Genomic DNA, 54,778 nt, shown 5'->3' on the forward strand with positions numbered 1-54,778 from the left:
GTCATTAATCACGGCGTCAAATTCTTGCGGCAAACCGACCATTTGCCTGAGCCAATTCAATACCGCTTCTTCCAATTCTGTGGCCGACGGCGAAGTCTTCCAGAGCATGACGTTTACGTTCAGCGCCGCAGAAAGCAGCTCGCCGATGATTCCGGGCGCCGAGCCGGTAATGGAAAAATATGCAAAAAAACGCGGATGATTCCAGTGAGTAATCCCCGGCATGATAATTTTATCAAAATCTTCCAAAATTTCCGCCAGAGGTTCGCCATTTTCGGGCGGCGCAGTCGGCAATTGAGACTTCGTCTCGCCGGGTTTCGTTTTTGCCAGCACAGGGTAGTTGCCAATATTTTTAAAATAATTCGCGATCCAGTCCAGCGCCGCGTCCGATGCTTTCAAGAATTCTTCAAGAGAGATTTCCGCTGATCCGTTCGCTGCAATTTGCTCATTTTCTGTCATTTTTTCGTCTCCTAAATATATTTTGCGCTATTAATGTCCTCTAAAATAATGGATTAAAATAACAAAGTCAAGCGACAAAATGAATTTTGCTATCTGTACAAGAAAAATAAATTCCTGTTTTAGAACTAAAAAATTCCAAATTCAATAGATTTGTGAAGGTTAAAGAAAAATGATGGCTTTGTTGCATAAATTGGAGAAATTTCACACAGGAAGAAGCACACAATTTGCATCCCAAACAAACAAATGCGCCAGAGCGTGCATCCGGCAAAATTTCAATAGCCAAAGCAGAAAGATGTAGCCCACCGTTGGTGTCCTACATCTTTATTTAATCGGGACAAATTTAGAATTCGGCGCGCGGCATTCGGAATTTTGAATTTTTAAATAGCGCGTCCGATAATCAGTCGATCCTAAAATGATTACTGCTGCAACTGAAATATTTTCTGCCACACGCGCGCTTCATTGGGAGCGTCGATCAGAGATTTTTTGTAAGCAGAAAGCGCTTGTTTTTTTCTTCCGTTCTTCGCGAAAGAATCCCCCATGAGTTCATAAGTCACTTCGCTTCCCTTGCCGTGTGGGAAACGGGACGTCAAAACTTCAAATAAAGCCCGGTTTTCAGGAGAATCCTTGAAGCCTGTATATTTCAAACAAAGAGTCAGCAACGAGTTGTACGGCTCAACTTCGTTCTGGGAGACTGGCAGCAGGTTAGCGCTCTGCCGGAGTTTTTCTACGCAAAGAGAATATTTTTTTTGCTCGTACGAAAAAATTGCCTGCGCGAAAAACAAGTAGCTCTGCGAGACAGAATCCAACGGCGCGGCTTTCAGAAAACGGTCAATGGTAGACGAGCCAAGTTCAAATTGCCCCAAACGAGAATACGGAACGATAAAACTCCACACCATTTCATCGTATTTTTGGGAATTTTTCGCAAAATAGTGAGAAGCGAAATTGGCAAATTGATCGATAACCGCGTTGGCTCTGTCGTTCATTCCTGATCGCTGCAAGGCAAGAATGCTGCGCACAAAAGCGCCGTCTACCAGGGCGTCGGTCAGTTTCTCCAATTTAACCGAATCCGGTTTGTCGGGCTGAAATAGCTCGTCAATACCGAAAAAGTTTTCCAAATCGCCAGTACGCAGATTTAACCCCCAGTATTGATTCAAGAAGTGGATGGCTTTTTCATTTTTGCCTGTTGCCAGAAACTGATCTGCCGTGAGAAGATTTTCCTCAGTCGATTCCGGGAAAAAACGGACGTCGCCCAACGAATCGCTCACTGTCATCAAATAAACTTCTGACGCTAAAAAATTAGTCTTTGCAATCAAATAATACGCGCTTTTGCCCGAGACAGGATTTTCATTAATGCCAACCATGTTGTTTCCCATTTTTTTGAAATTTTTTCCGTCAAAACAAATGAGTTGGTGCTTAATCTCTTTCCCAGTGATGATTTCATTTAATTCCTTTTCGTCCTTTCTCGTCCCTGACAATTCTACCAGCGACTCCGGGTAACGAATGGTGAAATACAGTTTTCCCCGACTTTGCCAGCCAAAATATTGCTGCACATTGTCAAACGTCAATTTTACCGTCTGGTTTTTTTGTGCGTCCACAACGAAAATGTTTCTCTTGTCATCGTCAGACACGACACAAGCAATTTTTTGGCCGTCAGGCGACCAGTCTATTTGTTCAATTTTCTGTTTTGTTTGAAAAACTCTCTTTGGATTTTTGCACTGAATATCGGAAACGAAAATCTTGTTTTCTTCTGCCCCGCTTGTTTCATCCGAAATCGCAAAGCCAATTTGGTCTCCCTGCGGAGAAATTTTCAAAGCAAAGAGATTCTCCGTTCGATAAATTTGTGTGGGACGCGAGTCGTCGCTTTTTGTCGTCCAGATTCCGTTCGACCGGCGGTCAGATGCGCCCTCCACCGAAAAAAGTATCGACTTGTTTCGAGAAACCCAAACCGGCGAAATTTTTTGGCAACGTTTTTCAAAAATTATTTTTTTCGCTTCGCCAAAGGCGGAAATACTCAGTAGCCTCAATTTTCCGTTGCCCGTTTCTTCCACGAATAAAATTTGGTCATCCGGCGTTTCCCAGATCGGCGGAGATGTCGGCTGCAATGTTTTGTCGATTTTCCGCGCGGCAATTTTTCCGACAAACTGCGATTTTCCGCCTGCCATTTCATAAGTCCGGACTTCCAATTTCTCCTGCGCCGATTTAAGGTACATCAGAAATTTGCCATCGGCAGACCATCGGAGAAATTGCGCCGAACGGACTTTTTCGTCAATCGGAATTATTTTTTCATTGGTTTTGTCCGCTTTGCTGACGTAAATTTTATTTGTCTGCAAATTGACAAACGCCAGATATTTCCCGTCCGGCGACCAGGCAATTTCGTTTCCCGTGACCGTAATTTCGTTGCACGCCGTCAAATAAAAAACAGCCACGAAAACAAGAGCAATTATTTTAATCAAATTTTTATTTTTCATTTTCGAGCGTTCCTTTCTTCAAATCGTCAATGCGCGTTTTAGCGGCGTCAGACCATGTGCTTTGGGGATATTTGTCCGTCAATTTTTGATAAAATTTCACCGCTTCCGTCGAATCTTTAATTTCAAATTGGTAAATTTCAGCAATGCGGAAATAGATTTCGTCGCGCAATTGCTGTTGAGGGTAGGCATTCAAAAATTCCTGATAGGTAGAGATGGCGCTGTGTGGATTTTTCTTTGTCAGGAAAATTTTCGCTTGTTCCAGATAACTCTGTACCGCTTTTTCGTTTGAAGGGAAAAGCCCCCGCAGTTGCTGGAAAATTTCCACCGCGTCGTTCGGGCGGTCGAGATTTGTCTGGTAAATGTGAGCTAGATTGTAAAGACCGTTGGCGCAAAGCTCGCTTTCCGGATAATTTTGCACTAACTTTTGATAGTAGTCCGCGGCATCTTTGAAGTGGCCAAAGAGTTCATTCAACCGCGCTAATTTAAAACACGCTGTTGCCGCCGCCTCGCTTTCCGGGTAGGTGATGAGTATCTTTTCGTAATCATTCTTGCATTGGCTAATTTTTTCCGCGCAACTCAAAATGTCTCTTTCCAGGCTTTCCGCTTCTTTCAAAATGGCGTCCGGCGTCTCCTTGTGCTGGCAAAAAATAAAAAATATTGCCCCCAGCAGAACAAAAAAAATTGCTGTCTTTTTCATAATCGATTCCTTTTTGTTAATTTGATATTTTCTTAGCCAAACTCGTGGAAACTAATCAGCAATATTTTTCAGTGCGCTAAATTGCGACGGATAATCCGGTTGATTTTCACTTCCGAAAACAGAAGCTGTGGCGCGATAATCGTTCAGGTTTTCGGTCCAGGAACGGGAAAAAAATGTTCCCCGAACGAGGAAATCGAGCCCCAGAACAAGAATCAGCGTTGCCGCAATCGCTAAAATGAGTCTGCGCGTTTGTTGATTCCGATGAAAGTTTTTCCGCCTTGATCGGCGAAGTTTCTTTTGTAATTTTTCATCGAAATCGGCCGGCAAAGCGTCAAATTTCACCTGGTCCATGAGCCGAACGGTTTTCCGAAATTGCATTTCTGCCAAAAGGCAGCTTTCGCAGTGGCTCAGATGCCGGTGAATTTTTTTTACCTGTTCGGTATTTAGTTCACCGTAAATATATGCTGACAAATACCGTTGCACATCATCGCATTTCATGGTAAGCCTCATTAAATTTGGTTGCGGGTTTTGCATTTAAAATTCAAACCCAGCCTGATCGAGATAATTTTTTATTTTCAAAAGCGCGTGATGGACGCGAGATTTTACTGTGCCAATGGGGCAAGTCTGAATTTCAGCAATGTCGCGATAGGCCAGACCGTGATAATGACACAAAACAATCGCCTCGCGTTGATCTTCGGGCAATTGCCCGATGGCTTTTTTTAGCACTGATCGAATTTCTTTCTTTTCAAATATTTCCGCGGGATTTGAGGGATTCATTTCATCGCCGGCCGATTGTAGAGTTAAAAGTGAATCTGCTTCTTTTGACTCAGCCACCAGAGGCACGAATTGCCGTCCGTGATTTTTGCGAAAATGGTCAATGCAAATATTTTGCGCCATGCGCACTAACCACGAGTAAAATTTTCCGCTATTTTTGTATTTGTTTGCTGAATTGTACAAACGGACAAAAACATCTTGCGTCAAATCGGCGGCTAACTCTCTATTTTTCGTTTTCATTAAAATGAATTGAAAAATCGCATATTTGTAACGTCCCACAAGTGCAGAAAAAGCAGCCTCGTCGCCGGAAAGAAATAATTGAACCAGTTTTTCATCGCTGATTGTCACATTGTTTCTCCCTTTCTCTAATATAAACAACGTGAATTTTCTCAAATGGTTCAATCAAAAATAAAAAAAACCAGGCACAAAAAACACAAGCACCTGGTTTCAAATCACAAAAAATATTTTTCAGAATCACATTTTTCCGGGGTAAGCCTTTCCTTCCATCTCTGCGAGAAATTTATCGGCTTCCATTGCTGCGGCAGCGCCGGTGCCGGCAGAAGTGACTGCCTGGCGATAGATATTATCCTGCACGTCACCCGCCGCGTAAACCCCTGCGACGCTTGTCCGTTGTCTGCCGTCGGTTTTGATGATGCCGGTTGCGTCCAATTCGATTTGTCCCTCGAAAAGTTTGGTGTTCGGAATATGACCGATGAAGATAAAAACACCGTCGGTTTCGACAACCGACTCTTTTTCAGTCTTAACGTTTTTGACCTTGATGCCGGTCACGCCAGCTTTGTCATCGCCGACGATCTCGGTAGCGACTGAGTCCCACACAAAATCAATTTTTTCGTTATTTTTCGCCCGCGTCTGCAAGCCAGCCTGGGCGCGCAGTCTGTCGCGTCGATGCACGATGGTCACGGAAGACGCGAATTTCGTCAAAAACAGCGCTTCTTCTACCGCGCTGTCGCCTCCGCCAACGACCACCACTTTTTTCCCTCTGAAGAAAAACGCATCGCACGTGGCGCAGTAAGAAACGCCCCGTCCCACATATTCTTGCTCACCGGGAACATTTAATTTTCGCGGATCAGAACCTGTGGAAATGATAACGGTTCTGGCTTCGTACTCATTGTCGTAAGTTTTTATTTTTAATGGCTGCGCTGAAAAATCAACATCTGTAACTGTCTCAGTCACAATTCTGGCGCCGAATTTTTCCGCCTGATCGCGCATTTTTTCAAAAAGTTCAATCCCGGCGACTCCCTCCGGAAAGCCCGGAAAATTATCAATAGCGTCAGTGATGGTGATTTGTCCGCCTGGCGTATCTCCGGCTAAAACCAATGGCTGCAATTCAGCGCGCGCCGCGTAAATGGCAGCGGACAATCCCGCCGGCCCGGTTCCGATAATAACCACATTCTCCATAACAACATCTTCTCCTAATTCGTTCACATTTTCTCGTTAAAAAATCAGAGGAGTTAGACGCCGACGACTCAAAAAAGTTTCTGCAAATTGAGAGTAAATGCGCCGGAATAGCCATCCATTTGAAAATTCATCCGAAAAGAGCTTTCTGCTTGTTTTTTTATGTTTTTGTTGTACACATGCGTCTGCCACACCGCATCAATGGCGCTAATCAAATGATTTGCCAGAATACTGCCCAGAACCAGAACCGACCGATTTACGGCGCGGTCGCTGGCAATGCGCATCCGTTCGTAGCGCCGACGGTTGGCGTCAGAGTCCCAGTACCAAGAATAATCCGGGTCTGAGTACATTTTGTCGAAATGGCGCATTCGCTGCTGCGCATCGTTGTACTGATCCACATCGTCGTAAAGCCCTAAATTGACAAAAAACTGCGACGGTTTTCCGTTGATGGAAGCGTTCGAATGATCCGCAGCGTAGGTTCGAGCGTCATTTTTTATCCATCTGCCATAGGTGCGAAACGAAAAATAGCCGACCCAGAGTGTAATTTCCGAAATCAGAAAAGCCTTGCCCAGATTTTTTTTGCCTAAATATCTTTCCCCTGATCCTGGCAAAATCAGCGAGCGAAACAGGGCTTTGCCTTTGTTTTTGTAAGCGATATCAGGGCTATTTTCGCTAAATTTCTGCAAGTATCCCGCTTCACTTTTGCTTTGCGAAATCAGCAATTCGGACCGGGCTTGCTGCCACGGCGTTGGCTGGTACCAGGGATTTTCTTCGGCAAAAGAAAAGTTAGCCAAAAAAGTCACCGCCAGAAGCAGCGATATTCTCAAGTCTATTTTCATTTTTTTACCAATTAAATTTAAGCGACAGTACCGGTTCCATGCGATCCACAAAATAGATTTGCTCCATGCGCAACGTTGTTTTCAGCAGCTGATTGTTGTGCATCTTTGCTGTCCAGGCGGCGTCGATGGCGCTCAGCAAGCGGTTGACCATGGCAATGGTGATGCCTCGGCGCGCCGTGTGGTACAAATTATTGCTTAGATCGCGCATGTCCATGTATTTATTAGCGACTGTCAGCGTATCACGAACTTCTTGCATCTCTTCGTAAGTGTTAAATGAGAAATTCCGCTCCATGCCTTCCCAGCCAACGACAAATTCCGAATATTTTCCGAGCATTTCGTAGTACTGCTGCGTCTTTTTGCCGGCATCGATGAGTTCTAACATCGCCGGCGCGTGAGTGTATTTGTTCTCGCCGGTGAGTTCAATGAGATTTTGTCCCTCGGTTTCGTACCAATTTTTCCATTTCAAAGGATCCCAGTGATCATCGGCAAATATTTCAAACTCACCTTCTTTTTTCGCGCCTTTTTGATGGTAAACGCCGTAATAAGTCCAGGCTCCGACTTCTACGAGTAAGAACGCTGCGGCTTTCATTTTTGATCCGACAAACAATTCACCGGCGCCGGGAAGTAGCGCCGAAAAGAACAACGCCTTTTTTGGTAATTTGTATCCGGGAAGCCGTGCCAACTGCTGTTCTCTGGTGAGAGGTGTGGTGTCTTGCTGCGAATCCTGGAATGGATTAAAATAGGCGATTTGCAATTGCGTCATTTTGGAGGGCGATATCACGCCGGAATTGACAGCATGATCTTGAAATAAATCGCCGGCAATGAGCAAATTTGCAGCGCCCAGAAATAATAGTGTCAACAAAAGAGATGTGCGAAATTTCATGTGAATCTCTCCTTTTGCTAATTGCGTTTTTTTCTTTGTGAATATTTTCTAAAATTTCAAAAATTTTTCTCTGTGTCCTCTGTTTGCGCCGTAGGCGCATCCGCATCAGACGTGAATTCCGTGGCAAAAAAATTCAAAAAGCTAATCCAGATAGCCGAACAAGACGCCGAAATAAAATCGCCATTCTTTACCGTAGTCCAGCCTCAAATTGGAAAATTTTTCAATTTTCGTGTAATTATCCAACCCGTAGGCGGCATTGACAAAGATGCGCGTGGGGAAATTGTAAAACGAAAACGCATCGAGCCGCAACTCGACGCCGACATCTTTCTTCCAATGGGAAAAATTGATTTTGTCTTCATTGAAGGCATTACCGTAATCGAAGAACATACCAGCGTACAATTTGTCGAAATAGAGATTGAAAAAACTGTAATCGATGTGCCGGAAAATAGGGAAACGGTACGCAGTGCGGGTGATAATTTTTTTTCTGCCTTCGATGCTGTAAAACGGATAGCCGCGCAAACCGATCAGCCCGCCGGCGAAAAAATTAAAAAATTCGTGCACGGGGCGATCGATCCAGCCGCCGATCAGCTCCAAATTCAGGGCATGATTGTATTTTCCCCACACCGTGAGATATTCTTTCCAATCCAGTTCAATCTTTGAATAGTTGTAATTGTCGTAAACCTCGGTCCAGGTGCCGTATTTGGTCAGTTTGAAATCATTGATAAATTTGTTAAATTCCTGCTGAAAAGTTACACTGACCGCCCTGCCTTTGGACGGATTGATTTCAGAAGTGCGCATGGGCATGACATTTCTGTAGTCCCATTTGAACTGCAAAGTTCTGCCAATGAAATAGCTGTATTTTGTCGCCGGGAATTCAAATCCCTTGTATTTGTACTCCGGCTGCGTTCTCGCGCGATAGTGACTGTAAACGAACGCTGTACGCAAATTCATGTCATCATTCAGCTTGAAATCCATACCCAGATCGACTTCCGTCAAATTGTAGCGATAATTGAAAGTCGTCGTTACAGTATCTGTGGGCGTCAGCGCCCAATCATCTTCTTCGGAGTGATGACGCGTTTGGTGATACGCTTCCAGGAAAATCGTCGGTGTGAACATACGGTAGGTCACCACGCCGAATAAATCGTAATCCATCTGCCGATTGATGGCAAAGCCGCCGAAAATATTGTATTTGTCCAGAATATCCGCCGAGTAAAAATAGGTTCCTAATTTTGTGGTTCCGTAATCGACCATCACCCGCGGGAAAAATGTGATCTTGCCGTAAGTCAAATTGTACGGCTTGGCTTTCAAATCCGGCAATTTTGAATCATCGTAATGGAGCGCGGCCGCGGCAATTTTATCCTGCACTGCCTGCGGCAGCAAATCGCTGCGCGACGCCAACAGCACATTGTCGTCGTAAGCGAGATATTCGCTGTTTTTCTCTGAGACAGGTTCGGGATTTTCAATCAGAGCAATGTGATAGCCGCTGGCGTTGAAATGGCTGTAAAGCAAACGCCCTTGCGCGTCCACGGACGGCGTAAACGCGCCGCCGATGACATTCGTCCATTGCGTGATTTTTTTTGTTGCCAAATCAAGGGAATAAATATTGAAAATGCCGGTCCTGTCCCAGCTAAAATAGACACTCTTGCCGTCCGGCGAAAAAACCGGATCGCGCGCATCGTTGTCATCGGCAATGAGATCGAGATTTTCGCTGCCGTCCGCGGAAAGCACCTCCAACTTTCTGCCTTCGCCAGTGGAATAGTTGTAAATAATCATTTTTCCGTCGGGCGACCACTGCGGTTGAAAAATTTGCTCCCCATTTTCCAGCGCAAAAATTCTTTGTGTAGATTTTTTCTCCAAGTCGTAAACAACAATCTGATTATTGCCGTCTTTGGCAGTGACTAAAACGACGCGTTTGCCGTCAGGCGAAACCTGGGGATAGCGCACCCTCAGATCTTTGGTCAGCCGTTTCTCTTTCTTTTTCTTCAAATCATATTCGTACAAATCGCTGTAATGCGAACCATGTTTGTTGGGGCCGGCAATGCGCGCGTAGAAAAGTTTTTTTCCGTCCGGCGACCAACTGGGAATCGTGCTAATCCCAGATTTGATAAATTTTGTTTTGTTTTTTTCAAAATCGTGAATGAAAAGGCCGGAAATCGAAATGTAATCCGAACCGCGATTGGAAATGAAAGCGAATTTTTTTCCGTCCGGCGACCACACGGGAAACAAATTTGCCAGCCCTTTGTCTTCAACCGGCTTTCCCACGACCCGATGCGCCAGAATCGACTGCACGCGGAAGCGGTACATTTCCTGCAAATATTCTTTCCAATTTCGATACAGTTCTTTCTCGCTGATGCCGGTTACTTTTTTGATCGCACCGTTTATTGTCATGCGCCACGGTTTGTGCATTTCGTGGAAAAGATCGTGCAGTGCCTGATAACCGTACTGATTGACGATATATCTGACCAACGCGACACCGTGGTTGTAAAGTTTCTCGTTGCCGAGACTGGTTTTGCCAAACACGCCCATTTCGCTCAGTGTGAGCATTTTATTTTCCAGCACCGCCGTTCGTAAAATCATGTCACGATGCGTGTCCCAGTTGTCGTAATTGAGCGGCGGCACCTGAAATTGCGCCACGCCTTCCGCCAGCCAGTTGGGAATCACTGTCGTGGCAATCGGGTAAGAAACGATTTGATGCGGAAAGCCGTACAGCACGTAAGGATTTTTTTCCGGCTCATAACCCATGTACTGAAAATAGAGCGCCGGCACTTTGCGCGACAATTTCCGCGCCGCGCCCAGCGAAATCATGTGCACAAACTCATGCGTCACTACATTGCGCAGCCAGTTGTGGTTGCCGCGCAGAATAAAATCCATCGGCGAAGCCCAGACTTCCACTTTGTTGTCGTAATAAAAAGCGGCGCCGTTGGAATAATCATCGTGATCGCGAATAATGAAATGAATTTTTCCGTCCGGTTTGTAGTCGTACAGCGTCGTGATCGCCGGGTAAATGTCTTCGGCGATTTTTGCCACAACTCTCGCCGTTCGTTCAGCTCCCTGATGATAATGCACCTGAAAATGTGGCGTATCAATGGTGTACCAATTTAACTCGGGATGATTGTACTCCACCAATTGCGCTCGCAAACTCATTTGCAGCCCAAAGAAAAAAATTAAAAAGAAAAAAAGCGCTCGTTTCATCAAATATTCCAATAGTCTATTTCATCACTGCAATTTTAATGATGACCGTCTCAGATTTTTTGCTATTTTCCGCGTGCACGCGCGCCAAATAGACGCCGCTCTGCACGTTCGTCAGATCCCAAATCAGTTCGTTGCTGAGTCCGCCAATTCCGGTCGCGGATATTTCTTTTACCAATTCGCCAGCGGCATCGTAAATGCGAACCGACATCGTCGCGTCGTCTTCGAGATAATAGCGAATTGTAGTTTCTTTGCCATCTGCCGGATTGGGATAATTGTAAACTTTTCGTACCGGCATCAATTTTGTTCCACTGGACGGCGCCGGAGTTAAGCTTTTCGCGAAGACAGGGTTGTGAGAATTGTCTTTCAGAAAATCGCCCCAGAAAAGCAAATCACTGTCAAAATCGTAATTCAGATTCCAGACATAGCCGTAGCCGTCACCGGAACGCGCGATGAGATTAAATTTATTTCCATCGAGCGAATTGAGAGAAATCACTGCTGCGACGGTGTCGGAAACGGAAAGCGGAAAATCGCTCCGTTTCTCACCCGCAATTGAAAATGCCGTGATCACTCCGCTCTTTTTGCTGATAAATATTTCCGGGAAATGATCGTTGTCAATATCGGCGATGACCGGTGAGGGATAATAGCCATTCACATTGCCAGGCTCGAAAGTCATGGGAAAATTCGTCACGGAAACGCCATTGTACTGAAAAGCAAAAATTTTTCCGCCCCCGGCGAGCACGACGTCGGGATAGCCGTTGTAATCGACATCTGCGATTGTCGGCGGCGAAAGCGGGCAGTTGGTTTCAATTTTGTCAAAATCGGACAGAACAGAACCATCGCTGCGCAGCACAAAAATTTTACCGCCTGTCGTCGAAATTACAATTTCCGGACTGCCGTCGCTATTGATGTCCGCCACAGCGGGTCCCTGAAATTCCCCGTCCGCAGAAAGCGAACTTTTCCAGACCTGATCGCCTTTTTCGTCCATTCGCAGAACATCGCCGCTGCTGCTCACGACGATCCAATCACTGGAGCCGAAAGGAGTCAGATCAGCGAGACCGATAATACTTTCGTCTGTGAGTTTCGCGTAGAAAAAATAATTTTCCTTAAAATCGAGCACAAAGACATTCCCGTCACTCAGCCCAAGAGCTATTTGCGCGACACTGCCGCTGCGAATTAGTGGAGCAGTCATGATCGGCGACATGACTGTTGCGCGGAAAGGTTCGTCGGCGTAACCATCTCCATCCGCATCACGAGGGTGCCAGACGAAGAGCTCGCCCTCAAGAGAAGCGGCGATGACTTCAGGTATTCCGTCCTGATCCATATCCGCCACAGACGGTGGATACGGAAAATGTTCATCGGGAACACTGGCGAAAACAGGTAGCGGTACCAGAACTGTGTCGCCGTTCAATTTGACAATTTTCGTTTTTTCATCATTTTCAAAAAAGCTGCTGCCGTCGCTGTGCCAGGCTAAAATTTTTCCGTTTTCCGTGGCAGCGATCATTTCTTGGCTTCCGTCATGATCCAGGTCAGCCGCGACGATGGGGCTCATGCCGGAATTTTTTCCCAAAAACACTGGGAATCCGGGACGAAACTTTTTAATTTCCAGCGAAAAAGTCATCACAGAATCCAGATCGCTGAAATTGGTCAGGTAAATTCCGCTGCTGGCGCCGGAATAAGCATTGGAATTAGGCATACTTGTCGGCGTGAATCGAACGCTGTCGCTGTCGTTCGCCCAAATGTGATCTTCGTTTTTGCTCCACCAAAAATCGTAAGCGCTGCCGGCGCTGAAACCGGTGATGCCGAAAAAATTGTAAAAATAACCGATGTCCTGTGCCCCATCGGCTTCAACAACGTCCACACCGCGGTGGTGCATGTCCGCATTCACGCGATTGCTGGCAAAATTTTGCTCGATGACCTGCTCGTCGATGTGCCAGATGACAATTCCCGAACCGGGCAGTCCAAAGTCGTACTCGTCGAGATCCACAACTACGCCCAATTTCTGAATGGACGCCGGTAAAATAATATCGCCGTTATCGTTGAATTCGATGCGGTTGCCAAATTCGTCGTGACCGATGGCAATAGCGCGCGATTTCAGCACATTTCGCTGGCGATTTTCGATCAAAAAATATTCTTTGGCATTGATAGGAATTTTGTAAATTTTATTGAAATTGGCGGCAAGGGGAGCAGCAACAGGAATATTTTCCCCGGAAAAAATCGTAATCGGTTCTTCCCAGCCGAGAAAAATTTTGCTCCACGCGCAAGGTTGTACCGGAATGAAGCCGGAGAAACTGCCTGATCCCTGATCCATGATGCCGAATCGTCCGATACCAGGCCGGCCGCTGTCCGTGTCAAACAGATTAGGCAAACCGAGTTGGTGTCCCATCATAATGACTGCCGAGCCCAGCATGGCAATTTCCACGCCGCTCTGGCTTTCGGTCTCCGGCAAAATAATTCCTTCGGAAACGATATTTTGATCGTTATTGACGCGAATCCCCTCGAAATTGGGTTCGTCTTTGCCAATAGTTTTTTTCAAATCGTTCACATTCAAAAAAACCGAAGGAATGTCGCTGGGCGTGGTGTCAAAATCCTGACTGAATTCCGAGCCCACGCCGGCGTGAAAAATAATGTACACATCGAATTGAGAAAAATCGATGTCGCTATTTTCATCCGCCGTCTGAATGGCGTCGCGGAAAAGTTCCGCTAATCCCTGGTCTAATGGTTCTTCACCGGCATTGGGATTGTAATATGCCATTGGCTGCGGCAGAGAATAGGCGCTGTCCTGCTGCTGCGGAAAGACAAAGTAGTTCTCCGCGCCGTCGGAAATTTGCAGCGTCAATTTTCCGCGTGACACATTCTCGTAATAATTTTTCAGTGCTTTCAGTTGGTTGATAAAGTAATTGCGATTATGAGGCGGGGAATTTATCACAATCGAATCCGGCTGGGACAAATCAAACAAGCCGTTGCCAGTGGTCGTGCGATCGTTATCCGGCTGAAATTGGACGCGGAGCGCTAAAATTTTCAGCGTATCCGGCAGTTCAGCTTTCAACTGAGGAGTTTGCCCATTCTCTCCGGAAAAAATATTTTTCACGAATCGCTGAGACAGGCTGCTTTTGTAATAGCGCGGCATTTTTTTTTGTTCATTAGGCCGGCCTGTGGTGAATGTCAGGAATAAAATGAGCGGCACAAAAAGTAATCGTTTCACACGCATATTTCCGTCGTTCAATTTACATGATTAAAATCCGCAAGCGACGACCGCTTGCGGATTCGGCGAATTTTTGGAAAACAAGGAAAATTTCAATCAGTCAATTTCATTAAAAACCGATTTGCATCGTGTAGCGCATGGTATTCGCCAGCGGGTGTCCCTGTTCCGCGGAGACGTAACTGAAATCAAAGCTGTACAGTGAATATTGAATGCCGGCGCCGAAAGTCAGGTATTTTACCTTTCCTTCTTTGTCAAAATAGTAGCCGCCGCGCAGGGCGATGAGATTGTTGTAAATATATTCGATGCCAACGGCGCGCGTGATTTTGTCCAGCTCGCGCTGAAAAGGCTCATCGTACCAGGACGTAATTATTGCCTCATAAAACGGATCAGCTTGATCGTTTTCGTTTTTAGGCGGAGTGACCAATAATTTGTTGATCTCCGTGGAAAGAGTCAATTTATTGTATTTTTGATTGATGAGATGAAAAGCAAAACCGGCGCGAAAATTTGTCGGCAGCGGGTCTGCCTGGGCTTCGTCGATGTAAACAATTTTCGGTCCCATGTTAGTGATTGCCATGCCATATTTGAGGCGATCATTGAGAAAAGGGAAGGTGTACAAAAGACCGACGTCAAAAGAAAAGGCGCTGGCCTGTCCTGATCCTTTTTGTTGACCGGCGCTGAACGGAGCCAAATTGCTTCTGATGAACCGTAAACCCACGCCAACGGCCAGATCGTCTGTGACGGTTGTCCCGTAAGTCGCTGCGATGGCGTATTCGCTGCTGAAAAATTTCTCAGTTGGATTGCCAAATTCATCCATCCCTTGATTTTCGCCCATGTTGATGTAAGCGACATTCACGCCGATCGTTCCCAGACCTTCGATGCTCATGGTAAATGCCAGGTAATCATAAAACATATCGGAGACAAGTCCCGGCAGCCAATTTACGTGCATGATAGTGGCTTTTCGGCCGTAAACATAAGCGAGTCCCGCAGGATTGTAGAAAGTTGCATACGGGTCATCGGCGATGGCGACAAACGCATTTCCCATGCCCGCTGCGCGCGATCCCGGCGCAATCATTAAAAACAAAACCGCAGCTTCGCTCACTGCAAACGCTTGTTGTGCGCCAATGACGATTAGCAATAGCAAAGAAATGATGACGATTGAGCGTTTCATGTTAAACTCCTCTTGCGAATAAAAAATGAATATTATTGCCTGCTTCAAAAATATCTTTTAAAAAAAATCCGAATGAGAAAGGTCTCCCCTCCAAAGAGCAAGGCATACCTCCAGCATTCGGAATTTCGCTGCCATTAAAATTCTTACCAATTTAGCCCTGATGTAGATCGTTTCGTAGAAATTCATTTCCATTAATCTTATCAAAATTCAATTCAATCTCTGATTCCGTATCAAATTCTCTCTATCCTGCCTCCGTTCTCATTCAATTTAACATATTATTTTTTAATAAAGTTAATAGAAATGCCTCATTTGAAAAGTACAATAATAAAACTTATCTTAAAATTAAAAGTTCCTTTTTCCGCAACAAAGATCAACCCTTTTTGAAGCTGGAAACTGCAACGGAAATTGATTTGCGGTTTTTGGGAAAAAGGAGACAATCAAGAAAAATCCGACAACAATTTTACGAGTAAGTCCATTTCTTCTCGCGTGCGTTTCTCAGTGACGGCGAGCAAAAGGCCGTTTTTTAGACCATAGTCAAACCGCGATAGATCAATTCCGGCGAATACATTTTTGTCCGCCAGTTTATCGATAATTGCTGTCGGGGGCGCCGGAGTTCTCACAACAAATTCTTTGAAAAATGGCGCTGAAAAAGCCAGTTCGTAACCTGGCAATTCCTCGATTTGCTCGGCGAGATAGTGACTATTTTGCAGGCACAACTCCGCCACTTCTCGAATGCCCTGCTTGCCCATGAGAGCCAGATAAACAGTCGCCGCGAGAGCATTGAGCGCCTCGTTGCTGCAAATATTGGATGTAGCTTTATCCCGGCGGATGTGCTGTTCCCGCGCCTGAAAGGTCAACACAAAACCGCGCCTGCCCTGCTGGTCGGTCGTGGCGCCGGCGATTCTACCGGGCATCTTGCGGATGAATTTTTGTTTGGACGCAAACAAGCCGAGATAAGGGCCTCCGAAATTCAGGCTATTTCCCAAACTCTGCCCTTCACCTGTTGCAATATCCGTATCGTACGCGCCAGGAGGTTCCAGTAGCCCCAACGAAATCGGATCGTTGGAAGTGATGAAAAGGGACTGGTTTTCGTGCGCCAAACGGCTTATTTCATCGACATCTTCGAGAAATCCCAAAAAATTCGGATGTTCAACGAGAACGGCCGCTGTTCCCGGGTCCAGCTTCGCGCGCAAATCGCTCAACGACGTCGTTCCGTCCTGCAATTCGACCGTCTGAATGTCAATTTTTTGGCCGTGACAATAAGTGCGAATGATTTGCCGATAATAGGGATGAATGCCGCGCGAGACGAGAATTTTTTTCTTTCGTTTTTCAGCTATTGCCATCAACGCCGCTTCTGCTAATGCGGATCCCCCGTCGTACATCGAGGCGTTAGCGACTTCCATTCCCATTAATTCAGCAATCATGGATTGAAACTCATAAATCGCCTGCAAAGTCCCCTGACTGACTTCCGCCTGATAAGGCGTGTAGGCGGTGTAAAATTCCGATCGGGAAAGAATATGCCCGACGACGGAAGGGATAAAATGATCGTACGCGCCGCCGCCGAGAAAGCTGATGGCATCAGTGGCGGCTCGGTTGGATTGCGCTTTTTGCCGCATCGCTTTGACGAGTTCCAATTCGGAAAGCGGATCCGGCAGGTCAAGCTCGCCTTTGAAGCGCAGATTGTCAGGAATATTTTTGATCAGTTCATCAAAATTTTTCACACCGATGCGTTCCAACATTTTCTTGCGGTCCACGTCGGTATTCGGAATAAAGGGCATTTTTTAGCTCCCTAAAGCATTTCAGTTTTTAATTTTCTTCAATCTAAATTCGAATTCAGCGGTCTGGCTCGCTGCAACGCCCGGGAAATACTTTGTGCATTTTTTAACTCACTTATCAAGTTGAATCTGAACATCCTTCTCCCTTGTCCCTTTCAAAGGGCGGAAACCAGAAAAGTCCCTCTTTGAAGTCGAAGATGCGCTCCTGGCGTAGGGGATTCAGGGGGATGTTTATTGAATAAATAACATAATTAGTATTGATATTCATAATTTGGCTAAGAGTATTAAAAAAAGTCATTAAAATTTTACAACTACCATCAACAAAGTCAAATCGCGGACGCAAAGTTTAAAAAAGCTACACATGAGATCCTGTCATTAAGCGCCTCGTGCGGCACAGCTAAAGCAAACATGCTCCGCCGAATCGCAAAGTGCGGAACGCTCGAAAGGCGGAAAACAAAAAAATATCAAACAGGGGATTTCGTTCAATTTAGCCGATGTGTTTTTGGTACGCATCCGCTTTCATCAGATTATCCAGTTCCGACGCCTCGGACAGTTTGATTTTAATCATCCAGCCTTCATCGTAAGGACTGTTGTTAATGAGTTCCGGTTGATCTTCGAGCGCTGAGTTAATTTCGACGACAACGCCGGAAACGGGAGAAAATAGATCGGATACAGCCTTAACCGCTTCAATAGTGCCAAATGGTTCCATCTGTTTCAATTCATCATTCACTTCAGGCAGTTCTACAAAAACAATATCGCCCAGCTCGCTCTGAGCGTAGTCGGTGATGCCAATTGTCGCCACGTCATCTTCGACGAAAACCCATTCGTGCTCTTCGGTGTACAATAAGTCGTTCGGAACTTCCATTCTTATCTCCTTATTTTTGGTTATTTTTTAAGAAGTGAGTTTCGATAAATTTTGTGTCAAAATCGCCTTTGAGAAAGTGTTCATTTTCGAGTACCTTTTTGTGAAAGGGAATCGTAGTAGCGACGCCTTCGATGATGAATTCTTCCAAAGCGCGTTTCATGCGCCCGATTGCTTCAGAGCGATCTTTCCCGTTGGTAATCACTTTGGCGATCAGCGAATCGTAATATGGCGGAATGACGTATTGCGCGTACGCATGAGTGTCCACCCGAACGCCCGGCCCGCCGGGAATGTGAAACGATGTGATCTTTCCCGGACTGGGGCGAAAATCTTTGTCCGGGTCTTCCGCGTTAATCCGACACTCGATGGCGTGGCCGCGCAACTTAAAATCTTTAATCACATTTTCGATTTTTTCGCCGGCGGCAAGCATGATTTGACGCTTCAGTAAATCCATGCCTAAAACCATTTCCGTGACCGGATGTTCCACTTGAATTCGCGTGTTCATCTCCATGAAAAAAAAGCGACCATCCGCGTCGAGTAGAAATTCAACAGTGCCGGCGCTTTCGTAGTTGACGCTCTCGGCGCCGCGCACAGCCGCATCTTGCAATTTCGCACGCAGTTTTTCATTCACAGCCGGAGACGGCGATTCTTCAATTAATTTCTGATGTTTGCGCTGAATGGAACATTCCCGCTCGCCGAGCGCCACGACTGTTCCGTAGTGATCGCCGATAATTTGTACTTCGATGTGGCGCGGATTTTCAAAAAATTTTTCCAGGTACAGACCGGCGTTGCCGAAAGCGGCGTCTGCTTCGTTGCTGGCGGTGACAAAAGCGCGCTCCAGTTCTTTTTTTTCGCGAACGATACGCATACCGCGGCCGCCACCGCCCGCCGTCGCTTTCAAAATGACGGGGTAGCCGATTTTTTCCGCTGCTTTTTCCGCCGTGACAAGATCTTGCAATAGGCCTTCGCTGCCGGGGATGGTTGGCACGCCGGCCTCTTTCATTTTTGCTTTGGCAAAAGCTTTGTCACCCATGTTGGCGATCATGTCAGAAGACGGGCCAATGAACTTAATATTACAACTTTCGCAGATATCGGCAAACTGAGCGTTTTCAGCAAGGAAACCATAGCCCGGATGAATCGCCTCGGCGTTGGTGATTTCCGCGGCGCTGATAATTCTGGGAATATTCAGATAGCTTTCATTGCTGGGGCCAGGACCTATTTTCACAACTTCGTCGGCAAAACGCACGTGAAGCGAATTTTCGTCCGCATCAGAATAGACGGCGACAGTCGCAATCCCCAATTCTTTGCACGCGCGAATAATTCGCAGAGCGATTTCGCCTCGGTTGGCAATTAATATTTTTTTAAACAAAGCGCTGTTTCTCCGGTTTTGCGATAGAGACTAAATTTTTTCTATTCGAAATAACGCCTGATCGTATTCGACAGGTTTCCCGTTTTCAGCCAGAATCTCGACTACTTTGCCGCGAACTTCACACTCAATTTCATTCATGAGCTTCATCGCTTCGATGATGCAGAGCACTTGATTGCTCGCCACGGTATCTCCGACTTCCACGTACGGATCCGCATCCGGAGCCGGAGCGCGATAGAAAGTCCCCACCATTGGAGATTTGACCTCAAAGATATTTTCAGCCAGCATTTCTTTTTGCGGCGCTTTTTGCTCGGGTCGATCCGGCGACTGCTGAGCTTCCGCTGGCGCCGCAGCCGGCGAAGGAGCAATCGCTGCCGGAGAAGCCGCCACGACAGTGGTTGAGGAATTTTTACTGATTCGCACCTTTCTTCCGAATCGGCTGACTTCTAATTCAGAGATACTACTTTCCTCGACAAGCTCGATGAGTTTCTTTATTTCTTTTGGTCTCATTTATCTCTCCAATTATTTCCTGATTGACCGCATTGAACAGCGCTCTTGCTGAGCAAAATTCTCGCGAATGGTTTTACTGTCCTGATTTTTCATCCTTGCCAATTGCTTGTTTTAAAAACTGGTCAAAATAATGAAGTTAAATTTAACCGAAAAAGAAATAAAAGTCAAGATATTTTTCCAAAGAAATCAAATTACATTGAATCCAAAATTGCGCGCAAAATTTTGTTAGCCATTTTGGGATCAGCCCGGCCTCCCGTTTTTTGCATAATTTGACCGACAAAATAATGAAAAAGCGGCTTCTTTCCGGCGCGATACTGCGCCAGCGCTTCCTGATTTTCGTCAATGATCCGGCGGATTATTTCCTCCAGTTTCGCTTCGTCCGACAATTGAAAAAGCTGTTTTTGTTTCATGATTTCGTGCGGAGATTTTTTTGCAACGACCATTTCAGAAAAAATTTCTTTCGCTGCGCGCCAACTCAGTTTTTGATTTTTGACGAGTGTCAGCAATTCTGCAATGTCAATTTCCCACGTCCTCTTTTTTTGACTAAATAAATTATTTTCGTAACGGAGAAATTCCTGAATCATCCATTTGCTCGCGAGGCTGGCGTCGCCGATTTGTTTTGTGATCCACTCAAACAGATCGGCGCGCGGCGGCGTCAGCGTGAGAATCTCTGCATCGGCTTCTGTTAATTGATATTCTTGCAGGAAGCGAGCGATTTTCGCACTCGGCAATTCTGGCATTTGCGATTCGATTTTTTTTATTAAATCAGCGCTAATTTTCAGCGGAAGCAAATCCGGTTCCGAAAAATAGCGATAATCGTGCGCGGTTTCCTTGGAGCGCATTGTCCGCGTCGTTTGATTTTTATCATCCCAGAGAACAGTGGCGGAATTCAGAACTTTGCCCGAAAAAATCAACTTTTTTTGCCGTTCGATTTCGTGGACAAGCGCCCGCGCCAGAGCTTTGAGAGAATTGAGATTTTTAATTTCCGTTTTCGCGGACAGTTCTCTCGCGTTGGCTGTGTTTACTGAGATATTCGCATCGCAGCGCAGACTGCCCTGTTCCAAATTGGCGTTGCTGATTTGCAAAAAACGCAGCATCTGCTGTAAACGCTGAACAAAATCAACAGCTTCGTCGGGACTCCGCAGCTCCGGTTCAGTCACAATTTCCAGCAGTGGGATTCCGCAGCGATTCAGATCGATCAGCGTGGCCTCCGACGGTACAAATGGCTCGTTGTGAATTGATTTCCCGGCATCTTCTTCGAGATGGATGCGTCCAATGGAAATTTTTTTCTTTTTGCCATTGGATTTTATTTCCAGAAATCCGGACTCGCAAATAGGTCGATCAAATTGGGTGATCTGGTAGCCTTTGGGCAAGTCAGGGTAAAAATAATTTTTTCGGGCAAAAATCGATTCTTTTGCAATGCGGCATTTCATCGCCAGACCCAACTTGATAGCCGACTCCACGGCTTTTTTGTTCAACACAGGCAACGCACCGGGCAAACCGAGGCAGACGGGGCAGGTTTGTGTGTTCGGCGGAGCGCCGAATTTTGTCGGGCAAGAGCAAAACAATTTGCTTTTTGTGTTCAATTGCGCGTGCGCTTCCAGACCGATAGTCACGCGGTATTTTTTCTCGCGTTCAGCCATTTTCAATCTCTCCCGACGGACAGAATTTCTCGACAGCTTTGGCTACCGAAAATAAAAAAGGCTCGGCAAAGCGCGGCGCCATTAATTGCAACCCCACGGGCAAGCCGTCTCTGTCCTGACCGCAAGGGATGCTCAGCGCTGGCAATCCGGTCAGATTTGCCGCCACCGTAAAAACATCGGACAAATACATGGCGAGCGGATCGTAGCTACGCGCGGCGATGGGAAAAGCTGTGGTCGGCGAAGTCGGCGTGATCAAAAAGTCGCATTTTTGAAAAGCGGCGGAAAAATCTCGGCGGATGAGCGACCTGATTGTCTGGGCTTTTCGATAGTAACGCTCGTAATAGCCGCGGGAAAGCACAAATGTGCCCAACAGAATGCGTCTTTTAACCTCTTCTCCGAATCCCTGCGAGCGGTTTTTGGCGTAAAAATTGCCAATGTCTTTCGCTTCGTCAGAACGAAAACCGTAGCCAACGCCGTCAAAGCGCGCCAGATTGGACGAGGCCTCAGCCGTGGCAATGATGTAATAAGCAGGAACTGAATAATCCGCATGGGGCAGCGAAACGGAAATAATTTGCGCGCCTTTTTGCCGTAACTTTTCAACGCTGCTTTCAATATTCCGTTTGACGTCCGGTTCGATGTCGTTGCTGAAAAACTGTTTCGGAACGCCAATTTTCAAAGAAGAAACCGGGGCGATGTCGCTGAAAAATTGCGCCGGATAACGGTGAGTCGAGCTTGTCGAATCGCGGGAATCGTGGCCGGCAATGACGGAGAAAATTTTTGCGCAATCCTCAACCGAACGCGCGATGGGGCCTATTTGGTCAAAAGAAGAAGCATAGGCAATCAAACCGTAACGTGAAACGCTGCCATAAGTCGGTTTCAAACCTACTAATCCGCAAAAAGCAGCCGGCTGGCGAATAGAGCCGCCGGTATCCGATCCCAGCGCCGCCATTGCCTGCCGCGATGCGACAGCAGCGGCTGAGCCTCCGGAAGATCCGCCGGGAACTTTTGTGTGATCTATCGGATTTTTTACGGCGCCGAAGAAACTGTTTTCGTTGGAAGACCCCATGGCAAACTCGTCCATGTTGGTTTTACCAATGAGAATGGCGTCTTCTTTCAGCAAGCAGTCGATTACGGTGGCGTTGTATGGGGCGACAAAATCGGCGAGCATCTTGGAACTGCAGGTCGTTTTTATCCCTTTGACCAAAATATTATCTTTAACGGCAACCACTAATCCGGCCAGTTTGCCGGCGCGTTTTTGCCGAATTTTGGCGTCAATTTTCTGTGCGCGAATTTGTGCGTCTTCCGCCAAAATGGAAATAAAGGCGTTAAGCGGGAAGCCTTCATTGACATTTTTCAGATAATCTCTCACAATCCGCGAGCAGGAGACAGAACCATTTAACAGCAAAGGGTGAATTTGAGAAAAATCAAGGCGCGTTACATCCATTGAAGTTTAATTCGCCTCTTTTTTTTCACCTTCCTCGATTTTTTTTGGTTCTTCGTCTTCTACCGCTTCGCGTGTTGCTTTTTTAAATTCGCGAATCCCTTTACCCAATCCGCTGGCTAATTCGGGAATTTTTTTTGCGCCGAAAAGCAAAACCAGCACAAAAATAACAAGCAACAGCTCAGGTCCGCTAGGAATGCCCATTTTATCCTCCACAAAAAATAAATTTTACAGAAAGTTAGTTACAATTTTTTTAGCCGCGTAAATCGCGATCAATGTCGTTCAAGTCGATTTCATCCTTGACGTCGTCGAGGGCTTTTTTGAATTGTCGATAACCCTTGCCCAGGCCTCGCGCCAATTCAGGCAGTTTTTTGGGACCAAACAACAATAAAACGATGAACATCATAAAAATTATTTCGCTCGGTCCAATTGAACCAAACATAATGCCTCGCCTCCTCATCGCGCAAAAAGCGCGAAAAATTTGAATGATGAGAGTCGCGCATTACAGCCGATGGCCATAATACCATTTGAGAAAATACGCGGCAATCCCCAGTCCTAAAAGTCCGATGATATTTACAACAAACGAAAATCCCAGCGTCATTTTTATGACGCCTAAATTTAATGTCGCCGGAGCAAATCCTGCGGTAATAGATTTGAGAAAAAACTCTTTCACCACACCGTCCGGCAGCAAGAATGCCACTAATTGTCCCAACACGGATCCGAGGATTGCGCCGAAAAAGAGAATCGTGAAAACAATGCCTATATTTTTTTGTCTCATTCTGAAATGACTGCGCTCATTAATGGCAGAAAATTTATGACTACTATTTTAATATAGATAATTTAAAGACAAAAATCAAATAAATTTTTAGAAAGCTTCAATTGTTTTGTCAGAATCGCTCGAGCGAAAAATTTTGAAAAAGAATCGAACGATTCCCCAGAGAATATACACCATGACGAACGGATAAAAAGTCGCCTGAGGGAACAAAGAAACGATCACGATTGAAACAATCATGAGAATTAACGTCACGGAATGTTTCCTGCCCTGACGAAATGAAAATTTTGGGAGCACATAGTAGCCCACCTTGCTCAGCATCAGAATGCTTATAAGCACGATTTGAGGAATTACAACGCGCTCAAGATAAATTTCGTTCCAAAAATAATAATTGAAAATAATGAATGAAACAATGCTTACCGCGGCAAACGGAATGGGCAGACCCACAAACTCGGTTTTCTCTTTTCCGCCAAAATGAATATTAAATCTCGCCAGTCGGATGCCTCCGCACACTAACGGCAGGAAACTGATCACTGTGCCCAAAAGTCCGAAAGAGTTCAGATAGGCGCGTTGGATGAGGAACGCCGGCGCCAAGCCAAAAGAGATGACATCCGCCAGAGAATCAAATTCCACGCCGAAAGCGCTGGCGGTTTTTGTGAGCCGCGCGACCTGGCCGTCAAATAGATCAAAAATCGCCGCGATGACAATGAACCAACTGGCAGTGACAAAATTGTTTTCGCTGGCGTTGATGATAGCGAGAAAGCCAAAAAATATGTTCATGGTGGTGAATAAATTCGGGATCACCTGTCTTGATCTTTTCATGTCAATAAATTCCTATGATCGTTTCACCGGCTCGTACTTTGTCGTTTGCTTTCACTTTGATTTCCACATTCAGCGGCATAAAAATATCCACCCGAGAGCCAAATTTTATCATGCCGAATCGCTCGCCGCGCGTCACGCTATTTCCTTCCCGAATGTGGCACACAATCCGCCTTGCCAGAATGCCGGCGATCTGGCGAAACATGATTTTTGTTTCATCATTCTCGATAGCGATGGATGTGTGTTCGTTTTGCAACGACGCATCCTCTTGATAGGCCGGCAAAAAAGCACCGTGTTTGTAATCAAAATATGTCACTTTTCCGCTGATGGGAATGCGGTTCACGTGAACGTCTAAAACCGACATGAAGATACTCACTTTTTTAACTCGTTGCTTGAAATACTCAGCTTCGTTGACCTCGTCTATCACAATGATCTTGCCGTCAGCCGGAGAAATAATGGTGTTTCGGACGTCTGGCGCCTGGCGATTCGGATCGCGAAAAAAATAGAAAGAAAAAAGCAAAAAAATAAAACTCACCAACGCCAAAATCTCTAATAGGATGTTGTGCGAGACCATTGCGCCGGATAGCATGATGACAAAAAACAAAAAGACCCCCACTAAAAATCCGTAACCTTCCTTTGCCACAAATACCTCAGAGTTTGATGTTCTTAAATTTTAACAATTTCAATTTTATTATTAATATGAATGACCAGTTAGAAAATATTTTTGTAAATATTACGTTAAAAACAATGTAGAGGACGCATATATGCGTCCCCTACGACCTAATTTCAATAAAAATAGTTGATCGTAAAATTTAACTGGTCATTGGTATTATTAATGAACAATATTAGGAACATGGGATGTGCATAAAATGGGCGTTCATCATATTGTTTTCTTTTCTAATTTTTTTGAAAAGTTCGACCATTTTAAAGGTTATCCCTGCAAAATTCGCTCTTTGAACGCATTGTAAACATCAGCCGCCGAATTTGCCGTGATACGAAATCTTTCAATATTCGCTTCCCCTTCAGACAAATCCGCGAGAACAATCGTATCCGGCGAGAGATCGCCACCCAGAATAATTTTGTTTTCTATTTTGCCAAATTCAAGCCTAAAACTGACCAATTGGGCTTGTCGGCGGAGAAAAAATGACCGTAGAATCGCGTTGATTTTTGATGCGAGTCTTTCGAGCATTTTGAAATCCTCTGCCTGAATCAGGCCGAATGCTTGCAAATGAGTCTGATTGACCATCGGATTGTTTTGCCGGGCGTCTTTAAGAAAATACTCATGGATGGGGCTGTTCAACGTTGTCGCCTCTTCTAATCCGAAACGGTCTGCCAATTCTTTGCCGATAAAATTATGAACGACAATTTCTACCGGGATGACATCTAATTGCTGGATCACCATTTCCCGCTCGGAAAGCTCGTTCAAAAAATGTGTCGAAATATGAAAAGATGACAAATATTTATACAAAAATGACGCGATCTGATTATTAATAATGCCTTTTCCCCTGACAACGACCGTCTTGTTGGGGCTTTTAATGGGAACTTCATCACTATATTTGACTATAAGCTTTCCCTCTTCATCGGTGGTATAAATTTTTTTGGCGCTGTTTTCGAAAATGTTCTTTTTCTTCTTCAATGTTCTCACCCCGTTTTTTATTCTCAATTCAGATTATTCAATGCCAGCTTTCTCAAAAATTTTATCGACATTGCGGAGATGATATTGATAATCAAAAATATTCTCGATTTCTTCCGGCTTGAGCGCTTGGGTGATTTCCGGTTCATTCATCAATGATTTCTTGAATGATTTCCCGGTTTGCCAGCACTCCAGGGCACATTTTTGCACCAATTGATACGCCTTTTCGCGAAGCAATCCTTTGCGAACCAGCGCTAGCAGCAAAGATTGCGAAAAAATCAGCCCGTTTGTTTTGTTCAGATTTTTCATCATATTTTCCGGATAAACGAGCAGATTTTGAATCAGATCGGTCATTTTGTGCAACATGTAATTCAGCAAAATTGTACTGTCGGGCAGAATGACACGTTCCACAGATGAGTGCGAAATATCTCTTTCGTGCCATAATGCGATATTTTCCATGCTCGCCAGCGCGTTCGCGCGCAACAGTCTTGCCAAACCAGACATTTGCTCGCAGGTCACCGGATTTCTTTTGTGCGGCATGGCAGACGAACCTTTTTGCCCCTTTGAAAAATATTCTTCGGCTTCTAAAATTTCCGTCCGCTGCAAATTCCGGATTTCCGTGGCGATTTTTTCAATCGTGGCGCCGGTCAATGCAATGGCTGTCAAAAACTCGGCGTAACGATCCCGTTGAATGATCTGCGTAGAGACCGGCGCTGGCTTGAGCCCCAGCCGCTTGCAAACCATTTTTTCCACGATCGGATCCAGATGGGCAAAGGTACCGACGGCGCCGGAAATTTTTCCGTAAGAAACATTTTCCACGCCATTTTTTAGCCGGCGGAGATTCCGTCCCATTTCATCGTACCAGAGCGCCATTTTCAGCCCGAAGGTCGTCGGTTCTGCGTGCACGCCGTGAGACCTGCCGACGCAAATGGTGTGTTTGTGCTCCAGCGCTCTTTTTTTGAGCGCGTCGCGGAGGCGTTCGCTGTCCGCGATTAAAATTTTTCCCGCTTGCTTCATCAGCAGCGCGTTTGCCGTATCCAGCAAATCCGAAGAAGTCATTCCCAGATGGATGAAACGGGACGCTTCGCCAACGTATTCGCCGACATTGGTCAGAAAGGCAATCACGTCGTGTTTGACTTTCTGTTCTATTTCCAAAATTCGGTCGATGTCAAATTTCGCTCGATCGCGAATCTGTTCCGCCGACTCTTTGGGGATCATTCCCAATTCCGCTTGCGCCGAAGCGACCGTAATTTCGACTTTTAACCAGGTTTGAAATTTGTTTTCGTCTGTCCAGATCGCGCCCATTTGTGGCAGCGTGTATCGCCGAATCAACGCTTTCCTCCGTCAAAAATTAGTTTCACTCCAGCGCAGTAATAAAAATTTTTGCAAAAAAAATGAAAACTTAACTTGCAATATTGTAGCATCGGCTAATTGCGACGCGGGTATTTTTCCAATTTAAATGGTATGGTAATCACTTTTTTATTGTGATAAATGGTCAGGGTAATGATGTCCCCTGCTTTCGCGTCCAGATCCTCAAAGATGGTGTCGATTTGATCCGATGACTCCACTGTGTAATCATTAATTTTCAAAATGATATCGCCGACTTCGATATTTGCGCGCGACGCCGGGCTGTTTTTTTGCACGCTGGCAACGATGACACCCTTGTCAATGGGAATCCCCAAATAGCGCGCCAGATAAGGCCGCAGATTGATAACAGAAATTCCGGTCCAAAAAGAACGGTCCACAGAGCCGTATTTCCGCAATGCGGCGACAATTTTTTTGATACGATTGATCGGGATGGCGAAACCCAGCCCGATGGAAGTGCCGCGACTTTCGCTGCCGGAAAAGATGAACGTGTTCATTCCGATCACTTCGCCGAGGCTATTCACTAACGGCCCCCCGCTATTGCCGGCATTGATGGCGGCGTCGGTTTGGATCATATCTTTGTAAATCCGGTTGTCGCTTTGTTTGCCGAAATCTCTGTCAGTGGCGCTGATGATGCCTTGCGACACGGAAGGTTGTCCCATGTCAAAAAGGCCAAACGGATTGCCGATGGCAATGGCCCATTCTCCGATAATCAAATCATTGGAATTTCCCAGAACCGCAAACGGGAAGGATTTGTCGCTCTCAATTTTGAGCAGAGCAATATCGGAAACGTAATCTGAAGCCATTAATTTCGCGTCGAAATGTTCGCCGTCGGGGAGCGTGACCATTATTTTTACCGCCTGGTGGACAACGTGCTCATTTGTCACAATGTAACCGTCCGGCGAAATAATGAAACCGGAGCCGAGAGATTTGACTAATTCCTGGCGCTCGCCAAAAAAGTAGCGGAAAAACGGGTCATCCATCATCATGCCCGGGGAGCGATATGATTTTTGCAGCACGTTGATGCCGACAACGGCCGGGCTGATTTTTCTGACAGACTGAGTGATGGCGGTCTCGCGCGATGGCTGAATTGTTTGGTCGCTAACCAGTTGAACGGAGCCGTCTCCGACAGCGCTTTGCTGCTCTGTTTTAGCGACGCTTTCCACAAATATCGGTGCTGATTTTGGCGCGAAAAATGATTTTTGCAGCCAGATGCCGGCAAGCGTTCCCGCGAGAAAAAGTAGCGCGCTCAAAAAAATTTTTTTCATTGTTCATCCGCCCTGTTCACAGTGGAGTGAGAAACTTTTCGCCAAACGATCTGTATTTCAAAAAATAACTGAAAAAAAGCAAGCTGTCTGCAAACAACTCACTCCAACGTTCAATTTTGATTTACGATTTATTTAATTCAAAGTTTATACAAAAGTTATCCGCACAATGTTCCAATCGTGAATCAGGCAAAAAAAGCGCCTGAAAATTCAGCGAAACGAAAATTTGCATCGGGAAGAAGACGGACTTCTCATTAGATTTTTTAAAGACAAATTCGTTTTGAGAAGCCCCTCAGAATTTATTTTGTGCCGAAAAAGACTACCTGTTTTTCACTTTTTCCCAATCGGCGAGAAATTTTTCAATTCCCGCGTCAGTGAGCGGATGTTTTGTCAGTTGAGCAATGACTTTGAACGGAATCGTTGCAATGTGCGCGCCCATGAGCGCCGCGTCCAAAACATGCATTGGACTGCGAACGGAAGCGACGATGACTTCTGTGTCCAAATCATAATTGCGAAAAATAGTGACGATGTCCTGTACTAATTGCATGCCTGGTGTGTTGATATCATCCAGCCGGCCCACAAAAGGGCTGACATAACTGGCGCCGGCTTTTGCCGCCAACAATGCCTGTACCGCATGAAATATCAGCGTCGTGTTCACGTGAATACCCTCGGATTCCAGTTGGCGGATCGCTTTTAGACCCTCGGTGGTTATGGGAATTTTTACGACAATGTTTTTGTGAATCTTTGCCAGTTTTCTACCCTCTGCAACCATGCCTTCGGCGTCCAAGCTGACGACTTCCGCGCTCACAGGTCCGTCAACTTCTTCGCAAATCGCGCGAATGACGTCTTCGAATTTTCCCTCGACCTTGGAAACCAGACTCGGATTCGTCGTGACTCCGTCGAGAATACCCAATTTGTTCGCTTCGCGAATCTCTTTCAGATTTGCGGTATCGATAAAGAATTTCATTCCTGTTTCTCCTTTAGGTTGTTGTTTAAGTCGATTATCTTTAAACTATTTTTTATTTGCTTATTTGTGTGGGAATCCTAATACCAATTAGTCATATTACAGAAAGTTATTACTGAGTAGCCCATTTTAAGAAATTTTGACATTGTAGTAAAATATTTTTATGAGAAATTAATATTGCGTCGCTGACAGGGCGCCTTTAAGCTAAAAATATGTCGTGCCTGACGGCACTGGACACATGTAAACAATATTCATCAACATAATCTTTCTCTCGTTTCATCATTTTGAGTCGCGTTAACAACGAGATATTTAAGAAAAAACTTGATTCAAAACGTTAACTCTCAATGACCAAAACACGCCGGGTTTGGAATTTTTCTATTTGGCAGCAGAAAAATTTTTTTACATATTCAGTCAATAGATAATTTTTTCCAAAATCAACCCTTTCGCCGGTGCGGTCGGGCCTGCTTGTTTGCGATCTCTGGCGGCGAGAATTTCCGGAATCGCTTCCGCTGGAGTGTATCCGCGGCCGACGTCGATCATCGTACCCACGATTATGCGAACCATGCTGTGGATGAAACGATTGGCGGCAATGGTGAAAATCAACAAATCGCCGTCTTCGTCCCAGCGGCTTTCTTCCACGGTGCAAAAATAGTGCGGTAAATCCGCGTTTTCGGCGCAGAATGATTTAAAATCAATTTTTCCTATTAAATAGTGAGATGCCTGGCGCATGGCTTCGATTCTGAGCGGGCTTTTGTAGCACCAAATGTAATGACGGTTGATTGCTCGCTCTTTCTGCGTGATGTAATAGCGGTAAATTCGTTTTTTTGCGGCAAAACGGGCGTGAAAAGACGGAGCTGCTTCCGCTGCTTCGAGCACGCGGACATCTTTGGCGAGGTTCCCGTTGAGCGCCGCCATGATTTTTTTTTCAGGCATGAGGGATTCGAGATGAAAATTGGCGACCTGAGCGCGCGCATGAACGCCGCTGTCTGTTCTGCCTGCGCCTGTGACGGGAATATTCTCTCGAAAAATCTGTCGCAGCGCTTTTTGTAGTTCTTCCTGCACGGTTCGCACGTTTGGTTGAATTTGCCAGCCGCAAAAGTCGGTACCGTCGTATTCCAGAGTGATTTTAATATTTCTCAACAGTACAATACCTCAAAATAGGATCAATTGACGAAGAAAAAAATCATGTACGAGACGGTCAACAGCGCTGCGATCAAATCTCGTCGCGTCATTTTCAAAATTTTGTAACTGCTGCGATTTTTCCCGCCGACATAACAGCGCGCGTCCATGGCCAAAGCCAGATCGTCGGCGCGCCGAAAAACAGAAATGAACAACGGAATCAGCAGCGGAATGACGCTTTTTATCCGTTGAATCAAATTCCCCTCGAATGTGGCGCCGCGCGACATCTGAGCTTTTTGGATGCGATCGGCTTCTTCCAAGAGAATCGGAATGAATCGCAGCGCCAGCGTCATCATGAGCACAAATTCGTGAGTCGGCAAACCAATTTTTTTTAGCGGAGCCAGTAGCCGATCCAGAGCGTCGGTCATTTCAATGGGAGAAGTTGTCAGCGTGAGCAATGCAGCGAAAAGCACAAATTCCGCCAGACGGACCGAGTAGATGATTCCCGAGTTCAGACCTTTCTGCGTGATTTCCCAGCCCAACAGAGGCATCCTGGCGATCACAGTGCCTTCTCCCGTAAGAAAACAGTGGAATCCCAGCGTGAGCAAAAAAAGCCAGACGAACGGTCGCAAATTTCGAAAAACAAGTCCCAGCGGCAACCGCGCTAATCGAATCAGCGCAATAAGCGCGATCAGATTAACGCCGGACTCCCACAATTGTTGCGCCGCGACGGTGGCAAGCATTATCACAATGGTCGCTAAAATTTTTGTGCGCGGATCTAACCGGTGAACAATTGACCTCGCCGGATAGTATTGACCCAACGTAATATCGGACAAAATTGCCATTTTTTTCCTGAAAAATTTTAAAAGGAATATACGAACTTTTATTCACAAAATCAAGAGAGAGCCGGCTAAATTGACAAAGAATTATTTTTTGCTTGACTTTTTGCTATTGAATTTTTATGTTTAAGTTTGATTTTGCAAAATTTTTGCAACAATTTTCCGGGTTTGAGGATTTTATTAAAATTGAATTCAATGCAGTTAATTCAGGAATAAATCACAAAAACACAAACTAATCCCAGGAGGAAGGAAATGGCGGATGTAAAAGCCACGGGAAGGACGATGCAATCCTATAAACCGTATGTGCCTGCGGAAACGGACATGAAAGAATTGACTTTAAGGGCAATTCTGCTTGGTATTGTCATGGCTATCATTTTAGGATCTGCGAACGCCTATCTTGGTTTGAAGGCAGGAATGACTGTTGCGGCGACGTTCCCGGCGGCAGTAATTGCAATGGCGGTGCTGCGACCATTCAAGGGCACGATTTTGGAAGAAAACATGGCGCGAACCACCGGCGCCGTAGGCGAGGCACTGGCGGCCGGCGCAATTTTTACCATCCCGGCGTTCATCATTGCCGGCGTATGGGATGAATTTCACTATTTGCAATCCACTCTGCTCATGCTGGTTGGCGGCGTGCTCGGCGTTTTGTTTGTCATTATTTTGCGCCGCACGTTAATCGAAGACGCGACTTTGCCATATCCGGAAAGCAAAGCCTGCGCCGAAATCGTGAAAATCGGACAAGGCGGCAGCTCCGGCGCCGGGTATGTTTTTCTACCCATGCTGCTGGCCGGAGCAATTGAATTTTTTAAAAATGCCAATGGCTTAACCTTCATCAAAGATCACGTAAAAGGGATTATCTCCTTTGGCGTTTCAAAAATCGCGCTGCTGAATAGTTCCACTGGCAAACCCATTCCTGGCAGCGAATACAGCCACGATGGCAGAATGTTTTTGCAGAGTCCGAGCAGCTCGCCGGCTTTTTTGGGTGTGGGCTACATTATCGGATTTCGTCTGGCGGCGATTACCTTCTCCGGCGGCGTTTTCGGCTGGCTATTCCTCATGCCTGTTGTGCTTTTTCTGATGAGCAACGATCTTAGCGCCGTCGCGAGCGGTTTTGGCTGGATGACTACCGCCAAAGCGGCGTACAACGCCACGGTAAAACCGATAGCCGTCGGCGGCATGTTGGTGGGCGCGTTTTACACGCTGTTCAAAATGAGAAACAGTTTGCTCGCCGGCTTGGGCAAAGGACTGGCAGACATCGCCGCTGCGAAAAAAGGCGAATCCAGTAAAACCTCTCGCATCGACAAAGATGCGCCCTTCGGCCTGGTTCTCATTGCAATTTTGGTGCTGGTGGTTTGTATGGTTATTTTGTACAAATGGTTTGCCGGTGCTTGGGGTTCAGCTATTTTGGCGGCGGTCGTTATGGCAATCGCCGGTCTCATGTTTGCCGCCGTTGCCGGTTACCTCGTGGGAATTATCGGCTCATCTTCCAATCCTATTTCCGGTTTGACATTATCCACTTTGCTCATTGCGGCGCTGCTGATGTTGGCCGCCGGGCTTGGCGGGAAAAAAGAGGGCATCGCAGCGACGTTGGCGGTCGCGTCTGTGGTGTGCGTTGTCGCCGGTGTCGCCGGGGATATGATGCAAGACTGGAAAGTGGGACATATTTTGGGCGCCACGCCGTTCCGCATGCAGATCGGCGGATCTATTGGCGTGGTTGCCGCTGCATTGGTTCTTGTTCTCCCGATCATGTGGCTGCATGAGGCAAACGGAATTGGAACGGATGCGCTTCCTGCGCCGCAAGCCGGTTTGATGGCGATGATGTCCAAAGGAATTATTAGCGGCAACATGGCTTGGCCGCTGGTGATCGCGGGAATGTTTTTCGCCGTGGCGCTTATTCTGATCGAGTCGCCGTCTCCGATGCTGATCGCCGTCGGTATGTATTTGCCGTTCACCACCACATTTGCGATTTTTATCGGCGGCATTATCAAATATGCGACCGAAAAATTGGGCGCAAAGGAGATTGACAACGCGCCCGAAGAAAAACGGGAAGATCTGAGGACTCGTCTGGAAAGTTATGGTTTGTTGATCGCTTCAGGTCTTGTTGCCGGGGAGGCTCTCGTTGGTATCATATTAGCGATTTTGGTGGTATCCAATATTAAATTGAATGCAATTTTCGGCAATCTGACTCCGGAAGGCACGGCTCCGGAAGGATTCGCGATTTTAGGCTATCTTGTTTTTGCCATTCTCGCCTTTGTGATGATATATTATCCGCTCAAGGCGATGAGGAAAAAAGAAAACTGATATTTTCGTTAGTAGATGATTTTTAATAAAGCTCTTCGTTAGAATTAATTTCAGCGGAGAGCTTTTTTTATTGCGGCGTTTGATTGGAAATGCGCGTTGCTTTTTGTAACTAAATTCAAATTGGGAAAATTTTCATTGATTTATTTAAGAAAAATTGATACATTTAAAAAATGAAAAGGGATAAAATTTCTGCGGAGCAATACAATGGCTGTAAATTTATTAGATTTGGTTCCCAAAAGATTGCTGCAATTCCAAGAAAACGAAGACGGCAATGTGACTATTTTGAAACCAAAATACAGAAATAAATTGATGCAAAAATATGTGCTTCCACGAATGAAAAAACCACATTTCAAAGTAAATTTGGACGAATACGGCAGCTTTGTCTGGAAGCAAATTGACGGCGAAAAAACCGTCGAAGAAATTGGGAAACAGTTGAAGGAGAATTTTTCTGAAAAGATTGACCCGGTTTATGAACGGCTTTCGGTTTTCATCCATTCATTGGTGCGCTATAAATTTATTGAATTCAAAAATTATGTTCCTGAAAAAGCGGAAAAATCAAAGTAAACGACTGGCAATTTTCATCTCAACTCGCGCCCGGCCTTTGAACGGATGCAAATTATTTTAAATCCTTTTCCATCGTTGAGAATCAAATTGATAAGTTTGCTAAAAAAAAAGATTTCACTGCCAATCCCACCAATTTTCACGAATTGATTTTATTGAAATTAGAAGAAATTTTAATGAGTGGTTTTTAGCGTGAACTCATTGATACACTTGATTGGAGCCCGAAAAAGTCAAAAAAATATTGGTTTTAATTTTCGAATATAAATTATTTTAATAAATTGTTGCACAAATTAAGAAGGTGAAAGTTATGCAAATTGCAAACGACAAAGTGGTGACCATGCATTACAAGCTATCGCTGGATTCTGGGGAAGTGTTGGATTCTTCATTTGATCGCGATGCTCCGTTCAGTTTTCTTGCCGGTCACGATCAGATTATTCCCGGACTGGAAAAATCGCTCATCGGAATGAAAGCCGGACAAAAAAAGATGGTGGAAGTAGAACCCAGCGAAGGCTACGGAGAACGCGATGATAATTTAGTTCAGGTCGTGCCGCGCAATCAGATTCCGGAAGACATTGAGCTGTTTGAAGGCAAAGTGTTGCAGGCCCAGGGTCCCCAGGGAATTCCTCTGGAAGTGACGGTCAAAACCATTACGGACAATGAAGTCACTATCGATATGAATCATCCGCTGGCGGGCGAGAAGCTGCATTTTGACGTCGAAATTATGGGAGTTCGCGACGCAACCGCGGAGGAGCTCGAACATGGCCACACGCACGACGAATAAATGACTTCAAGAATCAATAATTTTTCTGGTCTCCCTTTTTCTCATAATTTGAGAGAAGCGGAGACTTTTTTTTACCCTTTTCTGATATTTTTTTAAATTATTTTAAAATTTTGTCACAAAAGGGTTGACTTTTTCAAAATTTTTTGCAATAATTCAAGTGTGGCCGCGAAGTGTCAAACGCGCATTTTTTTCAACGCGGCTAATTCCATCTTCTTTATTTGAAAAGGTTGGCAAAAATGACGCGATTGGGAAAAGCGATTAACAAAATTATTTTCGAGTGTTTGAAAATCCGCAACAGCGAGTCGCTGTTGGTGATCGCGGACGAAGCAAATAGCGAGGTGGGAAATTTGTTTCTGAAAAAAGCTGCCGACCGGAAAGTGGAAAGTTACTTGCTGAAGATTCCCACTCCGAAATCTGCCGATTCCGATCCTTCGCCAGCGCTTCGTCGCTTCATTGGCAACGCCAATGCGATCGTGTTGGCGACCGAGCCTCCGCTGGTGCATTCCAAAATTATCGCCCATGCTTGTCACAACGGAGGTCGCGTCATTTGTCTGAACGAAACTGACATGGCGGTGCTGGAACAGGCTGTAAATGCAGATTACAGATTTGTCGAAAGAGTGAGTCGCCGAATCGCTGATATTTTTTCTATTGGCAGAAATGTGGCGGTCCAGACCCGCGCCGGTACAAATATCACGTTCAAGATATCGCGGCACAAGGGAAACGCAAATCACGGCTGCGCCCGGTCCGCGGGCGAATTTGGGATTTTACCTGCCGGCGAAGCCTACGTCACTCCGGACAAAGGCACGATGAGGGGAATTGTCGTCGTGGACGGTTCGGTTCCGGAGATTGGTCTGGTGAAAAGTTCGCTGAAATTGTACGTGAAAAACGGTTTCGTGACGCAGATAATCGGAGATGAATTGGCTGCCGCCATTCGCAAACGGATAAAACCGTTCGGCAAAAACGGCAGAAATGTCGCCGAGTTTGGCGTCGGCACGAATCCGGAAGTCGAGCTTTACGGAAATTCCCTCGCCGATGAGAAAAAATTTGGCACAGCGCACATCGCGCTGGGAAACCATTTGTTCGAGGGCGGGAGTACGGTGACGAAGTTACACCTCGACATGATTTTTCAAAAACCCACCATTACCATCGACGGCAGGCCTTTAATTGTTTCCGGCAAACTCGTCGAGTAAGCCCCCTTGTCGTCAGTTTAAGGGAAAAATTGGTTTCAACATTGTCAATTGGCGGTTCTCAATTCACTATTCACAATTAAATTAGGTTAGAGTTTAGCTGCGAAAACAAATTATTACGACTAATTGTCAATTGCGAACTGCTAATTGACAATTCTGAACGGAACAATAATTCAAAATTGCTTAAACTGACGTAAATCCACGCTCACTCATTTTCATCATCGGGCAACGATTGCAAACAGCGGTCGCACTCATTCCTCCGACAAAAAAGTTTGTACAAATGAATAAGCCCTTGCTGTTTGGCCGCCGTAGTGATAAATTCCCCGCTCTTTTTCTCCTTCCCGAACAAGAGGGACAACATTCTCCGTTCGATGGCGTTGGGCGTTGTCCGGGGGAATTCGTAATAGACTTGTTTGCCGATTGTTTTGAGATGCGAGTCGTCGATCTCAACTGCGTATGCGAAGACAGCGGGCAGAATGATGTTGACGACGATTTCCCGGGCTCGGGAAGCGCCGACGAGCGTGACGTCTTTTTCTGACTCGCTATCGCCGACGGAATCTGAGAACGTGTAAAATTTCGCCCAGTATCCGCGGGTTTGGCAGATGAATAATCTGACGAGCTCGTTCGTCAACTCTCGGGGTTTTTCCTGGAGACTGTCGAAAAGACGGAGCAGTTTTTCCAGTACGCCAGATTCAAAAAATCGCAGCAAGATAACGCTGGCGCCGGCGATGCGTCGCGTTGGGAAATTGACAGGCCGCAGTCGAAAAAAAAGCCATTCCTCGCGGCGCAGCGGCTCCAGCCCGAGACGTTGCGAAAAATCAGCCCAGATTTTTTCCAGTAGCGTCACATAATTTTTCGTTGTTTGATCTTTGATTTTTCGCCAGTCAAAAGACGGATTCTGACTGGGGAGCAAGCCAGCGGTGCCGAAAAGTAATCCCTGAACGTGAGTCAGAAGATTTGAAGAATTAACTTGATTTTTCTCGCGCAGCAGAGCTTCAAATGGCAGCCGGTTGGCGAGTTTTCGGAATGGCGTTTGATTTTTTGCGTAGCCCAAAGCTTCCAAAATTCCGCTGTACAAAATTTGATTCCACGCGGCAAACTCCCGCATCTCGCGAAAGCGCTCCACTTTCGCGTTGAAGCGTTCGCGGCTGAAATAATCGATAACGGCAAGTTTTTTCTCGTCAGAAAATTCGGAGAGCTGGCAAATAATCGGCTCGCTCTCGCCGGCGGCGAGCAATTGATATTTTTTCTCCAATTCGAAAAATTTTTCTTCGGGAATGTCAACGAAAATTTCCGCCGGCACCGGCGTTCGGCTCAAGCGAACCGCCGGCTCGTGACTCGTCTGTTTGCCGATGATAACGTGCGCAATCACGTTATTGTACGCCGCGTCGGCGTGATGCCCGTGTTGGTACCAGTCTTCCGGCGCGCGGTGGATTTCTACGTCGCCGTGGAGAATGCGGTCGTTCATTTTTATGGTGGCATTTTTGAAATCAGGGCCGGCGTCGTGATTGCGCGTGCCCGGAGAGACCACGGTAACCGGAGTGCCGTTGGCCGTTTGTAGTTTCCGCGTGGAAAAATATTTCTTTTCCCAGAGTTGAAAGATGAAATGTTCAGCAATCCCACTGCGATCATCGACCTTCATGGATATCGCCTCGATTTGTTTATTTGGAAATTTTTTTATTTTGCAAAAAAGAAAATTTGACTGAATCAATCAATGCGCGCGAATCGTATCTTGTCAGCAAATTTCCCCAGATCACGCCGCAACTGTCAAAAATTGCGCCGGCAGGAAGCTGCCGCGAGTAATCATTCAAGTGACGAATTACCTCTTTTGCTTTTTTCCCGGAAAGCGGCCTCGGCTGAAATTCGACCTCGTAATTGTTGACATTAATGGGAACGGCTCTGGCGAAAAGCAGACCGTTTTTTGTCAAATAGACTTTCAGAATGATGCTCTCCGTCGCCCTTTTGCTGTAAGACGCGAAGGCGAAGTTCCCCAAACTGTAGGCGATGAGCCTGTTTTTGTAAATTTCCACGCCCTGCAAAACGTGCGGATGATGACCGATAACCAGATCGGCGCCCAGATCAATTGCTTTGTGCGCCGTCTGTCGCTGGTAATCTCGCGGCGCATTTTTCAATTCTCGCCCCCAGTGGAAATTGGCGATGACAATGTCGCAAGTGGAGTCGTAATGCGGAATGGTGCGCTCCAGAATATTTTCATAGGGAAAACATGTGCCGCCGGAAGTTTTCGACGCCCAGAACTCTGCCGGAAAGGTCATGGAATAACCGAAAACGGCAATTTTCAAACCGTTCTCCTCTAAAATCGCCGGCGTACACGCCGCTTTCAAATCCAATCCGGCGCCGCAGTGACTGATTTTTAGCGAATCGAGAGCAGAAATTGTCCGCTGCAAACCTTCTGCGCCATAGTCGAGAATGTGATTGTTCGCCAGCGTCATTACGTCAAAACCGGCAAAGGCGAGGCTGCTGGCAAACTCCGGAGGAACTTTGAAAGTAAATTTTTTGTCGAATGGCGTCCCGGAAACGGCAAACGGCCCCTCGAGATTGCCGACGGCGATGTCCCCGCTGCGCAAAATTGAATCCGTCGCCGCAAACGGATATTCCACGCCGTATTTACGGATGTATTGGGCAGTGTGATTTCCGAGCATGATATCGCCGACCGCAACAACAGACACGGAATTCACGACCGGCGTTAACTCGACTCTCTGCCGCTTGAGCGAACTTTTTAATTTCAAAATTTCCGGTTCAGTTTTCTTAATCAACTCTTGAGCCGTTTGCTGTTTATTGGCGCAAGAGAGAAAAACCGCAACAATCCACACGAGCGAAATCAAACGGATCATAAAATTTCCTTATGAAAAACGCCCCGCCAAAAGGGCAGAGCGTTCATGAAATTCCTGAATCAAAGGTGGCAAAAGATGGGCAGGAGCAAAGTAATTCTAGCCCTGAGGCTGATCTTCCTCTTTGGTCGGCTCGGTTGACTCGTCGACGACGACTTCCGCGTCAGCCGCTTCCGCGCCGTATTCCAGCCGCACTTGTTCTAATTCTTCTTTTTTCTGATTCAATTTTTCATTCAGGTCTTTGATCGCGTCGATGATTTGCTTCACTTCTTCGTTGGAAGCAATTTTCGTATTTTTTTCTTCGGCGATCAATTGATACACTTTTCCGCCCAACATGGTGAATTGCTTGTCGATTTCACGTTTGACGCCGATGATGTCAACTTTCAGCTTTCCGATTTTGGTGTACTCATCGGTTTTTTTCGCGACAGTGGACACGCCCCGCTTAAACATGTTTGATAAATCATCCCAGAATCCCATCTTTCTGTCTCCTTTATTTTAATGAAAGTTTTTTTTGTTCGTACTGTTAATTTAATTATAAAAGAACTAAATGTCAAGTTAAAATACTTCAATATTTAAAAAATAACGTTAGTTGTCTGCTTTTGGGCCATTCTGCCAGAAGTCACTGAGAACATTCATGTTACGACCAGGCAAGGTCGAAGCGATCAAGGTTCATCACCTTGTTCCAGGCCGCAACAAAGTCGCGCACGAACTTCTCCTTGTTATCGTCCTGGGCGTAGAACTCCGCCTGGGCCCGCAGCTGTGAGTTAGCTCCGAAGACCAGGTCCACACGGGTCGCGGTCCACTTCAGCTCCCCGGTGGCACGGTCGAACCCCTCGTAAATCTGCGGATGGTCTGCGCTGGGTTGCCATTCGATGCCCATGTCGAGAAGGTTTATAAAGAAGTCGTTCGTGAGCGCGCCCGGGCGTTCCGTAAAGACGCCATGGGAGACGCTGCCAAAGTTGGCCCCCAGCGCACGCATTCCGCCTACGAGCACGGTCATCTCCGGCACCGTGAGGGTGAGGAGCTGGGCGCGATCAATGAGCAGTTGCTCGGCAGGCAAATCGCAAGCTGGATTCAGGTAGTTGCGGAAGCCGTCTGCCACCGGCTTCAGGTACTCGAATGACTCGACGTCGGTCTGTTCCTGGCCGGCATCGGTGCGGCCGGGCGCAAAGGAGACCTGCACCTCGAAGCCGGCCTGCTTCGCGCTCTCTTCGACTGCAGCGACGCCTCCAAGGACGATCAGGTCTGCGAGCGAGACCTTCTTGCTGCCGGGCTGCGCTCCATTAAACTCAGCCTGGATACCTTCGAGGGCCCTCAACACCTTGGCGAGCTGGGCTGGCTGATTGACATCCCAGTCCTTCTGGGGGGCTAGGCGAATGCGCGCCCCGTTGGCGCCGCTGCGCTTGTCGGAGCCGCGGAAGGTCGCGGCAGAGGACCAGGCGGTGTAGACGAGCTCCGGAACGGTGAGCTCCGAGGCGAGGATTTGCTTTTTCAGCCCGGCTACATCCTCCTCGTCGATCAGTTCGTGATCCACCTGGGGGACGGGGTCTTGCCAGATAATGTCCGCCTCAGGCATTTCTGGCCCGAGATAACGTGACTTGGGTCCCATATCGCGGTGAGTGAGCTTGAACCAGGCACGGGCAAAGGCGTCGGCAAGCTCATCCGGGTTTTCCAGGAAGCGGCGGGCTATGGGCCCGTAGATGGGGTCCATGCGAAGCGCGAGGTCTGTGGTCAGCATGATGGGTTTATGCCGCTTGTCGGGATCGTGGGCGTCAGGAACCAGATTTTCGGTCTCCGGATCGGTCGGCACCCACTGCCAGGCCCCGGCAGGGCTTTTCTCCAGGTTCCAGTCGTAGCGGAAGAGGAGCTCGAGGAAGCTGTTGTCCCACTTCGTGGGCGTATGGGTCCAGGCGCCCTCGAGTCCGCTTGTGATCGTGTCGGCGCCCTTGCCGATGCCGAAGCTGTTCTTCCAGCCCAGACCCTGTTCTTCGAGTGGAGCCGCCTCGGGCTCGGGGCCCACATACTTGTCGGGATCGGCGGCTCCGTGGGTTTTTCCGAAGGTGTGCCCGCCAACGATCAACGCAACTGTCTCTTCGTCGTTCATGCCCATGCGCCGGAAGCTCTCGCGAATATCCTCTGCGGCCGCAAGCACGTTGGGCTCGCCGTTTGGACCTTCCGGGTTCACGTAGATCAGGCCCATCTGAACGGCAGCCAGCGGCTTTTCGAGATCCCGCTCATCTCGATGGCGCTCGTCGGCCAGCCACTCGGACTCGGGACCCCAGTACACATCCTCCTCAGGCTCCCAGATGTCCACGCGACCGCCGCCGAAGCCGAAGGTCTTGAACCCCATCGACTCGAGGGCAACGTTTCCGGCGAGGATCATCAGGTCGGCCCAGGAGATATTGTTGCCGTACTTCTTCTTGATCGGCCAGAGCAGGCGACGCGCCTTGTCGAGGTTTACGTTGTCTGGCCAACTATTCAATGGCGCAAAACGTTGGTTACCTGTGGATCCGCCACCGCGTCCGTCAAAGACACGGTAGGTGCCCGCGCTGTGCCAGGCCATGCGGATGAAGAGGGGACCATAGTGGCCGTAGTCGGCTGGCCACCAGTCCTGGGATTCGGTCATAATGCGGCGGAGGTCATTTTTAAGCGCCTCGTAGTCGAGTTCGGCAAATGCCGCGGCATAGTTGAAATCCTCGCCCGTGGGCTTGAGCGTAGGCGGGTTTTGATAGAGGATCTTCAGGTTCAGTTGGTTTGGCCACCAGTCCCGGATCATGTTTCCGCCCAGGGTGGTGTGTTTGTATGCGTCTCCCGTTACCGGGCACTTGCTTTCTTTATTCATCTCTTTTCTCCTTTAAAGATTTGTTTTGTACAGCTAATACAAAGCTGAGCCGCAAAGGACGGCAGGGCACCTAACTTGATAATTTAAAATAACTTCCGAAGACCACAAAAGCAAGCCAAAAAGTCGGAGCCCTTTGTCGGTTCCGGCTGATGTTAGCTGAAATTTGTGACCCTTTCATCAAAATCAATGATTAGTGGACAATGGTCACTTAATTTACACCAAAAATCATAATGCCCAATCTGAACAGATTTTAGAAACCGCAACCATGATTTAGGAGCAAAACAGTAATCTATATGAAATCCTTTATCTTGTTTTCGGTACATATAAAGTGTATTTTTTGTTTCCTTTCCGTAGGGTTCTCTGAAGTACTCGTGATAGATACTGGATATGCCATCTTTCTCAAGTTCATCTACTACTTTAGAAAAATTGGCAATTCTTGGCGTATCATCCCATATTTTATTGAAATTGAAATCCCCCATAACTATTGTGTCTCTCTGCTTGATGAGATTTTTATATTTTTCGATTCCGAGGTAAACTTGGGCGATGTAACTCAATCTCCTTTGCTTATGGTTCATAGCCCAAACTGCAATAAGATTAAAATCTGTTTTGCCTTTAACGTGGACTGGTACACAGTGTCTGATTGATGAATCGTATTCGTTATAGGGATGAATTGTGTACTCTGTAAATGAAAATATGCCTAAACCTTTCTGTCCGTCACCAAACCAATGTTGGGAATATGGCTGAACAATTTCGTTTTCAAGGTTGAGCATTTCAAGTTTTTCACATTCTTGGATAACAGCAATGTCAGGTTTCAGATTTGCGATATGTCTTACTTTTTTTCTAAACGCTCCCTGACAATTCCATGTAATTATTCTCAACTGTAAATCTATCCTTGATTATGAGCAATCTCGTCTGGTACCAGCGAACCAGTAATTATACTGTTTCTGCTCAACCTTCAATAAATGATGTCATTTAGAAATAAACTTGATATTTAGTAAGGCTAACGAATTTTTCATTTTAGCTGTTTTTCAATTTTTAAAAAACCAAAAATTTCAAATACAGATAAACAAGCGGTGCGACAAATAATGGCGCATCGAATCTGTCCAACATGCCGCCATGTCCCGGCAGCAAATTTGACGAATCTTTGACGCCGGCGTCGCGTTTGAACAGCGATTCCATTAAATCGCCTACTTGCCCAAAGATAGCCACGATGAGCGCAATCGTCAGACACTGCGCCAGGCTCAGCGTGCGAATGTAAGTCAAATGAAAAATGTACGCCGTAATGAACGAAAAAACCACACCGGCCACGGCGCCTTCAATCGTCTTATTCGGGCTGACGCGCGGAAATAATTTGTGTTTGCCAATAGCTTTGCCAATGAAATAAGCCGCCGTGTCGCAAATCCAGATGGTGATGAGCATCAGCAGCAGCCATCTGCCGCCGGCAATGTAATCAACGCCCAATTCGCCGGGAAGTTCCCGAATTAAAATCATAAACCCAAAGAAAACAGCGGGATAAATCATGCCCCAGGCCGACGCAGAGATGTTCAACGTCGCGGACTGATTGTTTCGAAACAGTTCAAGTAAAAGAACGCCGTAAAACGCAAGCAATAAAATGAGCCAAAACCATTTCAGCCCAAAATAATAAAAAGAAAAAGTGATGACAACCGTTACCAACAATCCCCAGATTTTCAATGGCAGCATGTTTTTGTGTTCGGTGAGTTGGTAGAATTCAAATTGCGCCACAAGATTGATCAGCAAAATTAAAAAAACAAAAGGTAGCTTGCCATGAAGCAGCAGGAAAATGATGAGCGGCGCGCCAAAAATTGCCACCAGAACTCGTAACCCCAATTTTTTCCAGTCCAAAAGTGTGTCTCCTCTATTAATTGTGAAGGTTTGGCGTCTTTTTTTCTGCAAAATGTTCTCATTTAAGAACTTCGATCAGCACTTCCGCCACGCCGCTGTCGATTATTCCCAACTGTTCCGCTGCCGCGCGGGAAAGGTCGATTATTCTCGATTTTATGAACGGACCCCGGTCGTTGATGCGCACGACAACGCTTTTGTCATTAAATAGATTGGTCACCCGAACGCGCGTGCCAAAGGGGAGCGTTCTGTGGGCGGCGGTAAATTTCTTCGGATCATAAATTTCTCCGTTGGCGGTCTTATTGCCTTTAAAAGAGTCCGCGTAATAAGAAGCTTTGCCCTGCTGTGTCGTTAGCTTCAATGATAGCGGCATACCGGACAACGCATGAACTTGATCATCATAATCCAAAAAAACGATGCCGCGAGTCTGTTCGGGGTTGATTATTTCATTCGAGTTTTGCGTCGCTCCTTCCGGAGAAGGCGTCCGCTTTTTGGTTTCTTTTTTGCCGCTAATTCCGGGCTCTTCCTTCTTCAAAAAAACGATGCCATCCGCCGCCGACTGACTGGCGGATTTTTTGCCGCCGGAATGGGCGCAGGATAAAATTGTGACAGAAAAAATGAAAATAGAAAAACGAAAAAGATTGTTTGAGGCTTTCATTGTTCACTTATTCAGTTTTAGGGTTCCGATAATTTCTTGAATTGAGTCAATTTGATTCAGGCGACAAAATTCATTTAATTCGTCCGCTAATTGTTCGCATATTTTCGGATTTATGAAATTTGCGGTTCCGATTTGTACCGCAGTCGCGCCGGTGATGAGAAATTCAACTACGTCGTCAACGTTCATGACGCCGCCGGAGGCGATGACGGGAATTTTCACGACACGAACGACCTGAAAAACTTTTGCCAGCGCCACCGGCTTGATTGCCGGCCCGGACAAACCGCCGGTAATCGTGGCTAATTTTGGTTTCCGCGAATGAATATCGACGGCCATGCCGACCAGCGTGTTGATCACTGTCAGCGCGTCGGCGCCGCTTTGTTCGGCGGCAACGGCGATTTCCGCGATGGACGTTACGTTGGGCGTCAGTTTGACAGTGATAAATTTATCAGTCGCCCGACGCGTTTTTTCTGTGATTTGGGCGGTCATTTCAGGATTAGCGCCGAACGCCATTCCGCCTTCTTTCACGTTGGGGCAGGAAACATTCAGCTCGTAGCCGTCAACTCCGCCGGCGGACTCAATGCGGCGAATAACTTCAGCGAATTCGTCAATCGTTTTTCCGGCGACGTTGACGAATACGCGGCATTTCAACGCATTTAAAAACGGAAGTTTTTCGCGAATGAATGCTTCAACGCCGACGTTGGCGAGGCCGATGGAATTGAGCATTCCGGCCGGCGTTTCTGCAATTCGGGGATGCGCATTTCCGGAACGCGCTTCGAGAGTGACCGCTTTGGTCACGATTCCGCCCAGCCGATCCAGATTGAGAAAAGGCGTGAATTCTTCGCCGGTGCCAAATGTGCCGGATGCCGTCAGAATCGGATTGGTGAGCGTTATTTTTCCCAACGAAACTCGTAAATCAGCCATGAATGCGAATGTCCTTTAAATCAAAAACCGGCCCGTCTTGGCATACGTAAAAATAGCCAGCGTTGTCGGCCTTTGCCACATTGCAGCCCATGCAAACGCCGAAACCGCAAGCCATCATGGTCTCCAGCGAGGCCTCGCAAGCGATGTTTTTTCCCCGAGTAAAATTTTTCAGCGCGCGCAGCATGGGATTGGGGCCGCAAGCGTAAACACGAATTTTGTCAGAGGAAAAATGAGACAATTCTTTTTCAATCAATTGAATTACATTGCCGTGAAAACCGAAACTTCCGTCGTCGGTGGCGAGTGACGTTCTAATTTTTTTTTGAGAAAAATTTTCCTGATAAACAAAAGGCGCTTGGGTTTGATTGCCCCAGAAAAGATGTGCGGAAATATTTCTCTCGGAAAAAATTTGTCCCAAAAATTCCAGCGGCGCAATTCCCAGACCGCCGGCGACAAGTATGGCTGTCTCTTTTTTTTCAGGAAAGGAAAACGAATTTCCCAGCGGGCCAATAAAATCCACTTCAGCGCCGGATTCAAATTGCGCCAGCGCGACAGTGCCGCGCCCGATCACACGAAATAAAATATCAAACCAGCCCTGTTTCCGATGGACAAGATTAATACTGAAAGGCCGGCGCAGCAGCGGCGTGTTACTCCCGGAAGTTCGAATATTGACAAATTGTCCCGGCAGCGCGCTTTTCGCGGTCTCCGGGTGATAAATGCGCAACTTTTTGATGTCGTTGGTGATGGAGAATTTTTCTATGATTTTACCGGTTGCAAGTCGAGCTGTGGTTCCCGCCATGATTCCCATAAATTAATCCTCTCCCGTCTTACCACCTTCTCGGCGTCTTTCTTCTCGGATCATTTTTCTCCATTTCCAGCAGCAAATAGCGACGGTACTCTTCTTTGGTCATGTTGGCGATATCTACTTCATCGCCGAGGCTATCCGGCGACGCTTTTGCCGTCTTGGCTAATTCGTCTGTCTTTGGTGCAATTTCGGTCGGCGACGCTTTAGTTTGCTGGCCGGTTTTCTTTGCTTTTTCTACCGCCGCGACTTTTTTTTGCACTCGTTTGGCATAAGTCGAATTCGGGTATTTTTCCACTAAAGACTGGTAAGCTTCAAACGCTCGATCCGGATTTTTTAAATCATTTTCGTAAATCCAGCCCATGGCAAAAAGCGACTTCGGCGCAAATTCCGACGTTGGGGATTGTTCTGAAATGTCAGAAAATGTCTTCAAGGCCGTTGGCAGATTGCGCTCGTCAACATACGCCTTTTCGGCAGTTAAATATTTCCGCTTGATTTTTTCTTCCGGATCGGGAATATTGATCGTTTTTGCCTGTTTGCGCGCCGCTTGGGCAAATTCATTGTCCGGAAATTCCGTAATGAGCCGCTGAAACATGGAATCGGCCAAAACTGTGTCTTGTTTGAAATTTTCTGCAATGTAACCTATTGAATAAAGCGCTTTGGGAATGATGGTCTTCGATGTGTCGATTTTCAATATATCAAGATATTCCTTTAGCGCAGAATCAGGCTGATTAAATTCGAACAAATAAATTTCAGCCAGCAGGACTTTGTCTTTGAGCATTTCCTCTTGAGGCGTTCCCAAGTTCCCTGTTTTGAGAACAATTTTTTGCTGTTTCTTTTTCTCTTCTTCTTCCCGCCGCAGCCGCTCCTGATCGTCGAAATTGTCGAATCGGTTTTTGCTGCGTCGTTGGGCGATTTCAATTTGTTTGAGAATGCGTTTCCGCAAATCAATGTTTTCCTCGTCCTCGAAAGCGATACGAATGGAATCCGTCAAAATTGTGCGCGTGCTGTCGTCGAAGATTTTGAGACTATCCATGTCAAAATGCGTCGTATCGGAGAACATGCTGTCGATATAACCAATAGAATATTTTTCCTGAGCCAGATCTATTTCCACGCTGTCCATTGATGCGGCAATTGAATCTCCGGCCGCTATTCTCTTTATTTGTTGCTGAATATCGTCGCGCAGGGCAAGCAGTCGCTGAACGCTTTTGCTCATGGCGCGCGCTTCGTTGGCGTGGGAAGAACGAGGGTTCTCTTTGGGCGCTTTGTCAAAATTTTCCTTGGCAAATTCATATTCGCCCTCGCGTTCCAGATAAATTTTCCCCAGATAATAATAAGCGTCCGCCGCTTCCGTGCTTTTCGGATGTTTTTCAATTATGTCCTGGTACCAGAATTTGGCGTCTTCGTCTCTGCCCGCAAGGCGATGAGAATGGGCAATTTCCAGCCGACAAGCGGGCCAATAATCCTGGTTGGCGATATTATTCAATAACCGCTTAAAAATATCTATCGCGTCGTCGTACTTTTTAATCTTTTCGTAAGTCAGCCCCATTTTGAACATGGCGTCGTATTCAAAACGTTCGTCGGGGCTGTATTTCCGCGCCTGGCGATAGCTCTCAATCGCTTTCTCGTAATTTTTTAATTCAAAATAGCATTCTCCCATCTCGAAATAGCTGCGGGCGCGAATGGCCTCGTCTTTGACGCGCTTAGCCGCCACTTCAAATTCACTAACAGCGCGCATGTAGTCTTTTTTGTTTTTAAAAAGTCCGCCTAACAAATAGCGAGCTTCATCGATGACGTTTCTGCGAACATTGCTATTAATTAATTCCTGCAATGTTGTTTGCGCGCTTTCATAGTCCCGCTGCGCAATGAAAACTTTCGCCAGCCAGAGACGCGCTTCCGGCACAAAAGGACTGTCCGGAAAATTTTCGCTGAGTTCGTAAAACTTGCGCACGGCTTTTGGGTAGTCCTGTTTTCGAAAAAAGCACTTCCCCAACAGAAACAGCGCATCATCGACATATTTACTTTTCGGATAAAGCTCCAGCACTTTGGATGCTTTTTTGACGGCGTCGTCGTATTTTTTGATCTCTGCCGAGGAAAGCTGGTTTCTGCCAGGTCGGTTCTTGGCTCGCTGCGGCTGCTTTTTTTGCCTTTCTAATCGTTTTTCTCGTTCTTTTTCCGCCTCTTTGAAATACTGCTTGGCATTGAAAAAAGTGTTGTAATAGGCGCAGTCCGCCAAAACGATCAAACCAACGATCAGCAAAATGAGTTGCACTCGACCGAGCCGGAAAAATATTTTCACGAATTTTAAATTTTTTATGCGCGCCACAATTTCACCAAAGAGATTTAATGGGATTTATCCGCTGATTTTTTTGAGTAGTTCAGGCAAAATTTCCCCGGATTTGCCCATAATCGACTCATGAACATAGTTGGAAATAGCCGTCGGTTCGGGGTTGATTTCAACTACGAAAGCGCCGGATTTCAGAGCCTCTAATGGCAATGAAGCGGCGGGCTGCACCACCGCCGAAGTGCCCACAGTCAAAAAAACATCGCAGGAACGCGCAGCAGCGAATGCATTGCGCAGTTCCGCTTCGGGCAACATTTCGCCGAACCACACGACGTCAGGTCGAATCAGACCGCCGCAATCGCACCGCGGCAATTCGCCGACGCTGTCGAAAACAAGATCGTCCTCATCGTAGTATTTATTACAATCAACGCAGCGATTTCTCATTATGTTCCCGTGTAATTCGTAAATTTTTCTGCTTCCGGCGCGACGATGCAAATTGTCCACATTCTGCGTGATCAAATGAAATTCCGGAAAGATATTCTCCATCTCTGCCAGCGCGTAATGTCCGGGATTCGGCTTGACGTCGCGAATGAGTTGTTTTCGAAAATTGTACCATTCCCAAACGAGTTTCGGATTGCGCATAAAAGCGTCGAAATTTGCCAATTCTTCGGGTCGGTACTTTTTCCACAAGCCTTCTTCGCCGCGAAATGTGGGTACGCCGCTTTCCGCAGAAACGCCAGCGCCAGTCAAAACCGCCACCGAGTTCGCCTTATTCAAACGATTCAAAAAATTCTCGGAAAACATACGCTTCTCCTGTTAGTGGCACTTCGGAAAGATAGCATTAATTTGAGTAACAAGCAAGTTTTTTTCGACAAGATTGAGGAGGCGCAAACTGAAAAATCCCAAAACCAAAGCTCCAGACTCCAACCGCTGTTCCTTTTGGCCATTGGGTATTGTTTGTTATTTAGGATTCGGAATTTGGGATTTTCCTTTCGCACTTATTCTTTCACCAACACCATTCCCGTCGTCGGCGCCAATTTAACATTTTTTTTCTCAATTTTACCCAACGGCTCAATTCCCGCTTTTTTTCCATTCACCAAAATAATCCAATTTCCTTCAGGAATTGGAAAAGCAACGCGGTTTTTAGTATCTCCATTCATGAGAACAAGCAATTCAGCCGCATCACAAGACCGATTTTTCCTAATGCGAAAACCGAAAGCAAACTCATTTTTTTGAGCTAAAAAATGCACATTTTCGCGCGGCGTTTCCCTCAGCGCAGGGTACTTTTTTCGCAACTGAATCAAGCCGCGATAGTAATCGTAAAGCTCGCGATTGATTTCACGGTGGCGGTAATTGATCCAGTTGGTCGTGTTGTCTTTGTCGTAACTGTTGTGATCAATTTGCCCGACATGCGGGTCGGGCGCATCGGTCGGGGCAATGACCTTGCTGCGGGCAAATTCCTGTCCCTCGTGAATCATGACGGGCCCCTGGGAAACGAACAGAAACAGCGCGCCCAATTTGCTGATTTTTAGCTGCTTTTCCGTGAGTCGGACATGTTTTTCGAGATCGATGATTTTTGTATTTTCAGCCACAGCTTTGGTCCCGATTCGAACGAAATCACCAAATGTATAATCATCGTGAGATTCCAGATAATTTACTGAATGTTCGGGAAGCTGAAATTGACCGCCATCTTTTACAGTGGAGCCTAAAATAAAGCGTTTCAGATGGTCCGGTTTGGTATCGCGCTCCCAATTGCCGAAAATGTACCCCAAATTATCGGACGGATTTTGCCCTTTGACGCCGTTGCGGATTTTGTCATTCCAGGCAGCCCAGCCCAAACGCGAAAAATAATCCGGGGCGTAACCGTCTCCCCAAGGCTCGGCGATAATGTACACATTGGGATTGATTTTTTTTGCTTCAGCGATGATTTCCCGACAGGTCTGTTCATCGAGCAAATATGCCAGATCAAAACGAAATCCGTCGATATGATATTTCGTCATCCAATATTTGACGCTTTCGAGAATCAGGCGCCGCGCCATGGGGCGTTCGGTCATAAAATCATTGCCGCAGCCGCTTTTGGCAAGGAACTCGCCTTTTTCATTCAGGCGAAAATAATATTTTTTGTCAATGTATTTGAACGGATTAAAATCATATTCGGAACAGTGATTGTAAACCACATCCATAAGCACGGCAATACCTTTTTTGTGCAGCGCCTTCACCATGTCTTTAAATTCGCGCACCTGCCTGCCGTCAGCGCCGCAATATTTGCCCGGTTCCATTGTGCCATCGGTAGCGTAATAAGACTCCGGAGCAAAAAAATAGGAAGTCATGTACCCCCAGTGATTTCGTGCGTAGGGATTCCAGGTGTTGTACACCGGCGCAGTTTTGTCCTTGTACGGCACTTCGATGTTGGCAAACTCCTGACACGGCAAAAGTTCCACCGCATTCACGCCCAAATCGAGCAAATAATCCAGCCCGCCGGTTTTTCCCTCTTCGAGCAATCCCAAATAGGTCCCTGCTTTTTTGACGCCGGAACTCGGATGCGCAGTCATGTCGCGAACATGCATTTCGTAAATCACTAAATCCTGAATGGGAGTCTTCACCCAAGTGTCGCCTTGCCAGTCGTAAGCAGTATCCAGAAGCAGCGTTTTCGCCGGATGATGGTAATTATTTTTCGTGACCACAGCGCGCGAGTACGGGTCAGCGACAATCACTTCAGGATCGTACATATTGATTCCGTCGTCAGGCCCATCGAGACGATAGCCGTAATAGATATTTTTTCTTTCCCCTGAAAGCGAAATTTCCCACACGCCATTTGTGTCTTTTGTCATGGGAAATTCTTCGCCCTGTTCGTCGTCAAATTTTTTGAAAATAATTAGACTCACTTTCTCCGCATTGGGGGCGAAAACACGGAACACTGTGTTGCCGTTTTCGTAATTTGCGCCCATGGATTTTGTGGAAAAATATTTGTTTTGTTCCGGGAAATAGTCGGGGTAGCGGGATTGGGCGACGACTGCCGTGAGTGTAAATATTAGCACAACACATAATGCCATCGCAATCGTTGCGGGAAAAAATTTGAAAAAGACAATATTGTAAATCATTTTATCCTCCCAATAAAGTTAAACCGTGTACTATTGAATATAATATTTTTTTCTGAAATTTCCAATAACGAAATAACGTGTTGTGTTTATATTTTTAGCTTTTGTATTTTCAAAGTTCGTTTCTATCTGTTAACTAAATCAAAAAAATAAAAAAAGTGTTGATTTTTTAGGTTCTATCGGTTATATTCTATATAATTTGACCGATGAAACCTAAAAAATAATAGGGATAGCAATGAGTTACAATAATTTTTTCGATATTCTCGCTGATTGGAACTATTGGGGCAATTTTAAAGCTGATTTGAAATCAAGGGATGATTACATCCGTCAAATCGAGTCAATTTTTTCCCAAAAAACAGCGCTGACACTTTTCGGCGTTCGGCGCGCCGGGAAATCATCGTTGTTTAATCTCTATTTGCAACAGCTATTTTCGCAAAAAAACCTTGATGTCAAGGAAAGCCTGATAATAAACCTTGAAGACCCCAGATTTCCGGCAAAGATTTCTACTCAGGAATTGCTGGAAATAATTGAGCTCTATCAAAAAAATCTTTCTCCCAAAAATCCTCTGATTGTTTTAGATGAAGTTCAGAATGTAGATGGGTGGGAAAAAGTTGTAAGATATTTATTAGAGGCAAAAAAATTTCGGGTAATTGTTACCGGCTCATCTTCAAAATTATTAGGACAAGAAATTTCCACAACATTGACCGGCCGACATGTTGATGTTGAAATATTCCCCCTTAACTTCAAGGAAATCCTCAGATTTAAAAGTATTGATTTTTCGTCAGATTTAGAAATTGTCAAAAACAAAATCGAAATTCAAAGGGCAGGCGACGGATATTTACAATGGGGCGGATTTCCGGAAATCGTTTTGTCTAATGGTGACGCGCGAAAACGAGAACTGCTGGTAAGATATTTTGATGATATTATTTTCAAAGACCTGGCAAAAAGATTTGACATTAAGCAGATTCATAAATTAGAACAAATGTCGAATCTGTTAATTGCGAACATCGCAACGTTGCAATCCTTTAATAGTTTGAAAAAGAAATTAAATATTAGCCTTGATACCGTAGAGAGATTTGCCCGTTATTTTCAAATTGCTCGCATGTTCTATTTTTTGAAACAATATGATTATTCCATTGGCAGGCAAATTCGCTCGATACACAAAGTTTATGTTTCAGACCTGGGGTTTTATCAAGCGAAAGGCTTTCGTTTTTCTGAAAATGTTGGGAGAATTGCTGAAAATGTGGTCGCGAATGAGTTATTCAAAAGACGAGTTTGTGATCCGCGTTTAGAAATTTATTATTGGAAAGACAACCAGCAACGCGAAGTGGATTTTGTTGTGAAAAGCGGAGAGAAAGTCAAAGAGCTAATTCAGGTTTGCTGGGACACATCAGATCCGCAGACGATGAAACGTGAAGTCAATAATTTGATCCGAGCCGGAGCGTATCTTGATTGTCAAAATTTAATTATAGTTACGGGCAAAGAGAAAAAAGAACAAACTTTTCAAGTGAGAGGCGGCAGACATCAAATCAAGTTTATTCCGTTATGGGAGTGGATGTTACAATGAGAAATTTTTTCCTTTAAACTTTTCATCCCCAAAGCGCCTTGATCATTTTTCTGCTTGCTTTTTTTCATAATTTTGCTAATTTATTGATTATCGGAATGATACCATGAATTGAATTTAGCCATGTGAGGAAAGTTGTCTGCAAAAAGTCGCTTTTTTCTGATAATCTCGCTCTTTGCGCTGATTTTAATTGCCAGTTGTTCGCACAAGCCGCCGCTGTTGTTCCAAAATCAGACGCCCAAAGAAGAGCCATTTCTGGACTATGATGCCTACACGCAGCAGGACATTTTGTTTGCGGAAAAAGAAAATAGCAGTGACGAACAGGTCAAACAAGTCATTTCAGCCCTGAATGCGATGGATTTTTCTGTGGACAGTTGTGTGGCTTCGGAAAATTATGTTTTCGTGCGCACGCCGTTCACGTTCAAAAATGACTATTTTCGCACTCCGAAACATCAATATTTGAAAATTTCCCTGCTCGTTGAAGTGCCGCGCAAATCCGGACTGGCGCTACAGATCAAATATGCCGTCTGCACCACCTGCGCCCGCTGCGAAGAGTGGTATTGCGATCAATTGCCGGCATGGGCAGAATCGGAAAAATACCGCATTAGCGAGCAAATTCAGCGATTGATTTTTCATTTCAAAGAAAAGTTGAAATTCATTAAAAACGGTTCGTGATTTCAAAACAAGGAGGTTTCATGTCAACTCGAACCATCAAATCCTGGATCGGACTGAACGCTATCATCTGGTTTTGCAGCTTTGCTTTTCTGATTTTTTTTATGCTGATAAATTTTAGCGGCTCTACCGCAAACATGCCGCCCGGAGGACTGGAAAAAATCAACAAAATATTATTTGACATTTATCTGCCATTTTTAGGCATCGTGACCGGCTCACTGTTTTCGCTATCAGACAGCAAAAACCGAATGCCGCGAAACCAGTATTATCCGCTTTTTGTCACCGGGATGATCGTTTTCTTTAATTTATTCTTGATTGTCAGCGCCATCATTTTCGCAGCGACGCCCAGTTTTCAAGTCACAAATTTTTTGAATTCAATTCAGTCGTTTAGTCGTTACCTGTCATTTTTTCTGGCAGGGATTATTACGCATTTTCATCTTTTCTTTTGAAATTTGGGATTCAGTAGAAAAGTTATGATGACCAAACATGTGTGCATAATCGGAGATTCGCGTAAAATGCAAGAGGCACCAGATTCATCTGCAGAAAAAATTTCAGAAGCTGGTTCAGGAACGGAAATTGCAAGAAGAACAAGATTAAGATTTTGAATAAGGAATTCAGAAGTCACTTGAAATTGAATCTGTGAAATTTTCCAAATATGCCGCGCAAATATTGAATTTCGCCAATCAAAACGCACCGGGCACGCGTCGTTGAAAAAATTGACGCGAAAATATTTTTTATGAAAAGAAAAAAGACGGCTTTCAAATTGATATTCCAGATTTAATTTTTGAAAAATAGTAACTATTCAGCCTCGAAGCCGCCAAGGCTCTAATGTTTAGTTATTTAGGAAAAAAATAATTTTTGGGGAACTGCTTTGAATAAAGCTGTGTTTTGAACAAGCGCATAGATTCGTTCAGAGGTTGCAATCAGTCAATT

General features: G+C 45.9%; 47 protein-coding genes (1 of these 47 running past the window's edge). 7 read left to right on the plus strand and 40 right to left on the minus strand.

The annotated features are described in order from the left end of the window. The 28 genes from GXO74_10170 to GXO74_10305 form a co-directional block, all read right to left on the minus strand. On the minus strand, nt 1-456 hold the start of the coding sequence (locus GXO74_10170) for an amino acid decarboxylase (GenBank protein NOZ62034.1). Its footprint begins 1,005 nt before the window's first position; 456 of the gene's 1,461 nt are visible here — the first part of the coding sequence; the start codon lies at nt 454-456; its stop codon lies beyond the left edge, outside the window. 416 nt (nt 457-872) lie between these two features. Further along, on the minus strand, nt 873-2,924 hold the full coding sequence (locus GXO74_10175; protein ID NOZ62035.1) for a WD40 repeat domain-containing protein: 2,052 nt from the start codon (nt 2,922-2,924) through the stop codon (nt 873-875). Further along, entirely contained in the window at nt 2,914-3,621 is a 708-nt protein-coding gene (locus GXO74_10180; GenBank protein ID NOZ62036.1) for a tetratricopeptide repeat protein, read from the minus strand. The genes GXO74_10175 and GXO74_10180 overlap by 11 nt, the downstream gene beginning before the upstream one ends. A 51-nt stretch (nt 3,622-3,672) precedes the next feature. After that, on the minus strand, nt 3,673-4,119 hold the full coding sequence (locus GXO74_10185; GenBank protein ID NOZ62037.1) for a hypothetical protein: 447 nt from the start codon (nt 4,117-4,119) through the stop codon (nt 3,673-3,675). 36 nt (nt 4,120-4,155) lie between these two features. Further along, complete coding sequence (locus GXO74_10190; GenBank protein NOZ62038.1) at nt 4,156-4,743, minus strand: sigma-70 family RNA polymerase sigma factor; 588 nt, start codon at nt 4,741-4,743, stop codon at nt 4,156-4,158. 126 nt (nt 4,744-4,869) lie between these two features. Beyond that, the gene (gene trxB, locus GXO74_10195) at nt 4,870-5,814 is read right to left on the minus strand and encodes a thioredoxin-disulfide reductase (GenBank protein NOZ62039.1); all 945 of its coding nucleotides are present in this window, start codon (nt 5,812-5,814) and stop codon (nt 4,870-4,872) included. A 68-nt stretch (nt 5,815-5,882) separates the two neighbouring features. Further along, nucleotides 5,883-6,650, minus strand: coding sequence for a hypothetical protein (locus GXO74_10200; protein NOZ62040.1), 768 nt, complete (start codon nt 6,648-6,650; stop codon nt 5,883-5,885). Between the two features lie 4 nt (nt 6,651-6,654). Next, on the minus strand, nt 6,655-7,533 hold the full coding sequence (locus GXO74_10205; protein NOZ62041.1) for a hypothetical protein: 879 nt from the start codon (nt 7,531-7,533) through the stop codon (nt 6,655-6,657). 141 nt (nt 7,534-7,674) lie between these two features. Further along, nucleotides 7,675-10,725: a biopolymer transporter Tol gene (locus GXO74_10210; protein NOZ62042.1), complete on the minus strand. Its 3,051-nt coding sequence runs from the start codon at nt 10,723-10,725 to the stop codon at nt 7,675-7,677. A 16-nt stretch (nt 10,726-10,741) separates the two neighbouring features. Further along, nucleotides 10,742-13,927, minus strand: a complete 3,186-nt coding sequence (locus tag GXO74_10215) for a T9SS type A sorting domain-containing protein (protein ID NOZ62043.1) — start codon at nt 13,925-13,927, stop codon at nt 10,742-10,744. Nucleotides 13,928-14,036: 109 nt separating this feature from the next. Beyond that, nucleotides 14,037-15,095, minus strand: a complete 1,059-nt coding sequence (porV, locus tag GXO74_10220) for a type IX secretion system outer membrane channel protein PorV (protein ID NOZ62044.1) — start codon at nt 15,093-15,095, stop codon at nt 14,037-14,039. Between the two features lie 437 nt (nt 15,096-15,532). Continuing rightward, nucleotides 15,533-16,873, minus strand: coding sequence for an aminomethyl-transferring glycine dehydrogenase subunit GcvPA (locus GXO74_10225; GenBank protein NOZ62045.1), 1,341 nt, complete (start codon nt 16,871-16,873; stop codon nt 15,533-15,535). A gap of 484 nt (nt 16,874-17,357) precedes the next feature. Further along, entirely contained in the window at nt 17,358-17,735 is a 378-nt protein-coding gene (gcvH, locus tag GXO74_10230; GenBank protein NOZ62046.1) for a glycine cleavage system protein GcvH, read from the minus strand. Nucleotides 17,736-17,745: 10 nt separating this feature from the next. Further along, nucleotides 17,746-19,101, minus strand: a complete 1,356-nt coding sequence (accC, locus tag GXO74_10235) for an acetyl-CoA carboxylase biotin carboxylase subunit (protein ID NOZ62047.1) — start codon at nt 19,099-19,101, stop codon at nt 17,746-17,748. Nucleotides 19,102-19,131: 30 nt separating this feature from the next. Further along, complete coding sequence (accB, locus tag GXO74_10240; GenBank protein NOZ62048.1) at nt 19,132-19,608, minus strand: acetyl-CoA carboxylase biotin carboxyl carrier protein; 477 nt, start codon at nt 19,606-19,608, stop codon at nt 19,132-19,134. Nucleotides 19,609-19,799: 191 nt separating this feature from the next. After that, nucleotides 19,800-21,251, minus strand: coding sequence for an Asp-tRNA(Asn)/Glu-tRNA(Gln) amidotransferase subunit GatB (gatB, locus tag GXO74_10245; GenBank protein NOZ62049.1), 1,452 nt, complete (start codon nt 21,249-21,251; stop codon nt 19,800-19,802). Next, nucleotides 21,244-22,695: an Asp-tRNA(Asn)/Glu-tRNA(Gln) amidotransferase subunit GatA gene (gatA, locus tag GXO74_10250; GenBank protein NOZ62050.1), complete on the minus strand. Its 1,452-nt coding sequence runs from the start codon at nt 22,693-22,695 to the stop codon at nt 21,244-21,246. Before gatA ends, gatB begins: the two co-directional genes overlap by 8 nt. Nucleotides 22,696-22,701: 6 nt before the next feature. Beyond that, a complete protein-coding gene (gene tatA / locus GXO74_10255; protein ID NOZ62051.1) occupies nt 22,702-22,896 on the minus strand; it encodes a twin-arginine translocase TatA/TatE family subunit in 195 nt (64 codons plus the stop codon). 49 nt (nt 22,897-22,945) lie between these two features. Continuing rightward, nucleotides 22,946-23,134, minus strand: a complete 189-nt coding sequence (locus tag GXO74_10260) for a twin-arginine translocase TatA/TatE family subunit (GenBank protein ID NOZ62052.1) — start codon at nt 23,132-23,134, stop codon at nt 22,946-22,948. 60 nt (nt 23,135-23,194) lie between these two features. Then, nucleotides 23,195-23,470: a DUF4321 domain-containing protein gene (locus tag GXO74_10265; protein NOZ62053.1), complete on the minus strand. Its 276-nt coding sequence runs from the start codon at nt 23,468-23,470 to the stop codon at nt 23,195-23,197. 87 nt (nt 23,471-23,557) lie between these two features. Continuing rightward, on the minus strand, nt 23,558-24,286 hold the full coding sequence (gene pssA, locus GXO74_10270; GenBank protein NOZ62054.1) for a CDP-diacylglycerol--serine O-phosphatidyltransferase: 729 nt from the start codon (nt 24,284-24,286) through the stop codon (nt 23,558-23,560). Nucleotide 24,287: 1 nt separating this feature from the next. Then, entirely contained in the window at nt 24,288-24,926 is a 639-nt protein-coding gene (locus tag GXO74_10275; protein ID NOZ62055.1) for a phosphatidylserine decarboxylase family protein, read from the minus strand. 288 nt (nt 24,927-25,214) lie between these two features. After that, nucleotides 25,215-25,919 (minus strand): hypothetical protein, encoded by a 705-nt coding sequence (locus GXO74_10280; protein NOZ62056.1) that lies wholly within the window; start codon nt 25,917-25,919, stop codon nt 25,215-25,217. Between the two features lie 33 nt (nt 25,920-25,952). Beyond that, complete coding sequence (locus tag GXO74_10285; protein ID NOZ62057.1) at nt 25,953-27,248, minus strand: adenylosuccinate lyase; 1,296 nt, start codon at nt 27,246-27,248, stop codon at nt 25,953-25,955. A 95-nt stretch (nt 27,249-27,343) separates the two neighbouring features. Next, nucleotides 27,344-28,549, minus strand: a complete 1,206-nt coding sequence (locus tag GXO74_10290) for a trypsin-like serine protease (GenBank protein NOZ62058.1) — start codon at nt 28,547-28,549, stop codon at nt 27,344-27,346. Between the two features lie 316 nt (nt 28,550-28,865). Further along, complete coding sequence (gene fsa / locus GXO74_10295) at nt 28,866-29,513, minus strand: fructose-6-phosphate aldolase (GenBank protein NOZ62059.1); 648 nt, start codon at nt 29,511-29,513, stop codon at nt 28,866-28,868. Between the two features lie 408 nt (nt 29,514-29,921). After that, nucleotides 29,922-30,650 (minus strand): tRNA pseudouridine(38-40) synthase TruA, encoded by a 729-nt coding sequence (gene truA / locus GXO74_10300; GenBank protein ID NOZ62060.1) that lies wholly within the window; start codon nt 30,648-30,650, stop codon nt 29,922-29,924. A gap of 23 nt (nt 30,651-30,673) precedes the next feature. Beyond that, a complete protein-coding gene (locus tag GXO74_10305) occupies nt 30,674-31,468 on the minus strand; it encodes an energy-coupling factor transporter transmembrane protein EcfT (GenBank protein ID NOZ62061.1) in 795 nt (264 codons plus the stop codon). 252 nt (nt 31,469-31,720) lie between these two features. Here GXO74_10305 and GXO74_10310 point away from each other — a divergent pair, with 252 nt between their 5' ends. From GXO74_10310 to GXO74_10325, 4 genes are all read left to right on the plus strand, one after another. Continuing rightward, entirely contained in the window at nt 31,721-33,769 is a 2,049-nt protein-coding gene (locus tag GXO74_10310; protein NOZ62062.1) for an oligopeptide transporter, OPT family, read from the plus strand. Nucleotides 33,770-33,973: 204 nt separating this feature from the next. After that, nucleotides 33,974-34,333, plus strand: a complete 360-nt coding sequence (locus tag GXO74_10315) for a PqqD family protein (GenBank protein NOZ62063.1) — start codon at nt 33,974-33,976, stop codon at nt 34,331-34,333. 304 nt (nt 34,334-34,637) lie between these two features. Continuing rightward, nucleotides 34,638-35,111, plus strand: coding sequence for a peptidylprolyl isomerase (locus GXO74_10320; GenBank protein ID NOZ62064.1), 474 nt, complete (start codon nt 34,638-34,640; stop codon nt 35,109-35,111). Between the two features lie 236 nt (nt 35,112-35,347). Next, nucleotides 35,348-36,301: an aminopeptidase gene (locus GXO74_10325; GenBank protein ID NOZ62065.1), complete on the plus strand. Its 954-nt coding sequence runs from the start codon at nt 35,348-35,350 to the stop codon at nt 36,299-36,301. A 202-nt stretch (nt 36,302-36,503) separates the two neighbouring features. On the opposite strand, the gene GXO74_10330 is transcribed toward GXO74_10325, so the two are convergent. From GXO74_10330 to GXO74_10385, 12 genes are all read right to left on the minus strand, one after another. Continuing rightward, nucleotides 36,504-37,940 (minus strand): DUF2851 family protein, encoded by a 1,437-nt coding sequence (locus GXO74_10330; GenBank protein NOZ62066.1) that lies wholly within the window; start codon nt 37,938-37,940, stop codon nt 36,504-36,506. A gap of 19 nt (nt 37,941-37,959) precedes the next feature. Further along, a complete protein-coding gene (locus GXO74_10335; protein NOZ62067.1) occupies nt 37,960-39,150 on the minus strand; it encodes a CapA family protein in 1,191 nt (396 codons plus the stop codon). A gap of 96 nt (nt 39,151-39,246) precedes the next feature. Continuing rightward, a complete protein-coding gene (locus GXO74_10340) occupies nt 39,247-39,624 on the minus strand; it encodes a hypothetical protein (GenBank protein NOZ62068.1) in 378 nt (125 codons plus the stop codon). 160 nt (nt 39,625-39,784) lie between these two features. Continuing rightward, nucleotides 39,785-41,989, minus strand: coding sequence for a catalase/peroxidase HPI (gene katG, locus GXO74_10345; protein ID NOZ62069.1), 2,205 nt, complete (start codon nt 41,987-41,989; stop codon nt 39,785-39,787). A gap of 152 nt (nt 41,990-42,141) precedes the next feature. Further along, a complete protein-coding gene (locus GXO74_10350; GenBank protein ID NOZ62070.1) occupies nt 42,142-42,867 on the minus strand; it encodes an endonuclease/exonuclease/phosphatase family protein in 726 nt (241 codons plus the stop codon). 157 nt (nt 42,868-43,024) lie between these two features. Beyond that, nucleotides 43,025-43,852 carry a phosphatidate cytidylyltransferase gene (locus tag GXO74_10355; protein NOZ62071.1) on the minus strand — a complete coding sequence of 276 codons (828 nt, stop codon included), beginning with the start codon at nt 43,850-43,852 and terminating at the stop codon, nt 43,025-43,027. Between the two features lie 58 nt (nt 43,853-43,910). Then, on the minus strand, nt 43,911-44,222 hold the full coding sequence (locus GXO74_10360; protein NOZ62072.1) for a septal ring lytic transglycosylase RlpA family protein: 312 nt from the start codon (nt 44,220-44,222) through the stop codon (nt 43,911-43,913). Nucleotides 44,223-44,510: 288 nt separating this feature from the next. Next, nucleotides 44,511-45,428 carry a dihydroorotate dehydrogenase gene (locus tag GXO74_10365; protein ID NOZ62073.1) on the minus strand — a complete coding sequence of 306 codons (918 nt, stop codon included), beginning with the start codon at nt 45,426-45,428 and terminating at the stop codon, nt 44,511-44,513. Beyond that, nucleotides 45,421-46,233 (minus strand): dihydroorotate dehydrogenase electron transfer subunit, encoded by an 813-nt coding sequence (locus GXO74_10370; protein ID NOZ62074.1) that lies wholly within the window; start codon nt 46,231-46,233, stop codon nt 45,421-45,423. Before GXO74_10370 ends, GXO74_10365 begins: the two co-directional genes overlap by 8 nt. A gap of 19 nt (nt 46,234-46,252) precedes the next feature. Beyond that, a complete protein-coding gene (locus GXO74_10375) occupies nt 46,253-48,553 on the minus strand; it encodes a tetratricopeptide repeat protein (protein NOZ62075.1) in 2,301 nt (766 codons plus the stop codon). Between the two features lie 27 nt (nt 48,554-48,580). Then, entirely contained in the window at nt 48,581-49,315 is a 735-nt protein-coding gene (locus GXO74_10380; protein ID NOZ62076.1) for an NAD-dependent deacylase, read from the minus strand. A gap of 194 nt (nt 49,316-49,509) precedes the next feature. Further along, nucleotides 49,510-51,612: a pullulanase gene (locus GXO74_10385; protein ID NOZ62077.1), complete on the minus strand. Its 2,103-nt coding sequence runs from the start codon at nt 51,610-51,612 to the stop codon at nt 49,510-49,512. Between the two features lie 232 nt (nt 51,613-51,844). Here GXO74_10385 and GXO74_10390 point away from each other — a divergent pair, with 232 nt between their 5' ends. The 3 genes from GXO74_10390 to GXO74_10400 all read left to right on the plus strand — a co-directional run bounded on the left by GXO74_10390 (nt 51,845) and on the right by GXO74_10400 (nt 54,294). Then, on the plus strand, nt 51,845-53,176 hold the full coding sequence (locus tag GXO74_10390) for an ATP-binding protein (protein NOZ62078.1): 1,332 nt from the start codon (nt 51,845-51,847) through the stop codon (nt 53,174-53,176). Nucleotides 53,177-53,308: 132 nt separating this feature from the next. Further along, entirely contained in the window at nt 53,309-53,848 is a 540-nt protein-coding gene (locus GXO74_10395) for a hypothetical protein (protein ID NOZ62079.1), read from the plus strand. Between the two features lie 20 nt (nt 53,849-53,868). Next, entirely contained in the window at nt 53,869-54,294 is a 426-nt protein-coding gene (locus tag GXO74_10400; GenBank protein ID NOZ62080.1) for a hypothetical protein, read from the plus strand. The last annotated feature ends 484 nt before the right edge of the window (nt 54,295-54,778 follow it).

This window comes from Calditrichota bacterium, assembly GCA_013152715.1.
Taxonomy (GTDB): Bacteria; Zhuqueibacterota; Zhuqueibacteria; order Thermofontimicrobiales; family Thermofontimicrobiaceae; genus 4484-87.

Excerpts from the sequence above, each read along its gene's own strand:
- GXO74_10175 (NOZ62035.1), bottom strand. The coding sequence starts at position 2,924 with ATGAAAAATAAAAATTTGATTAAAATAATTGCTCTTGTTTTCGTGGCT.
- GXO74_10180 (NOZ62036.1), bottom strand. The coding sequence starts at position 3,621 with ATGAAAAAGACAGCAATTTTTTTTGTTCTGCTGGGGGCAATATTTTTT.
- GXO74_10185 (NOZ62037.1), bottom strand. The coding sequence starts at position 4,119 with ATGAAATGCGATGATGTGCAACGGTATTTGTCAGCATATATTTACGGT.
- trxB (NOZ62039.1), bottom strand. The coding sequence starts at position 5,814 with ATGGAGAATGTGGTTATTATCGGAACCGGGCCGGCGGGATTGTCCGCT.
- GXO74_10200 (NOZ62040.1), bottom strand. The coding sequence starts at position 6,650 with ATGAAAATAGACTTGAGAATATCGCTGCTTCTGGCGGTGACTTTTTTG.
- GXO74_10205 (NOZ62041.1), bottom strand. The coding sequence starts at position 7,533 with ATGAAATTTCGCACATCTCTTTTGTTGACACTATTATTTCTGGGCGCT.
- GXO74_10210 (NOZ62042.1), bottom strand. The coding sequence starts at position 10,725 with ATGAAACGAGCGCTTTTTTTCTTTTTAATTTTTTTCTTTGGGCTGCAA.
- porV (NOZ62044.1), bottom strand. The coding sequence starts at position 15,095 with ATGAAACGCTCAATCGTCATCATTTCTTTGCTATTGCTAATCGTCATT.
- GXO74_10225 (NOZ62045.1), bottom strand. The coding sequence starts at position 16,873 with ATGCCCTTTATTCCGAATACCGACGTGGACCGCAAGAAAATGTTGGAA.
- gcvH (NOZ62046.1), bottom strand. The coding sequence starts at position 17,735 with ATGGAAGTTCCGAACGACTTATTGTACACCGAAGAGCACGAATGGGTT.
- accB (NOZ62048.1), bottom strand. The coding sequence starts at position 19,608 with ATGAGACCAAAAGAAATAAAGAAACTCATCGAGCTTGTCGAGGAAAGT.
- gatB (NOZ62049.1), bottom strand. The coding sequence starts at position 21,251 with ATGGCTGAACGCGAGAAAAAATACCGCGTGACTATCGGTCTGGAAGCG.
- gatA (NOZ62050.1), bottom strand. The coding sequence starts at position 22,695 with ATGGATGTAACGCGCCTTGATTTTTCTCAAATTCACCCTTTGCTGTTA.
- tatA (NOZ62051.1), bottom strand. The coding sequence starts at position 22,896 with ATGGGCATTCCTAGCGGACCTGAGCTGTTGCTTGTTATTTTTGTGCTG.
- GXO74_10260 (NOZ62052.1), bottom strand. The coding sequence starts at position 23,134 with ATGTTTGGTTCAATTGGACCGAGCGAAATAATTTTTATGATGTTCATC.
- GXO74_10265 (NOZ62053.1), bottom strand. The coding sequence starts at position 23,470 with ATGAGACAAAAAAATATAGGCATTGTTTTCACGATTCTCTTTTTCGGC.
- pssA (NOZ62054.1), bottom strand. The coding sequence starts at position 24,286 with ATGAAAAGATCAAGACAGGTGATCCCGAATTTATTCACCACCATGAAC.
- GXO74_10290 (NOZ62058.1), bottom strand. The coding sequence starts at position 28,549 with ATGAAAAAAATTTTTTTGAGCGCGCTACTTTTTCTCGCGGGAACGCTT.
- fsa (NOZ62059.1), bottom strand. The coding sequence starts at position 29,513 with ATGAAATTCTTTATCGATACCGCAAATCTGAAAGAGATTCGCGAAGCG.
- GXO74_10310 (NOZ62062.1), top strand. The coding sequence starts at position 31,721 with ATGGCGGATGTAAAAGCCACGGGAAGGACGATGCAATCCTATAAACCG.
- GXO74_10315 (NOZ62063.1), top strand. The coding sequence starts at position 33,974 with ATGGCTGTAAATTTATTAGATTTGGTTCCCAAAAGATTGCTGCAATTC.
- GXO74_10320 (NOZ62064.1), top strand. The coding sequence starts at position 34,638 with ATGCAAATTGCAAACGACAAAGTGGTGACCATGCATTACAAGCTATCG.
- GXO74_10325 (NOZ62065.1), top strand. The coding sequence starts at position 35,348 with ATGACGCGATTGGGAAAAGCGATTAACAAAATTATTTTCGAGTGTTTG.
- GXO74_10330 (NOZ62066.1), bottom strand. The coding sequence starts at position 37,940 with ATGAAGGTCGATGATCGCAGTGGGATTGCTGAACATTTCATCTTTCAA.
- GXO74_10335 (NOZ62067.1), bottom strand. The coding sequence starts at position 39,150 with ATGATCCGTTTGATTTCGCTCGTGTGGATTGTTGCGGTTTTTCTCTCT.
- GXO74_10340 (NOZ62068.1), bottom strand. The coding sequence starts at position 39,624 with ATGGGATTCTGGGATGATTTATCAAACATGTTTAAGCGGGGCGTGTCC.
- katG (NOZ62069.1), bottom strand. The coding sequence starts at position 41,989 with ATGAATAAAGAAAGCAAGTGCCCGGTAACGGGAGACGCATACAAACAC.
- GXO74_10360 (NOZ62072.1), bottom strand. The coding sequence starts at position 44,222 with ATGCCGCTATCATTGAAGCTAACGACACAGCAGGGCAAAGCTTCTTAT.
- GXO74_10365 (NOZ62073.1), bottom strand. The coding sequence starts at position 45,428 with ATGGCTGATTTACGAGTTTCGTTGGGAAAAATAACGCTCACCAATCCG.
- GXO74_10370 (NOZ62074.1), bottom strand. The coding sequence starts at position 46,233 with ATGGGAATCATGGCGGGAACCACAGCTCGACTTGCAACCGGTAAAATC.
- GXO74_10380 (NOZ62076.1), bottom strand. The coding sequence starts at position 49,315 with ATGTTTTCCGAGAATTTTTTGAATCGTTTGAATAAGGCGAACTCGGTG.
- GXO74_10385 (NOZ62077.1), bottom strand. The coding sequence starts at position 51,612 with ATGATTTACAATATTGTCTTTTTCAAATTTTTTCCCGCAACGATTGCG.
- GXO74_10390 (NOZ62078.1), top strand. The coding sequence starts at position 51,845 with ATGAGTTACAATAATTTTTTCGATATTCTCGCTGATTGGAACTATTGG.
- GXO74_10400 (NOZ62080.1), top strand. The coding sequence starts at position 53,869 with ATGTCAACTCGAACCATCAAATCCTGGATCGGACTGAACGCTATCATC.